This is a genomic window from Caulobacter sp. CCUG 60055 (assembly GCF_022750545.1).
Taxonomy (GTDB): Bacteria; Pseudomonadota; Alphaproteobacteria; order Caulobacterales; family Caulobacteraceae; genus PUIC01.
Genome location: NZ_PUIC01000016.1, coordinates 169,172 through 223,234 on the forward strand (window position 1 = coordinate 169,172; position 54,063 = coordinate 223,234).

At 69.2% G+C, this 54,063-nt stretch carries 58 protein-coding genes (1 of these 58 running past the window's edge); 23 read left to right on the plus strand and 35 right to left on the minus strand.

Annotation, left to right across the window (positions count from 1 at the left end):
* Positions 1-55 precede the first annotated feature (55 nt).
* The 9 genes from C5708_RS18210 to C5708_RS18250 form a co-directional block, all read right to left on the minus strand.
* Positions 56-403, minus strand: coding sequence for a hypothetical protein (locus tag C5708_RS18210; RefSeq protein ID WP_242923303.1), 348 nt, complete (start codon positions 401-403; stop codon positions 56-58).
* A gap of 4 nt (positions 404-407) precedes the next feature.
* Positions 408-1,154: a hypothetical protein gene (locus tag C5708_RS18215; protein ID WP_242923305.1), complete on the minus strand. Its 747-nt coding sequence runs from the start codon at positions 1,152-1,154 to the stop codon at positions 408-410.
* 2 nt (positions 1,155-1,156) lie between these two features.
* Positions 1,157-1,381, minus strand: a complete 225-nt coding sequence (locus tag C5708_RS18220; RefSeq protein ID WP_242923307.1) for a hypothetical protein — start codon at positions 1,379-1,381, stop codon at positions 1,157-1,159.
* A gap of 44 nt (positions 1,382-1,425) precedes the next feature.
* Entirely contained in the window at positions 1,426-1,872 is a 447-nt protein-coding gene (locus C5708_RS18225; RefSeq protein WP_242923309.1) for a hypothetical protein, read from the minus strand.
* Positions 1,869-2,363, minus strand: a complete 495-nt coding sequence (locus tag C5708_RS18230; protein WP_242923311.1) for a hypothetical protein — start codon at positions 2,361-2,363, stop codon at positions 1,869-1,871. Before C5708_RS18230 ends, C5708_RS18225 begins: the two co-directional genes overlap by 4 nt.
* 12 nt (positions 2,364-2,375) lie before the next feature.
* Positions 2,376-2,945, minus strand: a complete 570-nt coding sequence (locus C5708_RS18235; RefSeq protein WP_242923313.1) for a hypothetical protein — start codon at positions 2,943-2,945, stop codon at positions 2,376-2,378.
* Positions 2,946-3,019: 74 nt separating this feature from the next.
* Entirely contained in the window at positions 3,020-4,558 is a 1,539-nt protein-coding gene (locus C5708_RS18240; protein ID WP_242923315.1) for a hypothetical protein, read from the minus strand.
* 98 nt (positions 4,559-4,656) lie between these two features.
* Positions 4,657-5,817 (minus strand): HK97 family phage prohead protease, encoded by a 1,161-nt coding sequence (locus C5708_RS18245; protein ID WP_242923317.1) that lies wholly within the window; start codon positions 5,815-5,817, stop codon positions 4,657-4,659.
* On the minus strand, positions 5,814-7,187 hold the full coding sequence (locus tag C5708_RS18250) for a phage portal protein (RefSeq protein WP_242923319.1): 1,374 nt from the start codon (positions 7,185-7,187) through the stop codon (positions 5,814-5,816). The genes C5708_RS18245 and C5708_RS18250 overlap by 4 nt, the downstream gene beginning before the upstream one ends.
* A 124-nt stretch (positions 7,188-7,311) precedes the next feature.
* Between C5708_RS18250 and C5708_RS18255 the strand changes: the two genes are divergently transcribed.
* Complete coding sequence (locus C5708_RS18255; protein ID WP_242923321.1) at positions 7,312-8,088, plus strand: SHOCT domain-containing protein; 777 nt, start codon at positions 7,312-7,314, stop codon at positions 8,086-8,088.
* Positions 8,089-8,104: 16 nt separating this feature from the next.
* A complete protein-coding gene (locus C5708_RS18260) occupies positions 8,105-8,536 on the plus strand; it encodes an NINE protein (RefSeq protein WP_242923323.1) in 432 nt (143 codons plus the stop codon).
* A gap of 6 nt (positions 8,537-8,542) precedes the next feature.
* Here C5708_RS18260 and terL read toward each other — a convergent pair whose 3' ends face one another.
* Both terL and C5708_RS18270 read right to left on the minus strand, forming a co-directional pair.
* Positions 8,543-9,952: a phage terminase large subunit gene (gene terL, locus C5708_RS18265; RefSeq protein ID WP_242923325.1), complete on the minus strand. Its 1,410-nt coding sequence runs from the start codon at positions 9,950-9,952 to the stop codon at positions 8,543-8,545.
* Positions 9,949-10,383, minus strand: a complete 435-nt coding sequence (locus C5708_RS18270; RefSeq protein WP_242923327.1) for a hypothetical protein — start codon at positions 10,381-10,383, stop codon at positions 9,949-9,951. The genes terL and C5708_RS18270 overlap by 4 nt, the downstream gene beginning before the upstream one ends.
* Positions 10,384-10,584: 201 nt before the next feature.
* Here C5708_RS18270 and C5708_RS18275 point away from each other — a divergent pair, with 201 nt between their 5' ends.
* Positions 10,585-11,031 carry an OsmC family protein gene (locus tag C5708_RS18275; protein ID WP_242923329.1) on the plus strand — a complete coding sequence of 149 codons (447 nt, stop codon included), beginning with the start codon at positions 10,585-10,587 and terminating at the stop codon, positions 11,029-11,031.
* Positions 11,032-11,034: 3 nt separating this feature from the next.
* Here C5708_RS18275 and C5708_RS18280 read toward each other — a convergent pair whose 3' ends face one another.
* The 4 genes from C5708_RS18280 to C5708_RS18295 form a co-directional block, all read right to left on the minus strand.
* Positions 11,035-11,412, minus strand: a complete 378-nt coding sequence (locus C5708_RS18280) for a response regulator (protein ID WP_347567031.1) — start codon at positions 11,410-11,412, stop codon at positions 11,035-11,037.
* Positions 11,413-11,415: 3 nt separating this feature from the next.
* Positions 11,416-13,908, minus strand: coding sequence for an HWE histidine kinase domain-containing protein (locus tag C5708_RS18285; RefSeq protein WP_242923331.1), 2,493 nt, complete (start codon positions 13,906-13,908; stop codon positions 11,416-11,418).
* A gap of 652 nt (positions 13,909-14,560) precedes the next feature.
* A complete protein-coding gene (locus tag C5708_RS18290) occupies positions 14,561-15,007 on the minus strand; it encodes a hypothetical protein (protein ID WP_242923333.1) in 447 nt (148 codons plus the stop codon).
* Between the two features lie 358 nt (positions 15,008-15,365).
* The gene (locus tag C5708_RS18295; RefSeq protein WP_242923335.1) at positions 15,366-15,641 is read right to left on the minus strand and encodes an aa3-type cytochrome c oxidase subunit IV; all 276 of its coding nucleotides are present in this window, start codon (positions 15,639-15,641) and stop codon (positions 15,366-15,368) included.
* A gap of 134 nt (positions 15,642-15,775) precedes the next feature.
* Between C5708_RS18295 and C5708_RS18300 the strand changes: the two genes are divergently transcribed.
* Positions 15,776-16,813 (plus strand): L,D-transpeptidase, encoded by a 1,038-nt coding sequence (locus C5708_RS18300; protein ID WP_242923337.1) that lies wholly within the window; start codon positions 15,776-15,778, stop codon positions 16,811-16,813.
* Between the two features lie 163 nt (positions 16,814-16,976).
* Here C5708_RS18300 and C5708_RS18305 read toward each other — a convergent pair whose 3' ends face one another.
* Positions 16,977-17,372 (minus strand): response regulator, encoded by a 396-nt coding sequence (locus C5708_RS18305; RefSeq protein ID WP_242923340.1) that lies wholly within the window; start codon positions 17,370-17,372, stop codon positions 16,977-16,979.
* A gap of 486 nt (positions 17,373-17,858) precedes the next feature.
* Positions 17,859-18,431, minus strand: a complete 573-nt coding sequence (locus C5708_RS18310; RefSeq protein ID WP_242923342.1) for a sigma-70 family RNA polymerase sigma factor — start codon at positions 18,429-18,431, stop codon at positions 17,859-17,861.
* Between the two features lie 222 nt (positions 18,432-18,653).
* Between C5708_RS18310 and C5708_RS18315 the strand changes: the two genes are divergently transcribed.
* Positions 18,654-19,190, plus strand: a complete 537-nt coding sequence (locus tag C5708_RS18315; RefSeq protein WP_242923343.1) for a GNAT family N-acetyltransferase — start codon at positions 18,654-18,656, stop codon at positions 19,188-19,190.
* A 6-nt stretch (positions 19,191-19,196) separates the two neighbouring features.
* Here the strand turns inward: C5708_RS18315 and C5708_RS18320 are convergent, their stop codons facing one another.
* Positions 19,197-20,852 carry a M28 family metallopeptidase gene (locus tag C5708_RS18320; RefSeq protein WP_242923344.1) on the minus strand — a complete coding sequence of 552 codons (1,656 nt, stop codon included), beginning with the start codon at positions 20,850-20,852 and terminating at the stop codon, positions 19,197-19,199.
* Between the two features lie 130 nt (positions 20,853-20,982).
* Between C5708_RS18320 and C5708_RS18325 the strand changes: the two genes are divergently transcribed.
* Positions 20,983-21,510: a hypothetical protein gene (locus C5708_RS18325; RefSeq protein WP_242923345.1), complete on the plus strand. Its 528-nt coding sequence runs from the start codon at positions 20,983-20,985 to the stop codon at positions 21,508-21,510.
* A gap of 6 nt (positions 21,511-21,516) precedes the next feature.
* On the opposite strand, the gene C5708_RS18330 is transcribed toward C5708_RS18325, so the two are convergent.
* Entirely contained in the window at positions 21,517-22,761 is a 1,245-nt protein-coding gene (locus C5708_RS18330; protein WP_242923346.1) for a cytochrome P450, read from the minus strand.
* A gap of 125 nt (positions 22,762-22,886) precedes the next feature.
* On the minus strand, positions 22,887-23,672 hold the full coding sequence (locus C5708_RS18335) for a DUF3313 family protein (RefSeq protein ID WP_242923347.1): 786 nt from the start codon (positions 23,670-23,672) through the stop codon (positions 22,887-22,889).
* A 189-nt stretch (positions 23,673-23,861) separates the two neighbouring features.
* On the opposite strand from C5708_RS18335, the gene C5708_RS18340 reads away from it, so the two are divergent.
* Complete coding sequence (locus tag C5708_RS18340; RefSeq protein ID WP_242923348.1) at positions 23,862-24,281, plus strand: secondary thiamine-phosphate synthase enzyme YjbQ; 420 nt, start codon at positions 23,862-23,864, stop codon at positions 24,279-24,281.
* Positions 24,282-24,288: 7 nt separating this feature from the next.
* Here C5708_RS18340 and C5708_RS18345 read toward each other — a convergent pair whose 3' ends face one another.
* From C5708_RS18345 to C5708_RS18365, 5 genes are all read right to left on the minus strand, one after another.
* Positions 24,289-25,302: an LLM class flavin-dependent oxidoreductase gene (locus tag C5708_RS18345; RefSeq protein ID WP_242923349.1), complete on the minus strand. Its 1,014-nt coding sequence runs from the start codon at positions 25,300-25,302 to the stop codon at positions 24,289-24,291.
* Positions 25,303-25,369: 67 nt separating this feature from the next.
* The gene (locus C5708_RS18350) at positions 25,370-26,320 is read right to left on the minus strand and encodes a fatty acid desaturase (RefSeq protein WP_242923350.1); all 951 of its coding nucleotides are present in this window, start codon (positions 26,318-26,320) and stop codon (positions 25,370-25,372) included.
* Between the two features lie 14 nt (positions 26,321-26,334).
* Entirely contained in the window at positions 26,335-26,754 is a 420-nt protein-coding gene (locus tag C5708_RS18355) for a hypothetical protein (protein WP_242923352.1), read from the minus strand.
* Between the two features lie 2 nt (positions 26,755-26,756).
* Positions 26,757-27,128, minus strand: coding sequence for an EamA family transporter (locus C5708_RS18360; protein ID WP_242923354.1), 372 nt, complete (start codon positions 27,126-27,128; stop codon positions 26,757-26,759).
* 141 nt (positions 27,129-27,269) lie between these two features.
* Positions 27,270-28,643 carry a PLP-dependent aminotransferase family protein gene (locus C5708_RS18365; protein ID WP_242923356.1) on the minus strand — a complete coding sequence of 458 codons (1,374 nt, stop codon included), beginning with the start codon at positions 28,641-28,643 and terminating at the stop codon, positions 27,270-27,272.
* Between the two features lie 80 nt (positions 28,644-28,723).
* Between C5708_RS18365 and C5708_RS18370 the strand changes: the two genes are divergently transcribed.
* The 3 genes from C5708_RS18370 to C5708_RS18380 all read left to right on the plus strand — a co-directional run bounded on the left by C5708_RS18370 (position 28,724) and on the right by C5708_RS18380 (position 31,668).
* Positions 28,724-29,119 carry a DUF983 domain-containing protein gene (locus C5708_RS18370; protein ID WP_242923358.1) on the plus strand — a complete coding sequence of 132 codons (396 nt, stop codon included), beginning with the start codon at positions 28,724-28,726 and terminating at the stop codon, positions 29,117-29,119.
* Between the two features lie 108 nt (positions 29,120-29,227).
* Positions 29,228-31,318 (plus strand): S9 family peptidase, encoded by a 2,091-nt coding sequence (locus C5708_RS18375; RefSeq protein WP_242923360.1) that lies wholly within the window; start codon positions 29,228-29,230, stop codon positions 31,316-31,318.
* A gap of 200 nt (positions 31,319-31,518) precedes the next feature.
* Positions 31,519-31,668, plus strand: a complete 150-nt coding sequence (locus tag C5708_RS18380; protein ID WP_242923362.1) for a hypothetical protein — start codon at positions 31,519-31,521, stop codon at positions 31,666-31,668.
* A gap of 21 nt (positions 31,669-31,689) precedes the next feature.
* Here C5708_RS18380 and C5708_RS18385 read toward each other — a convergent pair whose 3' ends face one another.
* Together C5708_RS18385 and C5708_RS18390 are read right to left on the minus strand one after the other, a co-directional pair.
* The gene (locus tag C5708_RS18385) at positions 31,690-32,781 is read right to left on the minus strand and encodes a hypothetical protein (protein ID WP_242923363.1); all 1,092 of its coding nucleotides are present in this window, start codon (positions 32,779-32,781) and stop codon (positions 31,690-31,692) included.
* 34 nt (positions 32,782-32,815) lie between these two features.
* Complete coding sequence (locus C5708_RS18390; RefSeq protein WP_242923365.1) at positions 32,816-33,007, minus strand: hypothetical protein; 192 nt, start codon at positions 33,005-33,007, stop codon at positions 32,816-32,818.
* Between the two features lie 149 nt (positions 33,008-33,156).
* Here C5708_RS18390 and C5708_RS18395 point away from each other — a divergent pair, with 149 nt between their 5' ends.
* On the plus strand, positions 33,157-33,807 hold the full coding sequence (locus C5708_RS18395) for a S24 family peptidase (RefSeq protein ID WP_242923367.1): 651 nt from the start codon (positions 33,157-33,159) through the stop codon (positions 33,805-33,807).
* Between the two features lie 5 nt (positions 33,808-33,812).
* On the opposite strand, the gene C5708_RS18400 is transcribed toward C5708_RS18395, so the two are convergent.
* From C5708_RS18400 to C5708_RS18410, 3 genes are all read right to left on the minus strand, one after another.
* Entirely contained in the window at positions 33,813-34,031 is a 219-nt protein-coding gene (locus tag C5708_RS18400) for a hypothetical protein (RefSeq protein ID WP_242923369.1), read from the minus strand.
* 327 nt (positions 34,032-34,358) lie between these two features.
* Positions 34,359-35,057 (minus strand): cellulose biosynthesis protein BcsS, encoded by a 699-nt coding sequence (gene bcsS, locus C5708_RS18405; RefSeq protein ID WP_347567032.1) that lies wholly within the window; start codon positions 35,055-35,057, stop codon positions 34,359-34,361.
* Positions 35,054-37,285, minus strand: coding sequence for a glycosyltransferase (locus C5708_RS18410; RefSeq protein WP_242923373.1), 2,232 nt, complete (start codon positions 37,283-37,285; stop codon positions 35,054-35,056). The genes bcsS and C5708_RS18410 overlap by 4 nt, the downstream gene beginning before the upstream one ends.
* A gap of 395 nt (positions 37,286-37,680) precedes the next feature.
* Here C5708_RS18410 and msrA point away from each other — a divergent pair, with 395 nt between their 5' ends.
* Positions 37,681-38,292, plus strand: coding sequence for a peptide-methionine (S)-S-oxide reductase MsrA (gene msrA / locus C5708_RS18415; RefSeq protein ID WP_242923374.1), 612 nt, complete (start codon positions 37,681-37,683; stop codon positions 38,290-38,292).
* Positions 38,293-38,299: 7 nt separating this feature from the next.
* Here the strand turns inward: msrA and C5708_RS18420 are convergent, their stop codons facing one another.
* Positions 38,300-38,737 carry an EamA family transporter gene (locus C5708_RS18420; protein ID WP_242923375.1) on the minus strand — a complete coding sequence of 146 codons (438 nt, stop codon included), beginning with the start codon at positions 38,735-38,737 and terminating at the stop codon, positions 38,300-38,302.
* A gap of 158 nt (positions 38,738-38,895) precedes the next feature.
* On the opposite strand from C5708_RS18420, the gene C5708_RS18425 reads away from it, so the two are divergent.
* From C5708_RS18425 to C5708_RS18455, 7 genes are all read left to right on the plus strand, one after another.
* A complete protein-coding gene (locus C5708_RS18425) occupies positions 38,896-40,383 on the plus strand; it encodes a sensor histidine kinase (RefSeq protein WP_242923376.1) in 1,488 nt (495 codons plus the stop codon).
* Between the two features lie 26 nt (positions 40,384-40,409).
* Positions 40,410-40,826, plus strand: a complete 417-nt coding sequence (locus tag C5708_RS18430) for a response regulator (protein ID WP_278254057.1) — start codon at positions 40,410-40,412, stop codon at positions 40,824-40,826.
* A complete protein-coding gene (locus tag C5708_RS18435; RefSeq protein ID WP_242923378.1) occupies positions 40,823-41,857 on the plus strand; it encodes a response regulator in 1,035 nt (344 codons plus the stop codon). Before C5708_RS18430 ends, C5708_RS18435 begins: the two co-directional genes overlap by 4 nt.
* A 38-nt stretch (positions 41,858-41,895) precedes the next feature.
* Positions 41,896-42,453, plus strand: coding sequence for a hypothetical protein (locus C5708_RS18440; RefSeq protein ID WP_242923379.1), 558 nt, complete (start codon positions 41,896-41,898; stop codon positions 42,451-42,453).
* A gap of 5 nt (positions 42,454-42,458) precedes the next feature.
* On the plus strand, positions 42,459-42,710 hold the full coding sequence (locus C5708_RS18445) for a hypothetical protein (protein ID WP_242923381.1): 252 nt from the start codon (positions 42,459-42,461) through the stop codon (positions 42,708-42,710).
* Positions 42,707-43,108, plus strand: a complete 402-nt coding sequence (locus C5708_RS18450) for a hypothetical protein (RefSeq protein WP_242923383.1) — start codon at positions 42,707-42,709, stop codon at positions 43,106-43,108. Before C5708_RS18445 ends, C5708_RS18450 begins: the two co-directional genes overlap by 4 nt.
* Before the next feature lie 432 nt (positions 43,109-43,540).
* On the plus strand, positions 43,541-44,434 hold the full coding sequence (locus tag C5708_RS18455; RefSeq protein WP_242923385.1) for a DMT family transporter: 894 nt from the start codon (positions 43,541-43,543) through the stop codon (positions 44,432-44,434).
* Between the two features lie 42 nt (positions 44,435-44,476).
* On the opposite strand, the gene C5708_RS18460 is transcribed toward C5708_RS18455, so the two are convergent.
* The 3 genes from C5708_RS18460 to C5708_RS18470 all read right to left on the minus strand — a co-directional run bounded on the left by C5708_RS18460 (position 44,477) and on the right by C5708_RS18470 (position 47,096).
* Positions 44,477-45,889 (minus strand): M20/M25/M40 family metallo-hydrolase, encoded by a 1,413-nt coding sequence (locus C5708_RS18460; RefSeq protein WP_242923387.1) that lies wholly within the window; start codon positions 45,887-45,889, stop codon positions 44,477-44,479.
* Between the two features lie 87 nt (positions 45,890-45,976).
* The gene (locus C5708_RS18465) at positions 45,977-46,675 is read right to left on the minus strand and encodes an RES family NAD+ phosphorylase (protein ID WP_242923388.1); all 699 of its coding nucleotides are present in this window, start codon (positions 46,673-46,675) and stop codon (positions 45,977-45,979) included.
* A gap of 10 nt (positions 46,676-46,685) precedes the next feature.
* Positions 46,686-47,096 (minus strand): MbcA/ParS/Xre antitoxin family protein, encoded by a 411-nt coding sequence (locus C5708_RS18470; protein WP_242923389.1) that lies wholly within the window; start codon positions 47,094-47,096, stop codon positions 46,686-46,688.
* Positions 47,097-47,600: 504 nt separating this feature from the next.
* On the opposite strand from C5708_RS18470, the gene C5708_RS18475 reads away from it, so the two are divergent.
* A complete protein-coding gene (locus C5708_RS18475; protein WP_242923390.1) occupies positions 47,601-47,849 on the plus strand; it encodes a hypothetical protein in 249 nt (82 codons plus the stop codon).
* 4 nt (positions 47,850-47,853) lie between these two features.
* Here the strand turns inward: C5708_RS18475 and C5708_RS18480 are convergent, their stop codons facing one another.
* Positions 47,854-48,459: a TetR/AcrR family transcriptional regulator gene (locus C5708_RS18480; protein ID WP_242923391.1), complete on the minus strand. Its 606-nt coding sequence runs from the start codon at positions 48,457-48,459 to the stop codon at positions 47,854-47,856.
* 197 nt (positions 48,460-48,656) lie between these two features.
* On the opposite strand from C5708_RS18480, the gene C5708_RS18485 reads away from it, so the two are divergent.
* The 3 genes in view from C5708_RS18485 to C5708_RS18495 are tightly spaced (at most 10 nt apart) and all read left to right on the plus strand, a layout consistent with a single transcriptional unit that may run on beyond the window.
* Entirely contained in the window at positions 48,657-49,841 is a 1,185-nt protein-coding gene (locus C5708_RS18485) for an efflux RND transporter periplasmic adaptor subunit (protein ID WP_242923392.1), read from the plus strand.
* A 10-nt stretch (positions 49,842-49,851) separates the two neighbouring features.
* The gene (locus C5708_RS18490; RefSeq protein WP_242923393.1) at positions 49,852-53,013 is read left to right on the plus strand and encodes an efflux RND transporter permease subunit; all 3,162 of its coding nucleotides are present in this window, start codon (positions 49,852-49,854) and stop codon (positions 53,011-53,013) included.
* Between the two features lie 2 nt (positions 53,014-53,015).
* Positions 53,016-54,063, plus strand: the 5' portion of a protein-coding gene (locus tag C5708_RS18495; protein ID WP_242923394.1) for an efflux transporter outer membrane subunit. 377 nt of this gene lie beyond the right edge of the window; 1,048 of the gene's 1,425 nt are visible here — the first part of the coding sequence; it begins with the start codon at positions 53,016-53,018; the stop codon falls past the right edge of the window.

Below are 54,063 nucleotides of genomic sequence, written 5' to 3' on the forward strand. Positions count from 1 at the left end.
CGCAGGCCCCAGCCGGCGCGAATCCGGTCCCACGACCCGCCCTCGCAGCCCGCGGCTACGAGTTCGGCGACGATGCCGTCGAAGTTTCCGTCGAACGGTCGTCCGCCGGATCGGCCGCCGCCTCGTCCTCCCCCGGCTGATAAGCTCCGGACTGGACGAGCAGATCGTTGAAGAAAGGCCGCAATCCGTGGAACTCGGAGGTCTTGAGGGTGTGCTTCAGTTCGACCGGGTCGCGGTCGGTGGCCACGGCCACCACCTCGACCATGGCCGACATCGCCTGCATGAAGGCCTGGCCGTCGAAGGCGGTCTGCACCGCCTCGATATGGGGCCAGGCCCGTTCAAGCCGCTCGAAGGTGTCGAGGTTCCCTTCGACCGGCTGTCCGCCAATGATGACCTTGGCCATCGGATCAGGCCGTCGCCGTCTGCGACCAGGTGAAGACGCGCCCCGTGCCGTCGTCCTGGGCCTGGAAGTCGATCTGCGGCACCAGGTAGTCCTCCTGCTTGAACGGCAGGGTCAGCTTGGTCGAGGTGCAGCACAGCAGGGTGAGCACCGAGGAATTGCCCTTGGTGGTCGAGGACAGCACCAGCTGGAAGGTCGGCATCGAGCCCATGATCGGGTTGTTCACGGTCAGGGTCTGGCCGTTGACGGCGTCGCCGTAGAGGTAGTTGAACGCCACGGCCTTGCCGCTGTCGCCGGCGGCGAAGGTGTAGACCCCGCCGACGCCCAGCGAATACTGGCCGGTGCTCGGGTTGGAGGCCACCTGCTTCAGCGGCTGGCCGTTGGAGGCGTAGAACACCCCGAGGTCCTGCTTGAACGTGGCGCCGTTGGCGGCGGTCACGGTGTAGGGCGTCGACGCCGGCACCACGCTCGCCTCGTTGAACGCCTGGACGTTCTGGCCGGCCGCGACGGTCTGGCCGAAGAACAGGGCGTTGTAGATCGCCAGGTTGAGCTGGCCGAAGCTGGCCTTGCCCTCGATCTTGACCTTGCCCCGCGCCACGTCGAGCGGGAACGAGTTCTGGCCGTACAGGGCCTTGGTGTCGCCGGAGAAGTCGACCGACACGTCCTGCACGGCGCCGAACGCCACCGGGGCGCCGCCGCCGACCGGCGTGAAATAAAGATTGCCGACGCCGAACTGATATTGCTTGGCCGCCATGCCTAAAGCTCCTTCGCAAGCGCGCTCTTCAGCTCTTCGAGCTTGTCGAGCAGGTGGTTGTAGGCCTCGGTCGCGCGCGACACGGGGCTGTCGTGGATGTGCCGGCTGATCCAGTCGGCGACCGCCCGCTCCAGGCGCTCGACCGGCGCCGGAGCGCGGACCGATCGTCTGGAGGCAGGCGGATTGGCCGCGGCCGCCGGGGCGGCCTCGGGCGCTTCGTCGCTCATCGCGTTCTCTCCTTGTCGTGAAGCGTCGCCCGCAAGGGCGCGGATCAGGGCGCGAGCAGCCTGATCGGCACGATCATCAAGGCCTGGCCGTCGAGATCGCCGGGATCCTTGAAGACCTTGCCGTCGATGAAGCAGTGGTGGACCAGCCCGCCGAGGGTCTGGCGCTCGTCGGGCGCGTAGGGCGGCGGCGCCAGCGCCGCCTCGACCGCGTCGAGGATGGCGTTGTTCGCGCTGGCGGGCGTCGCCGCCGGATCCGCCCCCGCCCGGTGGTAGACCACCCACGACGCCGTCAGGACGCGACGGTAGGGCAGACCGGGCTTGGACTTGATCTCCTCGTCATGCTCGGCCTGGCACAGCGCCGGCTGGGCGGCCAGATCGTCCCAATGACGCAACCGCCGGGCGCGGTGCTCGAAGCCGGTCCCCGCCCCCCAGCGCACGTTTGCCGACAGGGCGAACAGGGCCGCGAACAGCGTTTCGCGATCCGACGTCATGCCGCGCCTCCGACCTGTCGGCGGACCGCGTCGACGGCCGCCTGCCCAAGGGTCTGCGTCATCTCCGCGGCGGCCTCGTCCAAGGCGAGCCGCAGATAGGGCCGGGGCGGAATCCGCGATCCGGGATGCTTCACCGAGGCGGCGAACACGGGCTTGCCGCCGATCATGAAGGCCAGGGCCTTAGCCTTCACAGGCAGGATTTCATGCGGCGGGGTCTGGCCGCCGTATTCCTGGATGGCCGCATACTTGACGCCCTGGGAGAACACCCGCGCATAGGTCTCCTCCCCCCCGCCCGCCACGTCGCTGGCGATGGAGCGCGCCAGGGCGCCGGACCTGATCTGCAACACCTCGCCGGACAGCTTGGCGCGGACGCGGCTCTCCAGCGCGGAGGCGACCAGGGCGATCTTGTCGCGCACCGCCGCCTGGACCACGGCCGGCATGGCGTCGAAACCGCGCCCCACCGCGTCGATATTGTCGGACACGTTGAACATCCAGCCCTCCGCCTAGCCGGCCACGCGGCGATACGGCGCCAGCATCGCCGCCGCCGCCGCGTTCATGTCTCGCTGGGAAAAGGCCACCACCTCGCCGACGCCGCCGGACAGCGACTTCGAGACCTGGCCGATGCGGTCGCGGCGGCGGAAGGCCTCGCCGACCAGCTCCACCACGGCTTGGGCCACCGCGACCGGCGGCGCGGCGTAGCCCGCCGTGTAGCGAACCGTGACCGGCGACCGGTTCGGAAACGCATCGCCGATCAGCGCCAGCGTCTGCCCCTCGAAGAGGAAACCGTCCCTGCCGCCGGCGGGATCGGCCGGCTGGTTCACCGTCCGCCCCTCGAACGTAACGTCCAGCACGGAGACGATGGGATAGTGGCGCAGCACCATGATCTGGCCGCCGGTCCCCAGGCGGGTCTCGACACGGTCGGCCAGCAGGAGGTCCCGCTCCAGATAGTCGGCCACAAAGCCGGACGCCGCCGTGATCAGGCCGGCCAGCAAGGCGTCGCTGGCCGTGCTCTGGGCCATGTCCGGCAGCCAGGTCTTGACGGCCGCCAGGGTGGTAAGGTCGCCCGTCGCCATCGCGCGCGCTCCTCTTCGGATCGACAGGAAAGGCCCGGCCGGCGCCCGTGCGGGAGCGCCGGCCGGCCGCCGGCTCAGCCCTTGGCGATGTTGGTGATCACGCCCACGGCGAAGGGCGCGTAGACCGCCAGGGTCTCCTCGGCGTAGACGCCCTTCTGGCGCTGACGCGTCGTGATCGGCCAGTCGATCTGGTAGTAATCCTGGCGGACCTTCACCTCGGCGACGTTGGGCGTCTCGCTGTTCTGGTATTGCAGCGGCAGGTCCTCGCACCAGCCGAGGATGGTGCCGGGCGGCAGGTTCGGGTGGATCTTGATCGGGATCTTCACCCCGCCGTCCAGCAGGAACGGGTTGTAGTAGAAGTCGATCATGCCGCTGGCGGTCATCTGATAGCCGCCGTCAGCCGGGGCCTGATAGTACTGCAGCAGCGAGCTGGTGCCGGTGCTCAGGCACTTGTCGGTGATGTTCCGCAGCTGCTGGCTGTTGACGTACAGCACGGTGGGCGACACTTGCGAGGCGTCCCACATCGCCTGCAGCATGTCGTCGATCTCGTTGACCGAGCCGCGGCCCGAGGCGGTCAGGGTCGTGCCGACGCCGGCGGCCCCGGCCGACAGGCTCTTCACATAGGCCCCCGAACCGGCCTTCAAGGCGGTGGTCAGCAGGCCGTCGAAGGCGGTGGCGTTGGTCGAGCAGTCGGCGCTGACAGCGCTGGCGGGCTGCCCCGTCCCGGCCAGGGGCGCAGCGAAGACGGCCGAGTTGATCGTGGTGATCGCCTCCAGCTTCTCCGCGCCGGCGAGGCCGACGAACCAGGCGTAGCCGACCGCGCCGACGACCGGCGCGACGGTCGCCGCCAGGGTCTGCCCCGACGTCACCGCCTGGGTGGCGTTGGCCGACCGGTTCGACGAGCCGCCGTTCAGGGTGAAGGTCTTGCCGTCGGCGCCGGTCACGGTCTTCGTCGTGGCCACGCCGCCGGCCAGGCTCGAATGCTTGAAGCCTTCGATGCTGAGGGCGACGACGATCACCGAATAGGTGGCCGCCGGCAGGCTCGCGCCGGTTCCGGCGGCGGCCAGGGTCGGGGCGGCCGGCGCGCCGAGGGCCAGGCTGTTGTTGCCGCCGAGCAGCGCCATCTCTTCCTTGAGCATGGTCTTCTGGAGCAGACGGATCGACATGGTCGCCTGCACGTCCTCGAACGACTTGCCGGCGTTGATCGCCTCGAAGGTCGCCGAATCCTCCTCGCCGATCGTGCGGTAGAGGGCGGCGCGGTCGGCGGCGACATAGTTCATCTGCCCGGCGCGTTGGCCTTCCGGCACCCATCCGATGGAGTCGAAGCCCGAGCCGGAAAGGCCGGTGATGGTCTTCCAGTTGGTCGCCGCGCCGACGCCGCCGCCGACCCGCGGCAGGCGGTTGCGGATCGGCGTAGCCGCGGGGAACAGGTTCTTGGCCGGCGCCTGCAGGTCGTAGGCGACCAGGCCTGTGGCGGTGGAGATCGATTTCTCGATGCTGTTCGGATCGACGCCGGCGGCGCTGAGCACCGAGCGGGCGATGTCCTCGGACGGGTTGGACAGGGAATCGACGACCGCCTTCTTCAGGTCGGCCGATTGCATCACGTGCTGCATGGATCGTGCTCCTTCCGGGGCATTAAAAAAGCCGCTCTCAGGCGGCTTGGATGCGAACGCCCCGCGAGGCGGTCGACAGGTCGAAACGGTTCGAAGGGTCAGCCCAGCGGGATCGGCTGCGACAGCGCCGCCTTGGTGAGCAGAAAGGCCCGCTCCTCGGGCGTCATGTCGTCCAGCGCCCTGCGCACCGCCTCGGCGCTCAATCTCGCCCCGACATGGCCGGCGGCGTCCTCGCCCTTGCCGACCGCCTTGGCGAAGGCCCCGCCGGCGGTGCGGGCCGGCAGCGGCGTCGCCTTCAGCCGGGCCAGTTCGCGGGCCTGCTCGTCCAGCCGCGCGGCCAGGGCTTCGATGCGCGGCGCCGTCTTGGCCAGGGCGTCGGCGAGGCGGCGATTGTCGGCCAGGACCTTGGCGTGCTCCTCGGCGAGGTCATCGTCGGCTTCCTCCGCCGGGTCGAGGGCCGGATCGGCCTGGGCGTCCTCGGGAGCATGATCGCAGTTGGCCGGGTCGCATCTGGCCCCCAGCAGGACCAGCTGATCGTGCGCCGCCTGGATGGCGTCGAGCTCGAGCCCCTCGGCGGCGCTCGACGCCGGCGCTTCCTCCGGCGTCGACGGCTTGGACTGGGCGGGCTTGGCGGCCTGCGCCTGCGGCTCGCCCTTCGGCGGACCGGCCTTGGGCGGCGCGGCCTCCGCCGCCTTGACCAACCGCTCGCGCGCCCGCACCACGAAATCCTGCCAGCGCGGCTTGCCCGCGGCCTTGGCCAGTCTTTGAGCCTCGGCGCGAACCGCCTCGTTGGTCGGAGCATAGGGCATGCGTTGGGTCCTCGTCTGATCGGCTTTCCACAGGTCGATGACCGCCTCGGGATTGCACGGGCGGTCGACCAGGCTGATTTCGTTGAGCTTGAGCGCGGTGATGCGGCTGCGGTCGTCGGGGTCGCGCGCCAGCACCTTGCCCCCGATCGAAAAACCCTTGTAGACGCCGGCCCTGACCTTGCGGATCGCTACGGGATCGACGATGTGGGTCTCGATGCGGGTGACGCCGTCCTCGTCGACCTCGGCGCCCAGGGTGGTGCCGGCCGCCGACAGCTGGTGCATCTCGCGCACCGCCCCGAAGGCCAGATAGTCTGGCAACGCCGCCTTGATCGCTTCCGGCGAGACCGTCTCGCCGGCCTCGTCGCGGGCGCCGGTCGAGGCGATCCCGAACACCCGGATGGTGCCGTCGTCCAGTTCCTCGACCTTGGTCAGTTCGCCATAGAGCTTCATGCGGGGGTTCCTTGCGCTTCGGGAGATGAAGGCTCGCTGGACGGGCCGGCGGGGACCTCGGCGGGCTCGGGCGCAACCAGCGGCAAGAGCACCGAACCGGCGTAGACGCGAGCCTCGTCGCCGCCCTCGACCGGCTTCAAGCCGCGCCGATGACGCACTTCGTTGATGGTCGCGGAGCCGTTGCGCAGATCGCGGTCGTCGATTTCGGATTGCACGCCCGGCTCGACCTCACGGCCGTCGTTCCAGCCCCATTCGAGGTCGGCGAAACCCAGGTCGTCCTGGATCACGCCGTCGGCCACCCGCTTCCACCACAGTTTCAGCGGCTCCAGCCCCTCGGCCTGGCCGCGCGCCTCGTCGGTCTCGGCGGTCGAGCGGTTCATCTGGCGCACGAACGGCGTCGGCGGCAGGTTGAAGCAATAGGCGACGATGCGGGCCAGCCACTCGTCGAATTGATCGGTGAGCGGGCTGTCCTTGAACGCCTGATACGAGGTCCCCGCCGGCACCCACACCGCCTTGGAACGCTCGGCGGCGTTTCCGGACAGGCGGGCGTCGAACCAGGTCTGGAAGGTGGCGATGTTGTCGGCCGTCCACCCGTCCGGGGCGTTGAGGATGCCCGAGGGGATGTTGCCCTCGGTGAAGTAGGACAGCTGCGCCGCCTGTCGCCGCAGGATCATGTTGATGGTGACGATGATCTGCTCGACCGGGCCCAGACCGTAGAGGTGGCCGGGGCGCGGGTTGCGCGGCGCGTAGATCAGTTCGTCCGCCGTCAGTTCCGTCCAGACCTGTCCCTTGATGACCTGCTGGAAGGCCGGCAGGGGCGGAAACGGCCGGCGGCCGGTGTCGTCGACCAGCACCTTGACCGTGTCGCCGGGCACGACGTCGAGGCCGATCAGGTCTCCCGCCCGGTTCCGCCGCCGCTCGAAGGCCGGGGCGTCGAGGGCCAGCAGGTCCTCCAGGGCCAAGCGCAGCCAGCTAGCGAAGGGCGTGACGCCGTCGGGACGCCGCCAGAAGGCCTCGACCGTTCGGATTTGGGCGTCGCGCTCGCCGGCCTGGTCCGGGGTGGCGTCCCTATGCTTGATGGTCCAGGACAGCGCCTCCATCTGGTCCTTGCGGGTCTCGATGGCCAGGCGCACGGCCTCGACGTTGGCGAAGGCGCGAAGCTGGGCGAACCCGAACGGCTCGGACGATCGCGGCGTGTAGACGGTGTTCTCGCCGACCGCGAAGTCGACCAAGCGCACCGGCTGCGGATCGGGCGCCGGAACCGGCAGGCCCGGCGAGAACAGCCCCGCCGAACCGAAGCTGGATCGGCCCGTCACGGCGCTGTTCAGGCGAAAGCTGAGCGAGGTGCGGACACCGCCGGATGGGGGCATGGCTCTTTTCCTTGTCCTTGTCGCGTCGCCGGCGCTTTGCGCCTTGTGAATTCAATGCAGAGACGAGTAAGTTCCATCACTCGCCCAAAAGGCGGGTTCCGGGGGCGGAATGGACGACAGGTTTTTGACCCTGACATTGGGCGTCGCGATGGTCGGCGTCATTCTGGCGCCGCTCGCCGGGGTCGCCCTGCTCATCCGTCTCCATTCCCGTGGAGCGCCCGAGCGGGCTCTCCGGAAGACTCTTCGCGAACAGGCGAACGCCGCCCAGCGAGTTCAGGATCAGGAACGGGCCGCCAAGGAGGCGGCGTTCCCGAACGAATACGACGGCTGGACGACCTTCGTGTCACCCTACGACCGGAGTTTTCTCGGCCTCGACTTCACCAACGAACTTGTCGCCCTGGGCGTCTATGGCGAGGCGCAGCGCTATCCGTTTTCGGCCCTGCGCAGCGTCGATCTGGTGCGCGACGGCGCGGCCGTCACCATCCACCAGCAACAGCCCTGGACCGACCTGCTCGCCACCAGCGAATGGCAGCAGTATCGACAGATCGTCGGCGCCCTGCGCTCGCCCACCTCGACGGTGCAGACGGTGCGCGAACTGTCGCTCAAGGTTGTCGTCCACGACCCGCGACGCCCCGTCCGGCACGTCTGCTTCTTCGACGCCCAGAACGCGTTCGGCGTCGAGGACAAGACCATCGCGCCCATCATCGAACAGATCGACACCTTTCACGCCTACCTGCTCAAGGCCCTGCATCAGGGGCGGCCGCCGGCCGAGGCCGCGCCGCCGTCAACCGCCGGCGGCCAGGCCGACGCCCTGAAGACGCTGTGGGACCTGAAACGGGCCGGCGCCTTGTCCGAAGAAGAATTCACTTCAGCCAAAGCCCGGCTGCTCGCCGCCGGCTGACCAACAGGTTCGCCCCATGACCATGTCGCCCCAAGACTACGCCATCGAACAGAAGATCCAGACCGCCGGCCCCAAGACCGGCCTGGCCTACCTGCTGTGGCTGCTCCTCGGCCTTGCGGGCGGCCACAGGTTCTATCTGCAACGCCGCTGGTCCGCCGCCGCCATGCTGGCGCTCTTCGTCGTCTCTATGGTTTTTGCCCGAACCGACCGGCTGACGGCCGCCCATTACGTCCTCATGCCCGTCATAGTGTGGTGGTTCGTCGATCTCGCGCTCATCCCCTGGCTGGCCCGCGACAGCCGCGACAAGATCCGCCGCGAAATGACCGCTCATCTCAGCATGATCGCCTCGACGGCCCAGGCCGGCGCACGCCCGCCCGGCTCCGTCGCTCCGCAAACGCCCATCGTCTCCAACAGATCGCCGCCGCCGTCCTCGTCCATCGTCGACTGATCCTGTTCAGCCCTCCGCCTCGGCCCGCCGGCGGGCCAGCTCGAACACGCCGCCGCCCCTCATGGGCGCCAGGTGGGCGTTGAAGGCGCGGCTGGTGCTGTCGGCGTCGTCGTCGTGACGGCCGTCGGGAAAGGCCTCCAGCGCCTCGAACCAGGCCTCGTTCCAGCCGCCGCGCAGCACGAAGACGTTGCCGGCCTCGGCCTGGGCCGAGAACGGCCCGAACCGGGTCTGTTTGTCGCCGCTCTCCACCGTGGCCCGCGCCGTGAACCCCTCCAGCAACCGGATCAGCGCCTGCCCCTGGGCCTTGCCGGCCTGGCCAGGGTCCTGGGGCAGGCTGATCTCGACGCCGGCCCCGTCCTGGACAGCCGTGTTGCGGATCAGGCTTTCGACCTTGGCGGGCGTCTCGCGGGCCCGGACATGGTCCAGCACGAAATAGCGCCCCTCGCTCGACCGCCCGATCTTGGTCCCCGCGGTCCAGTCCGGATCGTTGGTCTCCATCTTCGGCGTGCCGGCGAGGTCCCAGCCGCGGACCACGTGCAGCCCGGCCGGCGCGGCCTCGACCATCGGACACCACCCCCGCCGAAACAACAGGCCGGCGGCCGGCTTGATCTTCCAGTTGCCGCCCAGCAACCGCTCGCGCTCCACCAGCGGCAAGGCCAGAAGGTTGGCCAGATAGCCCGGATCGGCCGTGGTCAGCGCCGTGTTGTCCTCCAGGCGGGCCGGCACGAAGGTCGCGGACTTGGGCGAGCATTTCGGATGCTCGCGCCGCAACGCCTCGGCGCTCCCGGCCCAGACCAGCCGCTCGCCGACGCGCGCGAACCAGCGCAGCACCCCCGCGCGCTCCGGAATGGGCAGGCCGCTGTCCGGGTCGATCCACCAGCGCACGAAATCGGCGACCCAGCTCTCGGCGTCGGGATTGCAGGTCGCCCGGATGTAGGGGCGCACGCCGCAGGTCGAGCGGTTTCGCGAGACCATGTACCAGAACTGTCGGGCGCTGAAATGCGTCAGCTCGTCGAAGCAGATCAGCGGAATCTGCGCGCCCTGCCAGTCGAGCACGGTCTTGTCGTGCTCGAGATGTGAAAAGCGGACGCTGGCCCCGCTGGGGAAGCGCCAGCTGAGCTGGGTCTCCAGCGACCGCCCGCCAAGGAACGGGTAGAGCCGCCCGCTTTCCTCCCAGAGGCCGCCCTCGTTGCGGACCTGCACCGTGGTCCGGCGGAAGACCACCGCCGAAAAGCCGTTTCGGCCCAGGTGGCGCAAGGGCTCCATCAGCAACGCCCAGGTCTTGCCCCCGCCCGCCGCGCCGCCATAGACGGCGATGTCGGCAGGGCTGGCCAGGAACAGCGACTGCGGGCCCGGCTGCGGGCGGATGACGTCGGTGTGGCGATCTGCACGTCCGATGATGCCGACCTCCCTCAACTCTTGTCGTCGTCGCGTCCGTTCTCGGGCAGGGCGAAGACCACCACGGCGCCTGGCGCGCCCTTGGCGCCGGCCTCGACCTTGACCGCATCGCCATACTTGCGCGGCGCCAGGCGCGCCGACGCCCACTTGCGGGCGTCGATCCGCAGGCGGTCGCGGGCGGCGTCGCCGCTCGAATCCGCGCCGTCGGCGATGTCTACGATCTCGTCGGCGAGGGCGTCGGCCTGAGCTTCCCGGGCGCGAGCGTACTGCTCGGCGAAGGCGGCGTCGGCCGCCAGCCAGGCGAACACGGTGCTGGCCGCCGGCATCTGCGGATCACGGCAGACGCTTCTCAGGCTTTCGCCCTCGACCAGCCGTTCGCAGATGCGCTCGGCGATGCGGCGGGCCAGGCGTTTCGGACGCCCGTCGGCGCGGGGCGAACCAGAGTTCATCCGCGTCTCCGTCGATGAATGGAGACGGCCACGCCATGTCGATGGAAGGCCGAAAAACAAAACGCCCCGGCGAAGGCTCGGGGCGGCGTCGGACGCACTTGGCGACCGTGTTTATTTATACCCATTTCCGGCCCTCAGGTCAAGATATGGTATGTCGTCGCGATCGGTTTCGAAGATCGTCGCCCAGCCAGGAGAACCATGATGTCCGATGAAGCCCGGACCGCCCGCCCGCCCGTTTCGGTCGAGGATCGCGGGCTCGGCGGCCTGCAGATGCTGGTGACGGCCGGGGCGGCGCGCTTCGTCGCGGACGAGGACGTCGCCCTCGGCGGGCTGGACCTCGGGCCCAATCCGCACGAACTGGTGGCCGCGGGGCTGGGCGCCTGCACCACCATGACCCTGAGGCTCTACGCCCAGCGCAAGGGCTGGCCGCTCGGCCGGGTCGACGTCTCCGTGACCTGGGAGCGCCAGGCGGCCGCGACGCCGCCCGACCGGTTCCACCGCCGGATCGTCATCGGCGGCGCCCTGGACGCGGAGCAGGTGACGCGCCTGCTGGAGATCGCCGAGAAGTGCCCCGTGCACCGGCTGCTCACGGCGGGCGCCGCCATCGACACAGCGATGACGCACGACCCGGCGGCTTCGGGCGGCTAGCGGCTAGGCCGCTGCGCCGATCAGGCTGATGGCGCCGACCAGTTCACGCGAATCGAACGGCTTGTTGATGAACACGGCGTCGCGATAGTCGCCGTCGAGGCCCGCGGCGCCGTAGCCGGTGGCGAACAGCACCGGCACCCCGCGCCTGCGCAGGACGTCCGCGACCGGAAACGACGGGCGGCCATCGAGGTTGACGTCCAGGATGGCGAGGTCGGCCTCGACCGTCTCGGCCATCTCCAAGGCGGCCTCTACGCCGCAGGCCACGCCCACGACGACGTGCCCCATGTCGGCCAGCACGTCCTCCATCAGCATGGCGATCATGATCTCGTCCTCGACGAGAAGCACGTTCAGCGCCCCCGACGGCGTCGCCCCAAGATCCACCGCTCAGCCCTCTTCCGCGATCGGCGCCTCGAGGACGCACTCGACGCCCTGAGGATGGTAGGTAACACGCGCCGAGCCTCCGAGTTCCGTGGCGAGGCCCTTTTCGATCAACCGGGAGCCGAAACCCTTGCGCGTCGGAGGCGTCACTGGCGGACCGCCGCTCTCGCGCCAGGTCAGGTGAAGACGCCGGCCCTGTTTGAACCAGCTGACAGAAACCTCGCCCGTCTCGCCCGACAAGGCGCCGTACTTCACCGCGTTGGTGGCCAGTTCATGCAGAGCCATCGACAGGGACACCGCCGTCTTGGGCGACAGGCGCACCTCCGGCCCCTCCAACTCGAACCGATTGCTCTGCTGGTTCGAGTGCGAGGCCACCACCACGGCCAGCACCTGCTGCAGATCGGCGCCTTCCCAGTTCTCGGCGGTCAGCACGTCGTGCGCCTTGGCCAGCGCGACCAGCCGGGCGTCGAACGCGGCGCGAGCCTCGTCGAGGTTCCGCGCGTTGCGGAAGGTCTGCATGGCCACCGCCTGCACCATGGCCAGCGAGTTCTTCACCCGATGGTTCAGCTCGTTGACCAGCAGCCGCAGATGCTCCTCGCTGCGCTTGCGCGCGGTGATGTCCAGGGTGGTGCCGGTGACGCGGACCGCGACGCCTTCCTCGTCGAACACCACTATGCCCCGCGCGGCGACCCAACGCTCGACGCCGTCGCAATAGCCGAAGATCCGATACTCGATATCGTATTCGTCCCGCCGCGCCGGGTCGGTCGCCCGGCGGAACCGGTCGCGCACGGCCTCGCGATCCTCGGGGTGGATCATCTCGACCATGTCGGCCAGGGTCATCTCGACGCCCAGGGGCACGTCGAACATCTGATGGCAGCGGTCGGACGCCGACAGCCGCCGGGTGGTCAGGTCGAGGTCCCAGGCGCCCAGATCGGTGGCGGCTATCGCCAGGGCCAGTTGATGTTCGGCCTCCGACCGCACCAGGATCTCGCGTTGGGCGGCGTGGTGCCGGCTGGCGTTGTCCATGGCCACGGCGGTCTGGCGGGTGAGCACGACCAGGGCCTGCTCGTCGACGTCGGCGAAGGCTTCTCCCGCCGGGCGCGCGAGAATCAGCGCCCCGATCAGCCGCCCGGCCTGAGACAGCACCGGCGCGGCCACCCCGCTACGGACGGGGAGCTCCTTCTGCAGGGCGGCCAGGAACGACCGCCTGTCGCGTCGCCGCGCCTCGGCCGGACTCGCCGTGTCGATGCGGATCACCTCGCCGCGGAACAGGGGTTCGAAAGCCGTCCAGCCGGCGGCCTCGATCAGCTCCGCCGCCAGGACGGCGTCCACCCCGCTGGCGGCCGACACGCGCAAGGGACCGCCTTCTCGGCCGCCCCCGGCGACAAGGAATATCCCGACCTCGGCGCCGGTCAGCTCGCGGCCCGCATCGGCCGCCGTCTGCGCCAAACCGCCGACGTCCAGCTGCCCCGCGAACCGTGCGGCGGCGTGGTTCAGCAGCTCCAGCCGCCGCTGATGCTCGATCAGGGCCAGGTCGGCGCGGCGGCGCTCGGTGTTGTCGACGCCCTCGATGAAGACGCCCACCACGGCGTCGTCCCGCTTGATCGGCTGAAGGACGAAATCGAGCCAGCGCTCCTCGATCCGCCCGTCCGCCGGACGGCGCAGCCCCAGCGCCATGCCCTGCCCGACGAACGGCTTGCCGCTGGCGAACACTTCGTCGAGCAGCTTCAGGTAGCCCTGGCTCTCCAGTTCGGGGAGAACCTCGCGGATCTCGCGGCCGACCACGTCGCGGCCGCCCAGCAATCGCAACGCCGGCGGGTTGACCAACTGGAAGGCGTGGTTGGGGCCGCGCAGCACCGCCATGTAGCTGGGCGCCTGATCGAACAGCTCCTGCAGGAACGCCGCGTCGAGGGCCTGGCGGCGTTCGGCCTGACGCGCGGCGTCGCGCTCGCGGGCCAGCTCGGCGTTCAACTCCAGCAGCCGCTCCTCGCTGTCGCGCAGCCGCTCGGCGTCCGTCCGTTGGCGGGTGACGTCGTCGAAGATCGCCAGAACGCCGCCGGGCCGACCATCCTCGCCTTCGACGGGGGAGATCGAGCAGCGCAGCCAGGTGACGCGGTCGAGGACGTCGCGCACGGCGATCAGCATGCGCTCGCCGCCTTCGACGGCGGAACCGGTCTGCGCCCGTCGCACGGCCGACCCGACCTGCTCCCAGACATCCTCCAGGCCGTCCCCGGCCCGCCGCCCCATCGCCGAGCCCGCGCGGGCCCCGCCGACCATGCGGGCGAAGGCGTCGTTGTGCAGCCGGGTCAACTCGCCGCCCCACCACAACGCCATCGGCTGGCCGGCGTTGAAGATCAGGCGGACGCCGAACCGCAGCTCCTGCGGCCAGATTTCGGGCGGCCCCAAGGCGGTGGCGGCCCAGTCATGCGCGCGCGCGAGCTTGCCCGTCTCGCCGCCGCCGGCGAGGAACCGCGGGTGATCGTAGATCGCGCCATCCATCGCCCGGACACCCTAGTGCGAAGTCGATCCGGGGGGAAACCATCTTGACGGGAATCCGCCCATGCCGAAGCGAGCGCCAAGCGTTACAGGGGTTGTTCAGCCGAACAGGTAAAGCCCCTCCCCGTCCCCCTGCGGCGGATGGGCGGCGTAGCTGGCGTGCGCTTCCCTCGCGCCGCAGCGGCAACGGAAACGACGCCCCGCCGCGGCTTCGCTCGGCCACTGGGTCCGCCTTGGTCCGAACAGGGTCTGCGGATCGAAACTGGCGCTCGCGCCGCAGCGCGCGTTGAAACAACGGACGACGAGATAGGCGGCCGGGGCCGGCGCGACGGATGAGGCTGCGGACATGCGCCGATAGTGGCCGGATTCGGCGCGGCCTCGCCAACCCCTCGACCATCGCCCGACGCGATTCTCCACAGCGTTCGGGCCGGCCGGCGTCGGCAGCGCCCCGGGGGAACTTCAGTCATCCTTGGAGAAATGCGCGCGCCAACGCCCAGGCGACGGGCGGCCGCGCTCTTGGTCGCTACGTGCGAACGTCCATTCGGGCGCGCTTAGGCGCGATCGCGCGCCAGCCGATAGACGCCCAGAGGCGTCGCCCTCTCAGGCGAACGCCTCCTCGCGACCATTGAGATCAATACCTCAAGGGCTGTCGTCGTCAGCCCTTCAAGCAACTCGACGAGAAGGCTTTATAGGTGGTCTTGGACTTGTCGGCCGCCGACATGGCGTTCCACTTGGAGGCGCAAGCCTTCATCTTGTTGTTCTGCGAGTTTCCGCCAGCCGCCGGAGCGGTCGCGGTGGGCGCCGGGGCGGTGGCGGCCATGGCCGTCTTGCCCGACATGCAGTCGCTCGAATAGGCCTTGTAGGTGGTCTTCTTCTTGTCGGCCGCCGACATCGCCTTCCAGCTGGCGGCGCAGGTCTTCATCTTATTGGAGCCGCTGTTCGCGCTCTTGGTCGCGGCGGCGGGCGCGGCCGTCGTCGCAGGCGCGGCGGTGCTTGTCTTGGCCGGCTTGGCTGCGGGCGCAGCCGTGGTCGCGGATTGCGCGGCCAGGACCGGAGTGCTGACGATCGCAGCCGCGGCTGCAGCCAGTAAAAGCAGGCGCATTAGTCTCTCCTCTTGAGTTACCCCCCGGAAACACGAGCCTACTCGGACTGGAACCAACCGCCAAGAGCGCGTCATGGGACCGCGCCGCGACCCGACATTTGTCATGGATCGCTTTGCGGAACCTGGCGTTGATATCCTCGCTGACGAACAGACGAGGGGCGGCCATGCGGACTGTTTCCATAAGACCCTGGGGCGCGCCCTTGCTGGACGCGGCGCGACGGCATCAGGCGGACTGCGACTGCTGGATGTGCGCGTCGCGGCCGCGCGCCTGGTCGAGCGCGCGCCGGCCCAGGGACGGTCAGGACGATCGCGACGCGTCCGCCCGGGCGTGAGGTCGCCGCCACGGCGCTTGGGCCGCCTATTGCGCGTGGGGCGCGGTCGGAAACTCCGACTTGGGCAGATGCCCGACGCCCTCGCTGCGCGGCCGCAACAGGTAATAGCCGACCACGCCCACGACCACGGCTGTCGCCAGACCGCCGAGGAACCCGCCGCTGGTGCAGAACCAGACCGTCAGGAACGGCAGGATCACCGCCAAGGACCACATCGTCCATCGGATCAGTTGATTGAAATGATGGTAGGTTTCCGCGTGGGCCGGCAGATCGACTTCGCTCGCCGTATGCACGTCTTCAGCCATGACCGGGCTCCCCTTGCATGGGCTTGACTGGAAAACGGGCGCCCCGCGCCAAGGTTCCCGCGCCGGCGGCCGCTCGACCTGAAACCGTCGTGTGCAATAGGGTCGAACGCGCCCCGTGTTCCTGGAGCCCCTGGATGAAGCCTTCCCCGGCCCTGCTCGCCCTGAGCGTCGCCCTCGCCGCCAACCTCGCTCTCGGCGGGGCCGCCTTGTCCCAGGGCTCGCGCACATCGGCGCCCGCCGACGCGGCGCTGAGCGCGCTCAAGCCCGGCCAGTTCATCTGGAGCCCGCAGGTGGCGCCGGACGGCCCGCTGGTCGTCCTGGTCGACCTGCATCTGCAACAGGCCTACGTCTACCGCAACGGCGTGCGGATCGGCACGACCACCATCTCGAGCGGCCGCAAGGGGCATGAGACCCCCACCGGCGTGTTCACCATCCTTCAGAAGGACGCCGACCACCGGTCGAACAAGTACAACAACGCCGCCATGCCGTTCATGGAGAGGCTGACCTGGGACGGCGTCGCGCTGCACGCCGGGGGCCTGCCGGGCTATCCGTCCAGCCACGGTTGCGTCCATCTGCCGATCGCCTTCGCCCGGGAGCTGTTCGCCGCCACCAAGACCGGCATGACGGTGGTCATCGTCGATGGCGCCGCCGCGCCGCGGCTGGAGGCCAGCGCGGTGATGACCGCCTATGACGCCAAGTCGGGCGAGCGCCTGCCGCAGGAGACCGGCCTGGCGGAAGGGCAGAGCTATCGCTGGCGGCCCGACATCGCTCCCAGCGGGCCGGTGACGGTGATCATCAGCGGCGCGGATAGGCGGGTGGTGGTCAGCCGCAACGGCAAGGAGATCGGCCGGGCCCGACTGAAGGTCGAGGGCGACGCGCCGCTGGGGACGCACGCCCTGGTGCTGATGGACGGCGCCCAGCCCGGCGAGAACCCGTTCCTGCCCGGCCGCCCCAACCCCAACTGGATGCATCTCGACCTGCCGGGCCCCGGCGACGCCGCCGGAACCCCGCCCGATCCGGCCATCGTCTCGCGACTCAGCGTCTCGCAGGATTTCGCCAGACTGGTGTTCGACATCCTGCGCCCAGGAGCCACCGTGCTGGTCACCGACGACGCGATTCTGCCGCAGACCAGCGGCCAGAGCCTCAAAATTCTGGACGTCGGCACGAAATGAACCCGCCCTGCCCGCAGTCGGGCACGAAAAATGCGGCCTCGATCAAGAAAATGGTCGCCCCGCCCTTGCATCCCTCGCGAATGGGCTTATTTCACGCCCTGCCCTTCTTGGGCGTTTCCTCCCTATGACTTCAGGCCGCGCCGGCGACGGCGCGGCCTTTTTTTCAGCTGGCGAGCCGGTCGATCAGTTGCACGACCCGCTCGGTCAGATAGGGCTTGGGCAGGAAGGCTTCGGGCATGTCGCCGGCCGGGGGACATGTCTGCCCCGAGGTCAGCACGACCCGCAGGTGCGGGCGACGGCGACGGGCGATGCGAGCCAGGGTCAGGCCGTCCAGCGCGCCCATGTTGATGTCGCTGAACAGCACGACCACGTCGTCATGGGATTCCAGCACCGCCAAGGCCTCCTCGCCGCTGTCGGCCTCCAGCACCTCGTAGCCGGCGTCGGCCAGCGCCGTGGCCGCCACCGCGCGCGTCAGCACCTCGTCGTCGACCACCAGCACCACCGCCCGGGCTGGCCTCGCGCCCGCGCTTTCCGAGGTCCGCTCGCCGCTTTCGATCATCGCCGATCGCCTTCGCCGTCACCGCCGCGCCGGACACGGCCGGATCGCGACGACGATCGGGCGCCCAAGGGCGTCCGAACACCATGCCGAGGTCGAAGGTCCGAAAGAGAGAACCTGTCGATCGGCACGACATAAATTCGGTTAAGCCCCTCGCAGTTCCGCGTCATATGACCGCAACTACTGCCGAGGGCCGACGATGTACCAAAAATGCGACAGGTCGCGAAGTAGAAGGCGCTTCCAATAGTTAATGGGCGCGTGGGGCGGCCGCCTGTCGACGTTCGCGCTCCGGCGCGCTCGGGGGGATGAGCGCGTCAGCCGCGAGGTCCGGACGGCCGCCCGGCTTGAAGGCCTCGCCAAGAGGGAAGGAACCTCGGGGCGGCGCCACGTCCGTTCAAGCCCGCTCAGAGTGCCGCGCCGACGGGCGGGCGGCCATGGCGCGACCGCCCGAAATGGGCGCCTGGCCGATCAGGCCTCGGGCTGCGCAGTTCAGGCCGCCAGAGCCAGCAGCGAGTCGATCACGCCGCCTTTGTCGGGCGCCCCGTCCGAGGGATTGAGCAGACCGGCGAGTTGAGCGCGAGCCCGGTTGACCCTGCTCTTGATGGTGCCCACCGCGCACCCGCAGATCTCGGCCGCCTCCTCGTAGGACAGCCCGGCGGCGGCGACCAGAATCAGCGATTCCCGATGATGGGCGGGCAGGCTGTCCAGGGCCCGGCGCAGGTCCTCCAGCTGGGCCCGCCATTCCTGCACGGGCTCGCTCCTCAAGGTCGCGGCGTAGGCGCCGCTCGGGTCGGCGACCTCGCGCTGGCGCTTGCGGGTCATGGTGTAGAACGTGTTGCGCAGGATGGTGAACAGCCAGGCCCGCAGGTTGGTGCCGGGCGTGAAGCTCTCCCTGTGGCTCCAGGCCTTGATCAGGCATTCCTGCACCAGATCGTCGGCGTCGGCCGCGTTGCGGCTGAGCGACTGGGCGAAGGCGCGCAGGTGGGGAATCATCGCGACGACGTCGTCGCGCCACGTATCGGTCTTGTCTTCGGCCCCGCGAACATCGTTGGTGTTCGACATGCTTCGGCTCCTCGGGATTTCCTTGGATCGGCCGGCGTCAACCAGCAGGCGAATTGCCTTAACTAATGCCGGAGCGCCCCCGACGTTCCGAGATTTCCGGGCTCGGCGGAGGAGCCGCAGCCTTCCGGCCCGCGCGCCGGCCGCCGATTTCCGCTTGCACGGCAACGACCTTCGTTGAACCTTGCCCTCTTCGAAAAAGTCCTGAAAAAGAGTCGCAAAAGCGTGATCGGCGATGTCGTCTCCACAGTCTCGGATCGGATCGAAACCGATCGCCTGACGCTCTCGCGGCACCGCCTGGACGATTTCACCGACAGCCTGTCCATGTGGTCGGACCCCGAGATCGCCCGCCATATCAGCGGAAGGCCCTCGACGGCCGAGGACGTGTGGTCTCGCCTGCTGCGCTATGTCGGCCATTGGCAGGCGCTGGGCTACGGCTACTGGCTCATCCGCGAGAAGGACACCGGCCGTTTCGTCGGCGAGATCGGCTTCGCCGATTTCAAGCGCGAGATCGACCCGCCCTTCGACGGCGCGCCCGAGATGGGCTGGGCCCTCTGCTCGTGGGCCCAGGGGCGCGGCTACGCCTTCGAGGCCCTCAACGCCGCGCTAGACTGGGGACGGGCGCGGTTCGACGGCGCGCATGTCGTCTGCATGATCTCGCCCCTGAACGCGCCCTCGATCCGCCTGGCGGAGCGGGCCGGTTTCCGCCGCTACGCCGAGACCGACTACAAGGGCTCGCCCACCCTGCTGTTCCGGCTCTAGGGTCCGTCAGCGCCGCTCGCCGGCGGTGGCGTCGCGGGCGGCCTTGAACTCGGCCCCCGCCTTCCATTCCGGCCAGTCGCGCGATTGCGCCAGGCCGCGGCCAAGATCGTACAGCACCGACACGGCCTGCACCTGGCCGCCCATGTCCCAGTCCGGGCTCCATTCGTCGCCGGGCTGGTGATACTTCTGCGCGTTGTAGGCGTTGCGCTTGGCCGCGCCGACCGCCCGGCCGCCGACGACCAGATCGTCGCCCATCGAGAAGGACAGGGCCGGCACGCCGCGCTTCGACAGCGAGAAATGGTCCGACCGATAGAAGTGCCCGGCCTCGGGCGAAGGGTCCGGCGTATAGGCCAGGCCGTGCGCCACGCCGACGGCGATCAGGCGGTCGAGCAGGTCGTTCTCGGCGCCGCCGAACGTACTGATGTCGCGCGTGCGCCCCCAGACGCCCAGCATGTCCATATTGACGTCGCCGACCGTCTTGCTCAGCGGATAGATCGGATTCGCGGCGTAATACTCAGATCCCAGAAGATATTTTTCCTCCGCGGTCACGGACATGAAAACCACCGTCCGCTCGGTGCGCGGCGCGGCGGCGAACATCCGGCCCAACTCCAACAGGGCGGCCACGCCCGTCGCATTGTCGACGGCGCCGTTGTAGATGCGGTCGCCCCTGGCGTCCGGCGCGCCGACGCCCAGATGGTCCCAGTGGGCCGAATAGATCACCGTCTCGTCCGGCCGCTTGGCGCCGGTCAGCCGTCCCAGGACGTTGTGACTGACGATCACCTTGTGATCGACCGCATAGTCGGCCGACAGGCTGGCCCCCGCCAGGACCACCGGCTTGAAGCCGCGGGTCTGGGCCTGCTTCTTCAGGGCTTCGAAATCGAGGCCGGAACGCTTGAACAGGTCGACGGCGACGTCGCGCTGGACCCAGCCCTCCAGGGTCGGGTGCGTCCTGGCCGGGTCGGGCCGCACGATGTCGAACTGGGCGTTGGTGTTGGAGTTCTTCACCGTCTCCCAGCCATAGGAGGCCGGCGCGGTCTCGTGGACGATCAACACGCCCAGGGCGCCCTGACGCGCGCCCTCCTCGAACTTGTAGGTCCAGCGGCCATAATAGGTCATGGCCTTGCCGCCGAAGTCGCCCTGGCCGGTCTCGAAGTCCGGGTCGTTGATCAGCACGACGGCGATCTTGCCCTTCAGGTCGACGCCCTTGAAGTCGTCCCAGCCCCGCTCGGGCGCCTTGACGCCATAGCCGACGAAGACCAGCGGCGCGTCCTTGATCGCCACGCGATCGACATTGGTCTGGGTGGCCCGGATGGCGATCTGCTGACCCTGGGCCAGGGGATCGGCGCGGCCGCCGGCGGTCAGGTCGAGCCGCAGCGGCCCACGGATCTCGAACCGGGCCAGGGGCACGTCCTGCGTCCAGGCGCGCTTTCCGTCCTTGATCTCGCCGCCCGGCTCCAGGCCCGCGGCCTCCATCTGCTGGATCAGGTAGGCGATGGTCTTGTCCTCGCCCGTCGTCGCCGGTCCCCGTCCCTCGAAGGCGTCCGAGGCCAGCACCTTGACGTCGGCGGTCAGCCGCGCCGGATCGGGGATCGGCTGGGGCGCCGGCGCAGCGGCGGCGAGCAACGGCGCGGCGGCCAGGGCGGCGAGGAGGAGCTGTTTCATCGGGAAGGCCTTACGCGAAACTGGAACCGACCCTACCGCCCCGCGCCCGGCAGCGCCAAGCGCTAGGCGGCGTAACTTCGCCGGGGGCGGATCGCCGCGCGGACGGGAATCGGCGCAGGATGCAGTCGTCATGGCCGTTTCCTTCGAAGGCTTCCCGCGCGTCCTGGAGCGATCCGCCCTGCGGCCCGGCCGCTGGTTCATCGCCGCCGAAGGCCTGCGCCCGATCCTTTGCTTCGCCACCGACGTGATGGAAGGCGAGCATCAGCTGGCGCTGACGCTGGGCGCCTCGCGCCCTGAGCTGCTCGACGTCGAGGCCGCGCCGATGGCGGCCCTGGCCGGCCCCTTCGCGACGGTCGAGGACGAGCTGGTGTTCGCTCCCGGGCTCGACGCGCAAAAGCCGGTGCTGGCCGCCCCCGCCCGGCGGACCTTCCGGACCGGGGCCCTGCTGCGGCTTCGCAACGGCGACCTGGGCATGGCGTTCGCGGCCCCGGTCAGCGGCGAACGGGCCATCGTCTCCCTGGTTTCGGGCCTGAGGATCGAGAGCTACGACCTGGTGTTCGAGCGCTGGTCGCTTTCGCTGCGCCGGGGCGGCGCCCAGACCCTGATCGGCGTTTTCCGGCCGACCCACGCCGCCCTCGCCGAGGAGCGGCGCGCCTAGCCGGCGTCAGGCGTGGATGCGGACCGGCAGAGTTTCGTATCCCTTGACGAAGCTGGAATAGACCCGGCGCGGCTCGCCCAGCACCTCGATCGACTTGAACCGCTTGAGGATCTCTTCCCAGATGATCTTGAGCTGCAGCTCGGCCAGTCGGTTGCCGACGCAGCGGTGGATGCCGAAGCCGAACGACAGGTGCTGGCGCACGCGCGGACGCTCGATCCAGTAACGGTTCGGGTCCTCGATCACCTCCTCGTCGCGGTTGCCCGAGACGTACCACATGATGACCTTGTCGCCCTTGCGGATGGTCTTGCCGCCCAGCTCCGTATCCTGGGTCGCCGTGCGGCGCATATGCGCCAGCGGGGTCTGCCAGCGGATGGTCTCGGAGACCATGTTGGGGATCAGGTCGTGGTTCGCCGTCAGCAAGGCGTACTGGTCGGGGTTCTGGTTCAGGGCCAGGACGCTGCCGGTGATGGTGTTGCGCGTGGTGTCGTTGCCGCCGACGATCAGCAGGACGAGATTACCCAGATACTCCATGCGGTCCATGTTCCGCGTGGACTCGCCATGGGCCAGCATCGAGATCAGGTCGCCGCGCGGCGGCGCGTTGACGCGCTCGTTCCAAAGCCGGGTGAAATAGTCGACGCACTCATAGAGCTCGGCCCGGCGCTGGTCGTCGGACTCGACGATGCCGCTCTCGGGACTGGCGGTCGCCACGTCGGACCACCGTGTCAGCTTGCGTCTGTCTTCCCACGGAAAGTCGAACAGGGTCGCCAGGGTCATGGTCGTCAGTTCGATCGAGACCTTGTCCACCCAGTCGATCTCCTCGCCGACGGGCAGGCTGTCGAGAATGGCCCCAGCCCGCTCCCGGATGATCGGCTCCAGCGCGGCGAGGTTTGGCCCCGCGACGACCGGGCTGACCACCTTGCGCTGGGCGTCGTGCTTGGGCGGGTCCATGGCGATGAACATAGGCAGCTGGAAGTCGTCCTCCGGGTCGGCGATGGTGATCGCCCGCTCCGAGGAGAACACCGCCGGATTGGTGTCGACGGCCATGATGTCGTTGTACCGGGTCACCGACCAGTAGGGCCCGAACTCGTGCTCGGTCTGCAGGTGGACCGGCGCCTCTTTGCGCAGCCGCTCGAAATAGGGCCACATGGAGTCGGTCCGGAAAAGTTCCGGGTCCGCGACGTTGATCTGGTCTAGAGGCAACGAATAGGCCCTGGCCCTCGCCGCCGCCTGCACATCAAAGGCGTCGTCCATCGCGTCATCCTCCAGCTCGGCTTCAAACGGCCGTTCGAAGGATTAGGGCGCCACGCGGCCGAAGATGGCAAGAGGCCCCGCGCGCCGTTGTCGGGATCAGGCGGAAGGCGACCCGCCGGCGCGCCTCAGGGATTGGCCTTCCGGTCGGCCCACTCCGGCGGAAGCCCCAGCCGATCGACCAGGGCGCCCCGCACGCCGGGAGCATGGCCGTAGGCGTCGCATTCGCCCTCGACCGGCTTGCGATCCGGCCGGCCGTCGTGTTCGCGAAGACGGCGGCGTCGAAACGGGTCCTCGCCCCGCGACAACAGCCTGGCGAAGTCGTCGCTGAAGGCGCCCGCCATCTGATAGGCGTCGCCCACCGACGAGACCCTCGCCCCGGTGGTGAAGACGTCGGCGCCGCGCGCCCAGACCAGCACCGCCTTCTGCTTGCCGTCCATGTCGCGCGCCTCGCCCTCGACCGTCAGGCTGCCCAGGCCCACGGGCACGCGGATCGGCGAGACCACGCCGACGACCATCGAGGTCGCCGACGCGCGTGGATCGGTGAGGCCGAGCTTGGAGACCACCACGTGCACCGCCAGGTCGGCCGGCGCGTCGGCGGGAGCGATCTCGAACCGCTTGCCCAACTGCTTGCACAGAGACCGCCCGACGGCGCTCCGCACGATCTCACGTTGTTCCGGAGTGATCGCCGCCGCCGCCTCGGCGGACAGCTCGATCGGCTGTATCCGCAAGGTCCGCGCGGCCATCAGCGCGTCATGGTCGACCCACAGCTTGCCCTTGGCGCGCAGGCCCTTGCCGTCGGCGAGCCCGCCCGAGGGGCCATAGGCGCCGAGGCCGCCGCTGGGCTCGGTGCTGACGCTCGCGCAAGCCGACAACAGCAGGAAACAAGACCAAGCCGCCCATGAACGCCGCATCCGCCTGATCCTGTACTGTTTACGCGGCGGGAACTCTGCATGCGCGGCGCTGCGGCGCAACATTCATCTTTAGATTGCAGATTAATATGCTGTAATCATCGAGCCTCGCCCGCCCCTTGCCTCGGCGAGGCCGGCGGGCGCCTAATGGGCCGAGGCCGTCGCCCGGCCGGCCCCTCAGGACAGCCAGCCATGCGCCAAGCCAGCCACAGCCTCAGCATCGCGACGCCGGGCCGCGGACTGGTCGAGATCACCGACGACATCGCCGGCTGGGCCGCCGACCAGGGCATGGGCCAGGGCCTGCTCACCGCCTTCTGCCGCCACACCTCGGCGTCGCTGCTGATCCAGGAAAACGCCGACCCCGACGTCCGCTCCGACCTCGAGGCCTTCTTCGAGCGCCTGGCCCCGGAAGGCCCGCACCTCTACGTCCATGAGGACGAGGGCCCCGACGACATGCCGGCCCACATCCGCGCCGCCCTCACCCAGACGCATCTGTCGATACCGCTGGCGGCGGGACGGCTGGCCTTGGGGACCTGGCAGGGCGTCTATCTGTTCGAGCACCGCCGGCGGCCGCAGCGCCGGGAGATCGCGCTGCACCTCCTGGGCGAATAGGCGGACCTCAGGCCGGCGCGGCGATCTGGGCCAGCTCGGCGTGGACCTCCGCCGCGATCTCGAACGACCGCAACCGGGCGGCGTGATCGAAGATCTGCGAGGTGACCATGATCTCGTCGGCGCCGGTGCGGGCGACGAAGGACGCCAGGGCGTCGCGCACCGTGTGCGGCGACCCGATGGCCGAGCATGACAGCACCTGCTCCAGCGTCGCCCGCTGCTCGGCCGTCAGGCGGCTCTCGTAGCCTTCCTGCGGCGGCGGCAACGGCGTGGGATCGCCGCTGCGCAGGTTGACGAACGCCTGCATCAGCGAGGTCGACAGGAAACGGGCCTCCTCATCGGTCTCGGCCGCGAACACGTTGAAGCCCAGCATGACATGCGGCCGGTCCAGCTGCTCGGAGGGCCGGAAACGGCTGCGATAGACCTCGATGGCCTGGGTCATCATCGCCGGGGCGAAATGCGAGGCGAAGGCGTAGGGCAAGCCGAGGGCGCCGGCGAGCTGGGCCCCATAGAGGCTGGAGCCCAGGATCCAGATCGGCACGTCCAGGCCCGCCCCGGGCACGGCCCGCAGCCTCTGTCCCGGCTGGGCCTCGCGGAAATAGGCCATCACCTCCATGACGTCCTGGGGGAAGGCGTCGGCGTCGCCGCCGGCGAGATTCCGCCGCAGGGCGCGGGCCGTCATCTGGTCCGTGCCCGGAGCCCGGCCGAGGCCGAGGTCGATGCGGCCGGGGAACAGCGAGGCCAGGGTGCCGAACTGCTCGGCGATCACCAGCGGCGCGTGATTGGGCAGCATGATCCCGCCCGCCCCGACCCGGATGGTCGAAGTGCCGGCGGCGACATGGCCGATGACCACCGCCGTGGCGGCGCTGGCCACGCCGGGCATGTTGTGGTGCTCGGCCAGCCAATAGCGGCGATAGCCCAGGCGCTCGGCGCTGCGGGCGAGATCGAGCGTGTTGCGGAAGGCGAGCGCGGCGTCGCCGCCCTGGACGATCGGCGAAAGGTCGAGAACGGAAAGCGCGGTCATGCCGCTCATATGGGAGGCCGCGCCCGATCGCCAATCGGGGCCGCGTCCCGATTTTCTAGCAGCCGGCTCAGGCCTTCTCGGCCGTCCTGGCCGCCCGCGCCGTCGGCACCTTCCAGGTCGACGGGTCCAGGAAGCCCAGGAAGTGCGCGGGGCCGATGGTCCGCACGCCCGCCGCCTTCTGCTCTTCGCGGGTCTCCTCGCGCAGGGCCTTCATCTGCGACCAGTGCCACTTGGGCCGGTGGTGGTGCTCGGCGTGATAGCCGTTGTTGAGGAAGACCCAGTTGTAGACCGGCTCATAGGTCGAAACGCCGGTGGCCACCGGCACGTCCGGCTCGGCGCCCAGGTGTTCGTAATAGGCGATCAGGAACGAGATGCACTGGCCCAGGTAGTAGAACGGCGCCAGCAGCAGCACGAACTTCCAGTTGATCAGCGCCAGCACCGCATAGACCGCCACCATCACCCAGAACTCGGTCATCGCCCGCCGGGCCTCGTCCGGCCGCTTGGCGCGGATCAGCCGCGCCACGGTGAACGGGTCGTCGTCGCGCCAGAACTGCATGAACACATAGGACAGCATCGGCTCGGCCTTGCCGTCGGCGCCGTAGCGGTAGAGCGAGATCGGGTCGATGGTCGTGCCGTCCGCCGCCTTGCGGTCGGAATTGCCGGCGTGGTGCCGCATGTGCACGTACTTGTACATGGTCTGCGGCACGCCGAGCTCCAGCGTCAGGGCGAACTCGGTGATCCGGTTCAAGAGCCGCGACTTGAAGAACGGGTTGTGGATGAAGTTGTGCGAGACCGAATCCAGGTTCCAGCCGATGGAGGCGGCGTAGAGGCAGGCGCAGCCGATGCGGGCCGGCCAGGACAGCTGCGGCCAAGCGATGAAAAAGGCCAGCATCAGGCCGAGCTGGATGAACACCAGCGCAGCCGGAATGGCGTCCCAGTAGCTGTAGCGGAACAGGAACCGGTCCTTGGTCCGGCGGGGGCGGGTGACTTCCGCCGCCAGGGTTTCAGGATCGGCCATACGCGACTCCGACATCATTTCGACGGGGTTTCGGACTTCGACTCGCCGCCGATCAGCAGCACGCCCCCGACAATGGCTGCGCTGCCGAAGATCTCCAGCATGCCGACGGGCTCATGGAACACCGTCCAGCTCGCCAGGATCACCATAACATAGCTGAGCGCCGAAATCGAAAAGGCCGAGCTGAGCTTGATCTCGGCCAGCACCACCATCCAGACGGCGAAGTTCATCAGCTCGAGCCCCACCATCGCCTGGCCCCAGGGCAGGCGCAGGGCCTTCAGCACCCAGTCGACGCCCACGGGCACGCCGGTCAGGGCCAAGGCCACATGCTTGGCGGCCACCTGATAGCCCACGCTCAGCGCCGGCAGGGCGATCCACAGCAACGGCGCCGCCCATTTCTGGCGGAACGTGCGGGGGGGATTGGTCTTTCCGTCCATGGTCAAATCCCCGCCAGGCCGATGCAGAACACGCCGACCGCCACCAGGGCGGCGCCCAGCATCTGCTTGGGCCGCAGCCGCTCCTTGAGGAACAGGGCGCTGGCGATCGGCACGCCGGCGTAGTTCAGGTTGACCAGCGGGAAGGCGATGCTCAGCGGCACCTTCTGCAACAGCACCACCCAGGCCACCACCTCGACGGCCCAGAGGACGATGCCGAGCCAGACCGCCGGCTTCAGCGCCACGGCCAGCGCGTAGTTGTCGCTGTCCTGGGCGGAGTCGGCGGCGACCTTGAACAACAGCTCGCGCGACACCTCGGCGAAGATGCAGAAGGCGATGAGGCGCAAGGCCTCGGCGGTCAGAACATGCGAACTCATCGACCCGGCCCCGCGTCGTTCACCCCAGGCGTCATCATCGGCCGCTCCCTATCGCCACGGCGACTCCGCCGAGGGGCGGCATGTTGGCCACCGCGCCAGGCGAGCGCCAGCCCTTTCCATCGCCTTCATTTGAGGCGTTGTTCAGACCACGACATCGGCCGCGCCAGGGCCTTCGGCCAGGATGGCGGCGACGGCGGTCAGGGCCTGGGCCAGCACCTGCCGCTTGGCCGGCGCGCCCAGGGCGATGCGCACGCCGTTGGGCGAGACCCCGGCCGCGAAGGCCTCGGCGCCGACCAGGGCGAGGCCGCGCCGACGGGCGAGGTCGCGAAGCCGGGCCGGGTCCCAGCGCTCGGGCAGCGGCAGCCACACATGGATGGCCTCGTCGTCGCCCCGCGCCTGCGGCAGGATTTCCCGCGCCAGGGCCCGACGCGCCCGCGCCTCCGCGCGCAGCCCGCTCAGCACCTCGTCGGCGACGCCTTCCCTGATCCAGGCGGTGGCGACGGCGGCGGTCAGCGGCGAGGCCATCATCGACACCGCCCGCAGGGCGCCGGCCAACCGGTCGGCCCAGGCCGCGTCGGGCGCCGCGACGAAGGCGACGCGCAGGCCCGGCGTCAGGCACTTCGACAAGGTGCTGAGATGGAACACCGTCCCCACGCCGAGACTGGCCAGGGCCGGCGAAGGCGTCGACGGCAGGCGGCCATAGGCGTCGTCCTCGATGATCGGCGCGCCGGCGGCGGCGGCGATCTCGACGATGCGCCGTCGGCGCTCGATCCCCATGGTCACGGCGGCGGGGTTCTGCATGGTCGGCACGCAATAGATCGCCGCCGGCGCCGCCTCGGCGCACAGTCGCGCCAGGGCGTCCGGCGCCAGGCCCTCCCCGTCGACTTCGCAACCGACCACCCGCACCCCCAGATGTCGGGCCACGCTCAGCAACCCGGGATAGGTCAGGGCCTCGCAAACGATGGTCCCGCCGGGCGGCGCCAACAGGGTCAGCAGGGCGGCCAGGGCCGTCTGCGCGCCGCTGCACGCCAGCACGCGGTCGACCGAAACCTCGCCCAGGCACGGCGCCATCCACGCCGCGCCCGCCCGCCTCTGCGCCATCGAGCCCGGGCCGGGATGGTAGGCCATCAAGGTCGCCACGTCCGTTCGCGACAGGATCGCGCGGGTGGTCTCCTCCAGGCGCCGGGCCAACGGCACGCCGAGCGGCTGCGGCGGCAGGTTCATGCTGAGGTCGATCAGGCCGGCCTCGTCCTCGCTCCGGCCCTTGACGAAGGTGCCGCGCCCGACGGCGCCCTCGATCAGGCCGCGGGCCCGGGCCAGGGCGTAGGCGCGCGTGACCGTGGTGAAGTCGACCCCCAGCCGCTGGGCCGCCGCGCGCTGGGACGGCAGCTGGTCGCCCGGCTGCAACTCCCCCTCGCCGATGGCGCGCTCCAGGGCGGCCAGCAGCCGCATGTACAGCGGCCCGGGCTCGCCCTCGAACCGCCGCAGCCACGCGTCGCCGCCCCCGTCGCCCATGCTTGCCATCTCCATGTCAAATACATACAATACAAAATATTGTATGCAATAGCATGCAGATTGTATGTAGGCATCCTCATATGGACCACGACCTCTACAACCCGCCGCCGCCGATCGTCTCCGGCCTGCGTTGCAAGTGCCCGCGCTGTGGCGAGGGGCGCCTGTTCGACGGCTTCCTGACGCTGGCCAAGCAATGCGATCGATGCGGCCTGGACCTGAGCTTCGCCGACCCCGCCGACGGCCCGGCCTTCTTCGTGATGAGCGGCGTGGCCGTGCTGGTCACGGCGGTGTTCCTGTGGATGGAGCTGGTGCTGCACCCGCCGATCTGGGTCCACCTGGTGACGACATTCCCGCTGTTGCTGTTCGGCTGCCTGGGCGCCCTGCGGCCGGTGAAGGCCTGGCTCGTCGCCTCGCAGTATTTCCACAAGGCCGAAGAAGGCCAATGGGAAAGCATCGGCAAGCACGGCCCGTTCTGAACGCCGCCCCGGCGGCCGACTGGACATCCCACGCCGGCCGCCTAATCTGATCCTTTGTCGCCAAAACCGGGACCGATCCTGGAATGGCGTTGCGGGGGATCGCTCAGTATGCGTCAGTTCTTGCTTTTCTCGGTCGCCGCCGTGGCGTTGACCTGCGCGGCGCCGGGCCAAGCCGCCTCCAGCCAGGCGACGGACGCGCCGCCCCGGCTGTTCGAGGGCCGCGACCTGTTCGGCCTGCGCTACGCCAGCCAGCCCGAGATCCGTCCCGACGGCGCCGTGGTCGCCTATGTGCGGGTGACCAACGACATCATGACCGACCGCGCCCGACGCGCCATCTGGACGATCGACCTCAAGACCGGCGCCCAGACGCCGGTGACCGGCGACGAAGGCTCCAGCTTCGCGCCGCGCTGGTCCCCGGACGGCGCGCGCCTGGCCTATGTCGCAGCCGCGCCGGGCGCCTCGCCCCAGATCTTCGTCCGCTGGATGGCCAGCGGCCAGACCGCCCGCGTCGCGACGCTGGAATCCGCCCCGGCCTCCATCGCCTGGTCGCCGGACGGCCGCAGCATCGCCTTCACCATGCAGACCCCGGCCGAGGGCGAAAAGCTCGGCTCGGCGCCGGCCAAGCCGGAGGGCGCGAAGTGGGCCGACCCCCTGAAGGTCATCAGCAAGGTGATCTACCGCGCCGACGGCGAGGGCTATCTCAAGCCGGGCCGCAACCACGTCTTCGTCGTCTCCGCCGACGGCGGCGCCCCCCGCCAGCTCACCTTCGGCGCCTATGACGACGAGGGCCCGCTGTCCTGGAGCGCCGACGGCCGCGCCATCCTGTTCTCCGGCAATCGCGTGGCCGACGCCGAGCGCGACCCGCAGGAAAGCGAAATCTACAGCGTGTCGGTCGCCGACGGCGCGGTGACCGCGCTGACCCATCGAAAGGGCCCGGACGGCTCCCCGGCGGTGTCGCCCGACGGCGGCAAGATCGCCTATGTCGGCTTCGACGACCACTATCGCGGTTACGAGAACCGGCGGCTCTACGTCATGGACCGCGACGGCGGCGGCGCCCGCGTGCTCACCGCCGCCCTCGACCGCAGCGTCGAGGATCCGCGCTGGTCCGCCGACGGCCGCAGCATCTACATCTCCTACGCCGACAAGGGCGCGACCAAGGTCGCCCGCGTCAGCCTGGACGGCAAGATCGAGACGGTCGCCGAGGGCCTGGCCGGCGGCGGACTCGACCGCCCCTACAGCGGCGGCGAGTTCTCGGTGTCGAAATCGGGGGCCGTCGCCTTCACCCAGGGCGCGCCGGACCAGCCGCCGGACCTGGCCGTAGCGCGCGGCCGCGAGGTCACCCGCCTCACCCGCCTCAACGACGACCTGTTCGCCGGCAAGACCCTGGCCAAGGTTCAGCCGCTGCCGACGGTCTCGTCGTTCGACAAGAAGCCGATCGACGCCTGGATCGTCACGCCGCCCGGCTTCGATCCGTCGCGCAAATACCCGCTGATCCTCGAAATCCACGGCGGCCCCTTCGCCAGCTACGGGCCGATGTTCGCGAGCGACAACCAGCTCTATGCGGCGGCGGGCTATGTGGTGGTCTACGCCAATCCTCGCGGCTCGACCTCCTATGGCGAAGCCTTCGCCAACGAGATCGACCGCAACTATCCCAGCCATGACTACGACGATCTGATGAGCGTGGTCGACGCGGCCATCGCCAAGGGCTTCGTCGATCCCGACCGCCTCTATGTCACCGGAGGATCGGGCGGCGGCGCCCTGACCGCATGGATCGTCGGCAAGACCAACCGCTTCCGCGCCGCGGCCGCCCAGAAGCCGGTGATCGACTGGGCCAGCCAGGTGCTGACCACCGACGGCTACACCTTCATGGCCAAGTATTGGTTCGGCAAGATGCCCTGGGAGGACCCGCAGGCCTATTGGGCGCGCTCGCCCCTGTCGCTGGTCGGGGCGGTGACGACGCCCACCCTGGTGGTGGTCGGCGAGGAGGACTACCGCACGCCGGTCAGCGAGTCCGAACAATATTATCAGGCCTTGCAGCTGCGCGGCGTGCCGACCGCCCTGGTCAAGGTGCCGGGAGCCTCGCACGGCGGCCTCGCCAACCGGCCCTCGCAATCGGCCGCCAAGGCCAGCGCGATCCTGGCCTGGTTCGAGCGCTACAAGACCGCCGCCCCGCCCGCCGCCGCCGCTCCGGGGCGTTGACGCGCCCCGGAGTTTCCCCCTGGGCGCGCATCGCGCCGCCATACAATCGACACTTGGCGAATTCAGGAAATTGATGGAATGCTATGGTTAAGCAGCTCCGGATTTCCGATCCGCCGGCGTCTGTAGGTGTCGAGTAGCGTGCGTTGCGAGCACTAGGGGGCCTCGCCTTGGATTTCTTTGACGAGTTGGTTGAAGAGTTGATGGATTATCGGATCGCCCTCGACAAGATAGGCGGCCCGCCCGAGGTCTCCAACGTCGAGCGGCTCAAGGCCACTCTGGAGCGAGCCATCATCGAAGCGAACGTCTGCGCGCGGGCGGCCCGCAAGGCCTCGCCCCCGGCGGCGGCCTGACCGGCGAGCCCTCGACGGGACTCAAAGGCCGTAGCGGCTGGCGACGACCTCGAGCGCCGCGACGAGGGCGTCGGTCCATCGCGCCCGGCTGGTCCCGCCGCTGACGAAATGGCGAACACAACGCCCCTTGCCCGCCACCTCGCGCAGCGCCAGCACCCCGCGCCCGATCTTGTCGACCGGCCCGACCCCCGCCCCGCCGACATAGCTCGGATCGACATGCTGCACGGCGCGCTCGGTCCCAGCCACGCGCTCGGCGGCCTGGGCGCGACGCCTCGCCCAGCCGTCGCCGCCGCCTCGTCCCGCCCGGTCGGCGGCGCTCGTCCGGCCGGCGCCGGCCAGCCGCGCCATGTCCCACGACGGCGGCGTCAAGCCCCGCTCCGGGTCCAAGGCCTCGAAATCCTCGCGGTAGCGCAGGCCCGCCAGATATAGTCGACGGCCGATCCCGCCGCTCCGGGACAACATCTCAAGCCCGTCGCGGGTCGATATCCGCAGGCGGCGCGTACCTTGCCCCGCCGGCTCGCCCCCGGCGGCCCCTGCCCTGGCGACCGTCTCGACCTCGACCCGCTCGCCGCGCAAAGCCTCCAGCGCCAGGGTCTCCGTCTGGTCGCGCTCGCGGCGAGACGCCTCGGCGCGCCGATCCCGCTCGGCCTCGATCCGCTGCATCTCCGCCGCCGCCAGCTTGCGGCCGTCCAGGTCGCCGCGGCGCGTGGCGCGCTCCGCTCGCTTGAGCTCCTCCCTCGTCAGGGCGGCGGGGTCCGCCGACCGCGTCCGGACGGGCGCGCCCTTGGCCAGCATGGCGCGCCGCCGCTCCAGCCGGGCGCGCGCCTCCGCGGCGCCGCTCAGCGGAACAAAGGCGCCGACGACCGCTCCCGCCGGAGCGCGGGCCGCGACGCGATGGCGCTCGACCACGCCATGCCTCTCCTCGATCCGCCGCAACAGGGCGCGACCGGCGGCGGCGCAGGTCGGAGCTTCATCGTTGGCGGCGAGCAGCGCGAACTCCAGCTCTGACAACGCGCTGCGCGACAGGCGTCGCAGGGCTTGTCGAGGCAGGGTCAGCGGCCCGACGGCGACCGCCGAGAAATCCGGGTCTTCGATCGAACGGCAAGCCGTCATGCCTGTCTCCGCGCCATGGTGATCGACTTCCGCCTCAACGCCTCGCGCCGGCGCCGGGCCCCGCATAGGCCCGCGCCGCCGACGCCAGTTCGGCCGTCGCCGCCCGCCAGGCGTCGAGGACCGCCTCCGCGCCGGCATCCGGCTCGCCGACGCCCTGCTCCGCCGCGCGGCGGGCCTCGGCATAGGCCCTGGCCGCCGCGTGCAGGCGCTCCGTGCTCTCGGTCATGGCTCAGACATCCTTTCCTTGCGCTGCGGCCGGGTCGCCTAACGACACGGTGAAACGTGTTCAGGCGACGGCTTATCGTATAAATTATACGAAAACTCGACAAGCGAAATCGTATGACATATACGACGCCTGTTCGTAGGCTGGATACGATGGAACGACACCAACGCCTGCAGAGAGCGCGCGAGGATCGCGGCTTCTCCAGCGCCACCGACGCCGCCCAGGCGTTCGGCTGGAACCGCAACACCTATATCTCGAACGAGAACGGCAATGCGCCCTTCTCCTTCAAGAAGGCCAAGGAATACGCCCAGGCCTACGGCGTGCGCACCGAATGGCTGTACGAAGGCTCAGGCGCCATGAAGACCCCGGCGACGCCGCTGGCGCGGGTTATCGGCAAGGTGGGCGCCAATCCGGACGGCACGATCCTGTTCACCACCGGCCAGGAGACCGGGGACCAGGCCCCCATTCCGCCCGGCGGCACGCCCGACGCCGTGGCCCTGGAGGTCGCCGGCCACTCGATGCGAGGCTGGGCCGACGACGGCGCGCTGATCTACTTCGAGGACCAGCGCACGCCACCCAGCCCCGACATGCTGGGCCACGTCGTCGTGGTCGAGACCGAGGACGGCCTGGTGCTGTTGAAGCGCCTGCTGCGCGGCGGCAAGCCGGGGCGCTACGATCTGGAATCGCTCAACGGGCCGACGCTGACCGACCAGAGGCTGGTGTGGGCCGCCCACATCACCGCCATCATTCCGCCGTTCCAGGCCCGCCGCGTGATCATCCGCTCGGGCACCGAGGCGGCCTGAGCGCCTCAACCTTCGGGAGCGTAGACCTTGCGAGCCTGGGGCTGGCCCGCCTCGTCGCGCAGGACCACCTCGGCCTTGTCGCCCATGCGAAGTTGGGTGCGCCCCAGGACAAGGGCGACACGGATCGCCTCGCCCTTGCGGCCGCACGCCCGGAACAGATGGTCGTTATGGTACACCGACCAGCAGCCGGTGTGCCGCGCGATCTCGAAAACCTTGGTTCTCATCCCAGCCTCCAACGTCCGGCCGCCTCGGAAATAGACGCTCGAACAGGGACCGGTGTTCCAGTCCCAGGGCCATGATGGCGCGTCCGGGCCCGCCTCGCCATGACGACTGTCAAGAGGGAAGACGCCCACCGCCCACAACTTTGCTCCGGCGCTGTCGCATAATCGCCACATTGCGCCGCCCTGCGGATTCGAGGAAGAAATTCGCATCGAGCTTCCGGCGACTCTCTGCAGCGCCTCACCGGCGCGCTTGATCGCCTCCTGTTGGGGGACAGGAAAGCGCCCTCGGCGATCAGCCGAGGGCGCGCTCGTTAAGCCTCCTGGCCAGGATCAGAACGTGCGGCTGAAGCCGATCTGTCCGTACCCTTGGGTTCCGCGGTCGCTCTGATCGGTCACGCCCGCTCCGAACTGGATCTCGAAGCCCGGCTCGACCTGGACGCCCGCAAGGGCGCCGTACATCTGCCGGTCATAGGTCTGGTCGCCTTGCGCGCCGATCAGGCCGCCGATCCGCCAGCGGTCGCCGACCGCGTGGGTGAGGTCGAGCGAGACCTGATAATCCTGGGCGTCGAAACCATAGGCCCCGTACCAGTCGACGCGCCAGGGTCCCGCCAGGTGCGCGCCGTCGATCCCGGCGACGCCGTCCCAACGGCCGCCTCGACGCTTGTTGCCGAAATCCTTGGGACTGAGATCGGTGTTCATATAGCGCGGGCCGATCGACAGGTTGTTCCAGCCCCAGTCGCCCGAGGTCTGGTAGACCAGGGCGATGCTGCCCCCGACATATTCGCCGCGCACCCGCTGGCCGCCGGTCACGTATTTGTACTCGCCGCCGGCGACGGTGGGGCGGACCGCCCATCCGTGCCCCAGGGAAGACCCCGGCAAGGAATAAAGAACGCCGCCATAGGCGGACCAGTCGCTGGCGATGGTTCCGCCGCCGAACAGAACACCCTGCTCAGCGGCCGAAGCGGAGGATTGCGCCGCGGCGCCCCCTCCAAGAATGATGAAGAGGGCGAGACCGCAGCGCCGGATCATGCAGCGGCTCCCGCGTTCGCAGGCACGCCGTCCCGGGATTGCCGGGTCGATGGAACCAGGCCGCGGGCCCAGGCCGGACGACTGTGCATCGCCGGCTGAAAGAACGTCCGTCCGTGATTAAGCCTCATGATGAACACCTCCCCTGAACCTGCATCCATCCGTTCGAGGTCGCCGATGACGAGATCGGAATCACCGCCGTTCGACGAGACCAGCCTCAGGCCGGCTCCGGCCTGGGGTCGATCATACGACACGATCCGCCAGTCGTCGCCCTTGGGCCCCATGGGGCGCGCCAGGCAATCGACGGCCTGGCCGTCTGCGCTGGACAGCACGGCGGGGCGCCAATCCGCGCGCTCTTCCTCCGGCCGCCGCGACCGCAGCATCAGCCGCGCCAGCATGGACCGGCCGCCGTCGGCCCAGTCGTTGACATCCCATTGCAGCGGGTTGCCGTAGAGGAACTCGCTGAGGCGGTCGCGGGCCTTGACATCGCTCCACACGAAGCGAAGCCCGATGACGGCGCGGCCGTCGCTTTCGACATGGCGCACGACGTGACCCCAGAACGGCGCGGCGCCCTGCGGCAGCAGCATCTCGCCCTCGATCACGTCGCCCGGCAGAAGGCCGGCGGGGGCCGTCAGCCCCAGGCCGCAGGTCGAGAGGTTGTCGGCGACCAGGAACAGGCGGTTGCCGTCCGCGGCCTTGACCGCGACCGGCACCGGCACCGGGAACCGATAGATGTCGCGGCGTTGCTGTTCGCGGCTGATGGCGAAGCCGAGGGCGCGCACCGCCAGGCTCAGATTGAAGACCGCCCAGGCGAGGCTGATCCAGAACGCGCTCACCGGCAGGCGGGGCGCATAGAGGTAGAAGTAGATCCCCGCGATGATCGAGCCAGCGGTCAGGACGATGATCGCCAGTTGCGGCGCCAGCCGCGCCAGCATGGCCCGCCCTGTCCCGCGCTGCTTGGACGTAACCTGGAATTGCAGCTTGCCGGGGATCAGCAGAGCCACGGTCGCCCGTATGAAGGTGAAGTAGCGCAGGAAGTTGTACTCCTCCATCCACAGGGTTTTGGCATACCCGCGCCCGAACACTTCGGAGACCATGATGCCGCTAAAAATCCAGGGAATAAAGTACAGAAGAAACGTCCAGCCTGCGACCTTGAGCGGCAGTGACCCGGTCAGAAGAATCAGGGGCGGCAGCAGATACACGCTCAATTTCTGCCAGCCTTCGAAGTAGGTCATGGTCGAGGCCAGATAACAGGCCCATTGGGCCAGGTTCATCTTGCCGCCCAGCATGAAGCGCTCCTTGCGCCACACCTGCATGGCGCCGCGACCCCAGCGCAAACGCTGGGTTGCATACTGGCTCATGCTGAAGGGCGACAGGCCGAAGGCCAGAGGCTCGCTGTGGAAGACCGAACGCCAGCCGTGCTTGTGCATGCGCACGGAGGTGTGCAGGTCCTCGGTGATGGTGCCGGTGGCGAAGCCGCCGACGTCGTCCAGCGCCTCGCGGCGCATCACCGCGCAGCTCCCGCAGAAGAAGGCGGCGTTCCAGCGGTCCTTGCCCGGCTGGATCACACGATAGAACAGCGACTGCTCGTGCCAGACCTCGTGCGCGCGCTTGCGCAGGCGGTGCTGGATGGAATCCAGGTTGTAGAAGTCCTGCGGCGTCTGGACGAAGGCCACCTTGTCGTCGGTGAAATAGCCCAGGGTCTTCTCGAGGAAATCCGTCGAGGGCACGTGGTCGCAGTCGAAGATGGCGATGAAGCGGGCGTCGCAGACGCGCAGGGCGTTGTTGAGGTTGCCGGCCTTGGCGTCGTCGCGCTCCACCCGCGCGACGTAGCGGACGCCCAGCTCCTCGGCCAGGGCCCGCATCTCGGGCCGGGCGCCGTCGTCCAGCAGCCAGACCTGCCGGGCCAGGCGGACCCGTCGCGCCGCGATCAAGGTCTGCCTCAGCAGTTCGACCGGCTCGTTCCAGGTGGTCACCAGGATGTCGGCCTCCATGTCCGGCGGCGGCGCGGCGGCCCTGCGCTCGACCACGGTCCAGGTCATCAGCATGTGCAGGCCCAGGCCCACCATGCCGAACGCCTCGGCCGCCAGCAGCATGCTGGACAGGATCGGCGCCGCCGGGTTCCACAAGGGAATGCGATAACTGAAATAGAGGATGCTGGTGACGATCAGCGCGATCGTCCAGAACAGTCCCCAAAGGCCGATGGGTCGCCGCACGACCGATGCAGCCATCGTCGCCGCCGGAGCAGACTCCAGGTTTTCTTGGACGGATTTGCGCACGCGAACCCCCTTGGGCGACGAGCGTCGCCGCGAGCTGGCGATGGACATCAGAGGTTCCAGGCGAGAGTCGCCGCAGTCATGCGCATGCCGATCTGGCATGAAATCAGTATTCGAACCCCATACGCACGACTACGACTGGCCCAGCACCCAAAGCCGAGCTCATCATGCGCGGGCAAGACAGAATAAATTTGAGAAATCTCAAATTCGCCAGAAAATTGCCAAGTTTTCGCGTCGCACGCGAAGGCGTTCCCGAACGATCCCCCGTCGCGCTAGCGGCGGCTTGCCGAGCGATCGCGAACCGCTACATATGCAAGGGATCAAGGGACGAAATTCCGCTGGAGATCTCCATGCGTCGCTGGTTGCTGACGGCCCTGACCGCCCTCCTCGCCCTGCCCTTCCTGGCGACGCCGCTGCTGGCCGCCTCGCCGGCCAAACCGAAGACCGAGCAGGCCGTGTTCGCCGGCGGCTGCTTCTGGTGCATGGAAAGCGACATGAAGGCCATTCCCGGCGTGATCTCGGTCGAGAGCGGCTATACCGGCGGCGCCATGGCCCGCCCCGGCTATCGCGACGTGCTGACCGAGAAGACCGGCCACTACGAGGCGGTGCGGGTCACCTTCGACGCCGGCAAGATAGATTACGGCTACCTGCTCTCGCGCTACTGGCGCCTCGTCGACCCGACGGACGACGGCGGACAGTTCTGCGACCGCGGCCCCTCCTATCGCACCGCGGTGTTCGTCGACGGAGCCGAGCAGAAGCGCCTCGCCGAGGCCTCCCGCGCCGAGGCGGCCAAGCGCCTGAAGACGGGACGCATGCTGACGCCGGTCCTGGCCCTCGGCCCGTTCTGGCCGGCCGAGGCCTATCATCGCGACTACGCCAAGCGCCACCCGGAGGATTATCACGCCTACCGCCTCGGCTGCGGACGCGACGCCCGGCTGGCGGCGGTCTGGGGCAAGAACTGAAACGCGGTCAGATCCGCACGGCGACCAGGATCGCGCCGCCGGCGATCAGGCCCACCCCCAGCCAGTTGGCCCAACTCAGGCGCTCGCCCAGGAACGCCGCGCCGAACACCGCGACCAGCACCACGCTCAGCTTGTCGATCGGCGCGACCTTGGCCGCCTCGCCCAGTTTCAGGGCGCGGTAGTAGCACAGCCAAGACGCGCCGGTGGCCAGGCCGGACAGCACCAGGAACAGGTAGCTCTTGCCGCTGATCGTGTTCAACGGCTGGCCGCCGCCGGTGGCCGCCAGGAGCGCGCCCAGCACCACCAGGATGACCACCGTGCGCAGGAAAGTCGCGAAATCGGCGCCGACGCCGGCGACGCCGACCTTGCCGAAGATCGCCGTCAAGGCGGCGAAGGCCGCCGAGGCCAGCGCCCAGACCTGCCACGAACCCGTTTCGAACCGCATGGCTTCACCGTCCGCGTCCTATGCGCCCGGCCCAGGCTAACGCGAGCCGCCGGCGCGAAACAATCGCCGCCCCGCCGCAACCCTTTCATCGCTGGCGCGTTTTCGCCGGCCGGGCGTAGAGTGCGTACGGCGCAGGCCGTCCGCCCAGAGGAGCGTCGTTGAATACCCGTTCGTTGCTCAACCGGCTGGCTGTCGCCGCCGTGGCGGTCGGCTTCGTCGCGCTTCTGGCCGCCGCGATCGCCGCGATCTACGTCGCCAAGCGAAACGCCGAATACACCTACTGGGTAAGGCACACCTACGAGGTCGAGCTGCGCATTTCGGAACTGCGCATCCTGGCCGAACAGGTCGAGACCGCCCGCCGCGGCTATATGCTCAAGCACGACCACGCCTTCTACGAGCGGGCGGTGTCGACCAACGCCGCGCTCTTTCCCAAGCTAGAACAGATCGCCGCCCTCACCGACGACAACCCGGCCGAACAGGCCCGCGTCGAGCAGTTGCGGACCCTGATCAGCCGCCAGACCGAATTGACCAACCGTTCCCTGGAGACGACCCGGGCCGGCGGCGTGGTGGTCAGCATCAGAATGTTCCGGACGGACGGCTCGATCGAGACCCTGACCGAGATCCGCCGCATCGCCCGCGACATGGCCGAGGCCGAGCGGCGGCTGCTGGAGGAGCGCAATACCCTGCAGTCGCGCACCGTGCAGGCCCTGGTCGGCGTGCTCGTCGCCGCCGGCGTCATCCTGATCGTCACCGCCGCCTTCTCGGTGGTGGTCATCGTCCGCTACACGCGCGACCTGTCGCGCTCGCGCGATCAGCTTCGCCGCCTCAACGAGAACCTGGAGGACATCGTCCGCGAGCGCACCGCCGACCTGGCCCGCGCCAACGACGAGATCCAGCGCTTCGCCTACATCGTCAGCCACGACCTGCGCTCGCCCCTGGTCAACATCATGGGCTTCACCAGCGAGCTCGAGGCGGCCCTGCCGCCGCTGCGGGACATGATCGCCGCCGGGGAAGCTGCCTCCCCGCCGGTGGCCACGCCCGCCGCCCACGCCGCGGTCGAAGTCGACCTGCCCGAGGCCATCGCCTTCATCCGCAAGTCGACCCAGAAGATGGACCGCCTGATCAACGCCATCCTGCGCCTGTCGCGGGAAGGCCGGCGCATCCTGACGCCGGAGCGGCTGGCCATGGGCGCCATCGTCGCGGGCGTGGCCGACACGCTCAAGCATCGGGCCGACGAGATCGGCGCGGAGATCACGGTCGAGGGCGAACTGCCGTCCATCGTCAGCGACCGGCTGGCCATGGAGCAGGTGTTCTCGAACCTGATCGAGAACGCGCTCAAATACCTGAAGCCGGGCCGCCCCGGCCGCATCGTCGTGCGCGGCCACGCCGAACCCGGACGCCTGGTGTACGAGATCGAGGACAACGGCCGCGGCGTCGACCCGAAAGACCACCAGCGGATATTCGAGCTTTTCCGCCGCAGCGGCCCCCAGGACCAACCGGGCGAAGGCATCGGCCTGGCCCACGTCCGTGCACTGATCTACCGCCTGGGCGGGGTCATCGCCTGCGACTCGGCGCTTGACCGGGGCGCCATATTCCGCCTCTTTCTGCCGCCGACGTTGGCTGGCGATCAAGGGTCATCGCTTTGACGAACCACGAACCTGTCACCATCGTCATGATCGAGGATGACGAAGGCCACGCGCGCCTGATCGAGAAGAACATCCGCCGCGCCGGCATCATGAACGACCTGAGGCACTTCCTCGACGGCTCCTCGGCGCTCGAATACCTGTTCGAGGGCGACGAGAACGGCCGCCTGCGCGGACCGGCCCTGGTCCTGCTCGACCTCAACCTGCCGGACATGAGCGGCACGGAAATCCTGGCCAAGATCAAGGCCGAGCCGGACCTGAAGCGGACGCCGGTTGTGGTCCTGACCACCACCGACGACAAGACCGAGATCCAGCGCTGCTACGACCTGGGCTGCAACGTCTACATCACCAAGCCGGTGGACTACGAGGCGTTCTCGCGCGCCATCCTCCAGCTCGGCCTGTTCCTGTCGGTCATCCAGGTGCCCGACAACGGAAGCCACGTGTGACGCAACCGTTTCCGCGTATCCTTTATATCGACGACGACGAGGGGCTGCGGCGGCTGGTCAAGCGCGCGCTGGACCGGCGCGGCTATCTGGTCGAACTGGCGGCGGGCGGCGACGAAGGGGTGGAGCGGGCCTCGCGGGAGAGCTTCGACCTCATCGCGGTCGACCACTACATGCCCGGCCTCGACGGCCTGACCACGCTGGCGCGCCTCAACGCCCTGCCGACGCCGCCGCCGGTGGTCTATGTCAGCGGCTCCGAAGAGACCCCTGTGGCCGTGGCCGCCCTCAAGGCGGGCGCCGCCGACTATGTCGTCAAGACCGTCGGCGACGAGTTCTTCGACCTGCTCGACAGCACCTTCCAACAGGCCCTGGAGCAGATGCGCCTGCGCCGCGAGAAGGAAGCCGTCGAGCAGACCCTGCGCGACACCATCGAGCGCCAGGCCATGCTGCTGCGCGAGGTCAACCACCGCGTCGCCAACAGCCTGCAGCTGGTGTCCTCGTTCGTGTCGCTGCAAGCCTCCCAGGGCGGCGACGAGACCCGGCACGCGCTCAAAAGCATCCAGAACCGCGTTTCGGCGATCATGCAGGTGCACCGGCGGCTCTATACGTCCGACGACGTGCTCAGCGTCGACGTCCATGAGTATCTCGAGGCGCTCATCGACGAGCTCGGCGCCACCTGCGCCACCGGCAAGGGCCAGCGTCCGCTACGCCTGACCGCCGCGCCGGTGCGCCTGCCGACCGACAAGGTGGTGTCGCTGGGCATGATCGTGGCCGAGCTGGTCACCAACGCCTGCAAGTACGCCTACCCCCCCGACGACGACGGCGAGGTCCGTGTCGCGCTGCGGGTGCTGTCCGGCGGCCGGGCCGCGCTGGAAGTCGAGGACGACGGTCCCGGCATGGATTTCTTCGCCGAGGCCCAGGGCACCGGCCTCGGGCGGCGGGTCATCGCGGCCATGGCCAAGAGCCTACGCGGCGAACTGATCGCGGACCCGGCCCATTCCGGGGCCCGCATCCGTCTGGAATTCCCCATCTGAACTGAGCGCGGCGCGAAGCCGATCTCGGCGGGCGCCTCATGGGCCCACCGAGATGTCGTATTTTAAATACGATTTCGATTGACCGGAAATCGTATCTTTTTTACGATTTTGAGGTGCCCAAGGAGTCCCCCTTGCCCTCCCCTCATGATTTCACCGAAGCCGCCGTGGCGAACGCCTTCGCCGCGGCGGGACGCCCGCCGCCGCCCGATCGGCGCCTTCGACGCCTCGCGGCGGCCCTGTCCTACAGCTCGGACGCCGATACGGCGCTTGGGCTGGCGCGGCACGACGGGGCGCACGACCTCGTCAACGACCTAATCCTCTGGCAGGCGGCCCAGGCCGAGCGCGCCGATCCGCTGCGGCAGGCCGCGCGGCAATTGATAGAGGCCGAGGAGCGTGACCGGTGGGCGCGGTCGGCCGATCAGGAAGCCGACGCGCTCGAACGGGCGGCGGCCCGGACCGCGACGGTCTGGGACACGGGCCGCGCGCGGACGATCCGGCTGCAAGCCCAGCTTCAGCGGGCCTGCGCCGGCTCCCGCCGCGATGAGGCCGCGGCCCTGCGTCGGTCGGCCGCCGAACTGGCCGCGACGGCGGGCTGAGCCTCATGCGCCACGCCCAATACGCCCCGGTCGAATATCGCTGCGACGGCGGCGACATCGTCGAGCACGCCTATGGACGCGCCCGCCGCCTGACGGCGATCGAGGCGCGCCGACTTTGCGTCCGTCATCGGGCGCAGGCCCTGGCCTTCGAGCGGGTCGAGCCCGCCTTCGCCGCGCATTGCCGACGCCGGTTCATCGCACTTCACACCGCCCTGTCCGACCTGAGGGCCGAGGCAGCCGCCCAGGAGGCCGCATGAAGATCTCCCCCGAAGATCGCCGCGCCATCGACGAGGCCCTGGCCGCCGGCCGCGTGACCTATGCGCCGCCCGGCTATGCGGCGGGCCTGACCGTGATCGAGGCCATCACCGGCGTCATCGCCCCGCCCGACCACGACCCCGCCTTCACAGGCGCGGCGGCGCGGCAGGCGACAGGCAAGGCCGACGCGCCGCGTCGACGATCGACGGCGAGCAGCCGCGCGGGCCGCCCCCCCGGCGAGATCACCGTGGCGCTGCTGGCCATGGAGGTCGGGCAGAGCCTGGTGTTCGCCAGCGAAAGGGCGCCCGAGCACATCAAGACCGCGACCCGGCGGCGGCCTGAGCGGCGCTGGACCCGGACCCGGACGCCGGCGGGCTACCGCATCCAGCGAACCGCCTAGGCCGGAAACGCAAAACGCCCGATCCGGAGGATCGGGCGTCCACGTTTTCGGGCGCTGAGGCGCCGGTCGATCAGATCGACGGGGAGACGAACCCGATGGCCGCCAGCGGCAGGCCCAGCAGAAGCAGCGCCGTCACAGCGGCGCCAAGACGTTCGGTCCACACAGTGTAGTTCGACATTGGTCGTTCCTTTGCTCTTGGCCGAGACCCGGAGGACCTTGCTCAGGATTCCGCAAAACGCGACCGCGTCTTGCCCCGTTCTCGACAGGTTGGTGAAATAGTCATTCACCCATTCCAGTTCAAATGAATTTGCTGCAATGCAGCAAAGCAAGGCCTCGCTATGGCTTTCGCGCCACAGCCGCGCCGACCACCTCGCCGCTGTTTCCGGCTGGACCTGACCGCGCTATGCGGAGAACTCGCCCGATCGGAATCCCATGTCGCATACCCCCGCCAAGTCCTCGCTCAACCTGCTTCCCACGGCGTCGCTGCTGACGGCCATCGTGTCGGTCCAGGTTGGCGCGTCGCTGGCCAAGGGCCTCTTTCCCGCCGTCGGCGCCCAGGGCGTCACGGCGTTGCGGGTGACCCTGGCCGCCCTGGTCCTGGCCCTGGTCTGGCGGCCCTGGCGGGGCGGCCCCCTGTCGAAGCGCGACCTGCGCAACATCGCGCTCTACGGCGCGGCGCTCGGGCTGATGAACCTGTTGTTCTATGTCGCGCTGACCCGCATCCCCCTCGGCGTCGCCGTGGCCCTGGAGTTCACCGGCCCGCTCGCCCTGGCGGTCAGCGCGTCGCGGCGGCCGCTGGACTTCGTCTGGATTGTCCTGGCGATCGCGGGGCTGGCGCTGCTGTTGCCGTTCGGCGCCGCCAGCGACGGCATGGACATGGTCGGAGCCGCCTTCGCCGTCGGCGCGGGGGTCTGCTGGGCGCTCTACATCCTGTTCGGCCAGAAGGCCGGCGACGCCGTGCATGGCGGCCGGGCCGCCGCGCTCGGCATGGTGGTGGCCACCGCGATCGTCCTGCCGTTCGGCGTGGCCGAGGCGGGCGCGAAGCTGCTCGACCCAAGCCTGCTGCCCATGGCCCTGGGCGTGGCCGTACTGTCCAGCGCCCTGCCGTTCTCGTTGGAGATGGTCGCCCTGACCAGGATGCCCACCCGGGTCTTCGGCGTGATGCTCAGCCTCGACCCCGCCGTGGCGGCGCTGGTCGGCCTGGCGGTCCTGGGCGAGCGCCTGAGCCTGCTGCAGTGGGCGGCCGTCGGCCTGATCGTCGCGGCCTCTGCCGGCAGCGCCGCCACCGCGCAGAAGCGGGCGCCGGCGCCCGACACCCTGGCCTGAGCGGGCCCGGCGTCCATCCTGGGACGCCGGACCTCGCCGGGCCTACTTGGCGTTGGCGTAGATCTTGACCACCTCGTAGAGGAAGTCGCGCCCTTCATGGAGCGAGCGCACGCGGATACGCTCATTGAGCCCGTGGACGCCGTTGCCGTCCGGATCGCCGAACATGCCCGACAGGCCGTAAGTCGGAATGCCCGCGGCGTTCAGATAGCGCCCGTCGGTGGCCCCCGTGGACATCGTCGGGATCAGCGGCACGCCCGGCCACAGCTTGGCCGACACGGTCTCCACCGGCCCGAGGATCTGCTTGGTCAGGGCCGGCGCCGGCGGCGTCGGGCTCTGCGGCTCGACCACCGAGACGCTGATCTTGGGATCGTCGACCACCTTGGCCAGGGTCTGGCGCACGTCTTCGACCGGGACGCCGGGGAAGATGCGGCAGTTGACGTTCGCCCGCGCCCGTTGCGGCAGGGCGTTGGGGGCGTGACCGCCGTCGAGCATGGTCGCCACGCAGGTGGTCCGCAGCATCGAATGCCAGCTGGCGTCCTTGGACACGATGGCCTCGGCCTTGGCGTCCTGGGGGTTGGCGACCAGCGCCTTCATCGCAGCGCCGGTCTCGCCGCCTTCGAGATCGGCCATCCGCGTGAAGTAAAGCTTGGTGGCGTCGTTGAACTGAACCGGGAAGTCGAAGTCGCGCAGCCGCGCCAGGCCGTCGGCGAGGTGATAGATGGCGTTGTCCTTCACCGGCCGCGAACTGTGGCCGCCGGGGTTGGTCGTCTCCAGGGTGAAGTCCTGATAGACCTTCTCGCCGGCCTGGACGCCGAGCGCCACGCGGTTCCCGTTGGCGTCCAGACGGCCGCCGGCGCCCTCGTTCAGCGCGAACTCGGCGTCGATCAGGCCGCGTTCCTTCTGGACCAGATAGTCGGCGCCGTTGAAGGCCTTGGTGGTCTCCTCGCCGCAGGTCAGGGCCAGCTTGATCGAGCGCTTGGGCTTGAAGCCTTCCTTGCGGTAGCGGATCAGGCTGTCGGTGAACACCGAGGCCATAGCCTTGTCGTCGCTGGCCCCACGCCCGTAGAAATAGCCGTTCTCCTCGACCAGCTTGAACGGGTCGCGCCGCCAGTCCTCGCGCTTGGCCTCGACCACGTCGATGTGGGCGAGCAGCAGGATCGCCTTGGCCTTGGGATCGGTCCCATGCAGCACGGCGACGAGGCCGCCCTCCTTGGGGTGGCTCGGCTCGACGAACACCTTGACGTCGGCTTCGGGATAGCCGGCCGCCTTCAGGCGATCGGCCATCTTGGTCGCGGCGGCGGTGCAATCGCCTTGGGAATAGGTGGTGTTGGTCTCCACCAGCTCGCGATAGAGGTCGCGGAAGGCCGCCTGATCGGCGCGCACCGTCTGGGCCGGCTGGGCCGACGCGCTCGACGTCATCATCAAGGCCGCGCCCGCGGCCAACAACTTCTTCATGGGTTTCGTCCCCTCTCCAGACCGGCCATTAGGGGGACCAAGCCGACCGCGTGGCAAGCGGGCCGCCAGCCTTGGCCCGACCATTTTTCAGGCGGGCCAGCCGATCCAGCGGTCCTCGGCGTAGTCGAAATAGCGGTCCACCCGCTCGCCGTTCCAACGGTACTGCAGATGCCGCTCCTGCACCGGCGGCTGGACCGCCGTCGGCTTGAAGGCGCCGACGCACCATCCGCCGGCCAGGCGCACGCTGGGATAGACGACGCCCGCCGCGCCCTGCTGGCGCAGCCGCGCGCCGTAGGCCTGGGACGCGCCATAGGCGTCAGGGTCGAGCACCGCCGTCCGCTCGGCCTCGGGCAGGGCCGCGACATCCTCGAAGTCGTGGTCGATCGCCCCGACCAGGACGCGCATGTCCTCGGCGCGTGGCGGGTCGCCGGCGTCGCGGGCGAACGCCTCGAAATGATGGATGGTCTCGGCCAGGGCGGTCCTGAGGTCGGCCGCCGCGTAATAGACCCCGAAGCGGCCGTCGCCGAAGCGCGACCCCTTCGGATTGACGTGGGTGAAGCTCGACATCACGTAGCTGGCGCCGGGCCCGAAGATGCGGTCTTCCGGCGGCACCAGCGCGATCACCCCAGTCTCGTCGCGGACGCGCGGATTGGTCAGGGCCTCCAGGGCGATCAACGCCTCCCACACCGAAGGGTCGGCCGAGACGCGCTCGAACAGGTCGATCGGCGGATAGCGCGAAGCGATGATGCGGCGGGCGCCCCGCCAACGCACGCGACGCGTCGTCATGGCGCCGACCTCAGCTCCAGGGCGCGCGCGCGGCGTCGAGATAGGCCCGCACCGCGGCCAGATCGGTGACGTCGCCCGCCGTCATGCGGCCCAGCGGCGTCTGGCCGCCGAAGAAGCGGTTGGGCCGCCTGATCCAGCCGTCCGCCAGGCCAGCGTCGGCGTAGGCGATCTGAAGCGCCTTGAAGATGCCGGCCACATAGCCGATGCGGCGCAGGGTGTCCGCCGGGGCCCGAGCGTTGTCGCCCCGCCGCCAGGCGAAGAAGGTGCTCTGCGACGGCGCGCCGAGGATGACGCGGGCCTCGTCGTTGCCGACGCCCCAGAGGTCCATGATGCCGAAGAACCCCTGCAACGCCGCCCTCACGCCGTTCCCATCGAGGACGGCGGCCTGGATTTCATCGGATTTGCGGGCTGCGGCAGACATGCGAGATTCCGTTCTCGCACAATATAGCGCGCCGACTACAAATTCACAATGAGGTCGGCGAGAAGCCTCAGCCTGCGTACATCGCCGTGAACCAGGCCAGACCGGCCACGATCGCCGCGACCGCGATCAAGGACGCGATCAGGCAGCTGCTATCGACCACATGATCCGGCGCGGTTCTACGCCCGTCATGGAACCCTTGTACCGACATGCCGTCCTCCGGCTTCGATCGCCTGCGACAATAACACCGAAATAGTCCCGCCGGTTTCCAATTCTTTGGCCGGCGCGCAGGTAAATTCCCATGACGCGGCTAATACGGCGTTGACGCAGGGGTGCGGCGCGGCGCCGCACCTGACCGGCGCGAATTCTCCGACAGATTGCGCGAGGCGGATTTACACTCCTGGGCGGGCGCGAACATCCTCGCGCAACCTTGTCGGGAGGAGCGCGATGGCCTGCAGCGTCTGCGACGCGACCACCAACCAAATCCGCCTGAATTGCGGAAATGGGATGCATTATCTGTGCCTGGCCTGCAACACGACGATCTACAACACCCGCCAGCGGGACGGCGAAGGCCGCGACGTTCCGGGAACGCACACCACCCGGTGCCCTCTGTGCAGGGCCAATTCCGTAGGCCCGACCCCGCTCGTCCCCCGCCAGATCCTGTTGCAGCAAAGGGCGGTGGTCATCGACCAGTACGTTCCGCCGCCGCCGCCGCCGCGCGGCCTCTATGACGGCCTGCCGCCGCCCCGGAACTGACGGATCAGCCGCCTTCCAGCACGCAGCGGATGACCCTTTGCAGGATCTTCTCGAACCGCTCGCGGTCGAGGTCGGGGTTCTTGACCAGGCGCAGCGGCAGCCCCTCGAACAGCAGGCCGATCATCTCGGCCTTGGCGTCGAGCTCGGCCATGTCCTCGCCCGGGCGGCGCAGGTCGGCCATCATCAACCGGCATCGGGTGCGGACGGCGGCGTCGGCCTGCTGCACCGCCCGCGCCACCGCCGGATTGCGCGCCGCCTCGGCCGCGACCTCCAGCATCAGGGCGCTGCGGGCCGGATCGGCCGCCCGGGCCACCCCGTCGCCCGCCCGAGAGACCAGGAGATCGACCAATCCGCCGTCACCCGACGACACCTCCGACAGGAAGGCGATGCCCTCCTCCAGATCCTGCTCGACGATCGCCGCGATCAGGGCTTCCTTGTTCTCGAACTCACGATAGATCTGGCCGACGCTCATGCCGGCCGCACGGGCGATCTCGGCCATGCTGGCGCCGTGGAAGCCTTCGCGGCGAAACCGATCGGCCGCCGCAGCGACGATCCGTCGTCTGCGCGCTTCGGCCTTGCCTTCGCCGGTGTCTTCGGTCGCCTCGTTCATCGCAGGCGGTTTCTCCATTAATTTTCGCTGACAATCCAAGGGCTCACCTTGACCGCGAACAAGGCCGCCCCTACCTGCGGCCCTGAGAATGAACGTTCATTCTCAATTTGCAATATTGTCTTTTGCCACGTTTTCGAACGAAGTCGGCGTTGCGGGGGAAACCGGCGCCGTTGGCTCCAATGGGGTTCAGGATCTCAATGCTCGCAATCCGCCGCACCGCGCGCCCGCTTCTCGTCGCCGGCGCAGCCGCCGCAGCCCTGGCCCTGGCGGCCTGCGGAGGCAAGCCCGCCGGAGGGCCGCCGCACGGACCGGCCCAGGTCGGCTACGTGGTCCTGAAGGCCGAAGCGGTCCCGCTGACCGCCTCCCTGCCCGGCCGGACCAGCGCCTACCTGATCTCGGACGTCCGTCCTCAGGCCAACGGCATCATCAAATCGCGCCTGTTCCAGGAAGGCGGCGACGTCCGCGCCGGCCAGGTGCTGTACCAGATCGACGCCGCCCCCTATCAGGCCTCGCTGGCGAGCGCCCAGGCGGCCCTCGCCAAGTCGCAGGCCAACCTGGCCACGGTTCGGCTCAAGGCCCAGCGCTACAAGGAGCTGGTCGCCATCGACGCGGTCTCCAAGCAGGACTATGACGACGCCAACGCCGCCTTGCAGACCGCGGTCGCCGACGTCGCCGCGCAGAAGGCCGCCGTCCAGACCGCCCAGATCAACCTCGACTACGCCCGCATCTCCGCGCCGATCTCCGGCCGCATCGGCAAGTCGACGGTCACGCCCGGCGCCCTGGTGACCGCCGGCCAGACCAACGCCCTGACCACCATCACCCAGCTCGACCCGATCTATGTCGACGTGACCCAGTCGAGCGCCGACCTGCTCAAGCTCAAGAGCGAGATCGCCGCCGGCCGGCTCGACGGCTCGGGCAAGGCCCCGGTCAAGCTGGTGCTGGAGAACGGCCAGACCTACGCGCAGACCGGCGCCCTGGCCTTCTCGGACGTCACCGTCGACCAGAGCACCGGCTCTGTGACCCTGCGGGCGGTGTTCCCCAATCCGAACAAGGTCCTGCTGCCAGGCATGTACGTGCGGGCGGTGGTCGACGAAGGGGTCTCGCCCAACGCCATCCTGGCGCCGCAGACCGGCGTCAGCCGCGATCCCAAGGGCGACGCCACGGCCTTCGTGGTCGGCGCGGACGGCAAGGCCGAGCTGCGCCAGATCACCGTGTCGCGGACGGTGGGGCCCAACTGGCTGGTCACCTCGGGCCTCAAGCCCGGCGACAAGCTGATCGTGGAGGGGCTCCAGATGGTTCGCCCCGGCGCGCCGGTGAAGGCCGCGCCCGCCACCCAGGCCGGCGGCGCCACGCCGGCGACCGCGCCCGCCCAGCAGCACTGAAGGCCGCGCCATGTTGTCCCGCTTCTTCATCGATCGCCCGATCTTCGCCTGGGTGATCGCCATCGTGATCATGTTGGCCGGCGCCCTGGCCATCCGCACGCTGCCGGTCGCCCAATACCCCAACATCGCCGAGCCGCAGGTGTCGATCACCGCGGTCTATCCGGGCGCTTCGGCCAAGACGGTGGAAGACAGCGTCACCCAGGTCATCGAACAGAAGATGAAGGGCCTGGACGGCCTGCTCTACATGTCGTCGACCAGCGACGCGGCGGGCCTCGCCCAGATCACCCTGACCTTCGAGTCCAAGACCGACCCTGACATCGCCCAGGTGCAGGTGCAGAACAAGCTGCAGAGCGCCATCGCCCTGCTGCCCCAGGAAGTGCAGCAGCAAGGCCTGACCGTGGCCAAGGCGCAGCGCAACTTCATGATGGTCATCGGCCTGTACGGCGACAACGGCAAGTACACCGACATCGACCTCGCCGACTATCTGGCCTCGCACATCCAGGACCCGATCAGCCGCGTCGAGGGCGTCGGCGACGTGCAGCTGTTCGGCTCGCAGTACGCCATGCGTCTGTGGCTGGACCCCAACAAGCTCAACAGCTTCAACCTGACCCCGGCCGACATCGCCGCCGCCGTGCGAGCGCAGAACGCCCAGGTCTCCGCCGGTCAGCTCGGCGGGACGCCAGCGACCAAGGGAACGGCGCTGAACGCCACCATCAGCGCCCAGTCGCGGCTGCAGACGCCCGAACAGTTCCGGGCGGTCATCCTCAAGACCAACCCGGACGGCTCGCTCGTGCGCCTGGGCGACGTCGCCCGCGTGGAGCTCGGCGCCGAAAGCTACGATTCCGCCGCCAACTACAACGGCAAGCCGGCCTCCGGCATCGCCATCAAGCTGGCCACCGGCGCCAACGCCCTGAAGACCGCCGCCGCGGTGAAGGCGGAGATCGAAACGCTCTCCAAGCAGTTCCCCGAGGGCGTCAAGTACGTCATCCCCTATGACTCGACGCCGTTCGTGAAGCTGTCGATCGAGGAAGTGGTCAAGACGCTGATCGAGGCCATCGTCCTGGTCTTCGTGGTGATGTTCCTGTTCCTCCAGAACTGGCGCGCCACCCTGATCCCGACCATCGCCGTGCCGGTGGTGCTGCTCGGCACCTTCGCGGTGCTGGCGGCCTTCGGCTACTCGATCAACACCCTGACCATGTTCGGCCTGGTGCTGGCCATCGGCCTGCTCGTCGACGACGCCATCGTGGTGGTCGAGAACGTCGAGCGGGTGATGAGCGAGGAGGGATTGTCTCCCAAGGAAGCCACCCGCAAATCGATGGGCGAGATCACCGGAGCGCTGATCGGCATCGCCCTGGTGCTGGCCGCGGTGTTCGTGCCCATGGCCTTCTTCGGCGGGTCGACGGGGGTCATCTACCGACAGTTCTCGATCACCATCGTCTCGGCCATGGCCCTGTCGGTGCTGGTCGCCCTGGTGCTGACGCCCGCCCTGTGCGCCACCCTGCTCAAGCCGATCCAGAAGGGACACCACGTCTCGGAGACCGGCTTCTTCGGCTGGTTCAACCGCAATTTCGACCGCGGCAGCGCGCGCTACCAGTCCTCGGTGCGCAAGCTGCTGGGCCAGAGCGTGCGCTACATGGCCATCTACGGCGTGATCGTCCTGATCATGGGCGTGCTGTTCGTGCGCCTGCCCTCCTCGTTTCTTCCCGACGAGGACCAGGGCATCCTGATGAGCATCGTCCAGTTGCCGCCCGGCTCCACCCAGGAAGCGACCCTGGACGTGATGAAGAAGCTCGACCACCACTTCCTGGTCGAGGAGAAGGACACGGTGCAGGGCATCTTCACCGTCGCCGGCTTCAGCTTCAGCGGCGCCGGCCAGAGCGCGGGCATGGCCTTCGTCCGGCTGAAGGACTGGTCCGTCCGCAAGTCGCCCGACCTCAAGGCCCAGGCCATCGCCGGCCGAGCCATGGGCGCCTTCTCGCAGATCAAGGGGGCGATGGTCTTCGCCCTCGTGCCGCCGGCGGTGCCGGAGCTGGGCATCGCTTCCGGCTTCGACTTCCAGCTGCAGGACATCGGCGGCATCGGCCACGACAAGCTGATGGCCGCGCGCAACCAGCTCCTCGGCATGGCGGCCCAGGACAAGACCCTGGCTCAGGTCCGCCCCAACGGCCAGGACGACACGCCGCAGTTCCAGGTCGACATCGACCAGGCCAAGGCCGGGGCGATGGGCCTGACCACCGCCGACATCAACAGCGCCCTGAGCTCGGCCTGGGGCGGCTCGTACATCAACGACTTCGTCGACCGCGGCCGCGTCAAGCGGGTCTACATGCAGGCCGACGCGCCGTTCCGCATGAAGCCCGAGGATCTGAACAGCTGGTACGTCCGCAACAAGTCCGGCCAGATGGTGCCGTTCTCGGCCTTCGCCGACGCGCACTGGAGCTACGGCTCGCCGCGGCTGGAACGCTACAACGGCGTGCCCGCCTTCAACATCCAGGGCTCGGCCGCGCCCGGCAAGAGCACCGGCGACGCCATGAAGGCGATGGAGCAGCTCGTCGCCAAGCTCCCGCAGGGCGTCGGCTTCGAATGGACCGGCCTGTCGCGGCAGGAGCGGGCTTCCGGCGCGCAGGCCCCGGCCCTCTACGCCCTGTCGATCCTGGTGGTGTTCCTGTTGCTGGCCGCCCTCTATGAGAGCTGGTCGATCCCGCTGTCCGTGATCCTGGTGGTGCCGCTAGGCATTGTCGGGGCCCTGCTGGCCGCCACCTTCCGGGGGCTTTCCAACGACATCTACTTCCAGGTCGGCCTCCTGACGACCATGGGGCTGTCGGCCAAGAACGCCATCCTGATCGTCGAGTTCGCCAAGGACCTCCAGGCCCAGGGCCGCTCGCTGATCGAGGCCACCGTCGAGGCGGTGCGCATCCGTCTGCGGCCGATCCTGATGACCTCGTTCGCGTTCATCTTCGGGGTGCTGCCGCTGGCGATCTCCAACGGGGCGGGCTCGGGCAGCCAGCACGCCATCGGCACCGGCGTCATCGGCGGCATGGTGTCGGCGACCGTCCTGGCGATCTTCTTCGTGCCGCTGTTCTTCGTGCTGGTCCGGCGCCTGTTCAAGGAGCATGGCGACCATGCGTCCGAGCCGGCGCCCGCCGCCTCCAACCCGACCGGCGAGGGCCGCTGATCATGTCGCGTACACACATTGCCGCCGTCTCGCTGACGGCCCTCCTGGCGGCCGGCTGCACCCTGGCCCCGCGCTACGAGCGTCCCGTCGCCCCGATCGCCCAGGCCTGGCCCGGCGGCGCGGCGGGATCGCAGGCGGCGGCCCAGGCCGCCGCCGACATCGGCTGGCGCGAGTTCTTCACCGACGCCAAGCTGCGCGGCCTGATCGAGATCGCCCTGCGCGACAACCGCGACCTGCGGGTCGCCACGGCGAACATCGCCCAGGCGCGCGCCCAGTACCGCATCGTCCGCGCGCCGCTGCTGCCCGCCGTCAACGCCTCGGTCAGCCAGTCGCAGGGCCGCTCGCCCAGCCCCCTCACCGGCCAGGTCGACTACAGCCGCTCCTACCAGGGCCAGGTCGCGGCCAGCGCCTATGAGCTGGACCTGTTCGGCCGCGTGCGCAGCCTGTCGAACGAGGCTCTTGAGAAGTACCTGGCCACGGAGGAAGGCCGCCGCAACGTCCAGATCAGCCTGGTCTCCGAGGTCGCCAACGCCTACCTGAATCTCGGCGCCGACCAGGCTCGCCTTCAGCTGGCCCAGAACACCCTCGACGCCCAGCAGAAGTCGCTCGATCTCGTCACCCGCCGCTTCCAGTTGGGAACCGCCTCCAAGCTGGACGTGCGCCAAGCCGAGACCACCGTCGAGCAGGCCAGGTCCGACCTCGCCGGCTACACGGCCCAGGTCGCCGAAGACCAGAACGCCCTGACCCTGCTGCTCGGCGCGCCCCTGCCCGACGACCTGCGCCCCGCCGGCCTGCCCGACGCGGCGGCCGAACTGGTCGACGTGCCCGCCGGCCTGCCGTCCGAGGTGCTGACGCGCCGTCCCGACGTGCTGGCCGCCGAACATCAGCTCAAGGCCGCCAACGCCGACATCGGCGCGGCGCGGGCCGCCTTCCTGCCGCGCATAACCCTCACCGGCTCCGCCGGCTCGGTCAGCCCGAAGCTTTCGGACCTGTTCAGCGGCGGCACGGGGGTCTGGAGCTTCACGCCGCAGATCAGCCTGCCGATCTTCC

Bases quoted from the DNA above. Each gene is read 5' to 3' on its own strand.
- C5708_RS18380 (WP_242923362.1), top strand. From the start codon at position 31,519: ATGGATTATCGGATCGCCCTCGACAAGATAGGCGGCCCGCCCGAGGTC.
- C5708_RS18300 (WP_242923337.1), top strand. From the start codon at position 15,776: ATGAAGCCTTCCCCGGCCCTGCTCGCCCTGAGCGTCGCCCTCGCCGCC.
- C5708_RS18270 (WP_242923327.1), bottom strand. From the start codon at position 10,383: ATGAACTCTGGTTCGCCCCGCGCCGACGGGCGTCCGAAACGCCTGGCC.
- C5708_RS18460 (WP_242923387.1), bottom strand. From the start codon at position 45,889: ATGAAGAAGTTGTTGGCCGCGGGCGCGGCCTTGATGATGACGTCGAGC.
- C5708_RS18475 (WP_242923390.1), top strand. From the start codon at position 47,601: ATGCATTATCTGTGCCTGGCCTGCAACACGACGATCTACAACACCCGC.
- C5708_RS18320 (WP_242923344.1), bottom strand. From the start codon at position 20,852: ATGAAACAGCTCCTCCTCGCCGCCCTGGCCGCCGCGCCGTTGCTCGCC.
- C5708_RS18395 (WP_242923367.1), top strand. From the start codon at position 33,157: ATGGAACGACACCAACGCCTGCAGAGAGCGCGCGAGGATCGCGGCTTC.
- C5708_RS18230 (WP_242923311.1), bottom strand. From the start codon at position 2,363: ATGTTCAACGTGTCCGACAATATCGACGCGGTGGGGCGCGGTTTCGAC.
- C5708_RS18250 (WP_242923319.1), bottom strand. From the start codon at position 7,187: ATGCCCCCATCCGGCGGTGTCCGCACCTCGCTCAGCTTTCGCCTGAAC.
- C5708_RS18400 (WP_242923369.1), bottom strand. From the start codon at position 34,031: ATGAGAACCAAGGTTTTCGAGATCGCGCGGCACACCGGCTGCTGGTCG.
- C5708_RS18370 (WP_242923358.1), top strand. From the start codon at position 28,724: ATGGACCACGACCTCTACAACCCGCCGCCGCCGATCGTCTCCGGCCTG.
- C5708_RS18420 (WP_242923375.1), bottom strand. From the start codon at position 38,737: ATGCGGTTCGAAACGGGTTCGTGGCAGGTCTGGGCGCTGGCCTCGGCG.
- C5708_RS18290 (WP_242923333.1), bottom strand. From the start codon at position 15,007: ATGCGCCTGCTTTTACTGGCTGCAGCCGCGGCTGCGATCGTCAGCACT.
- C5708_RS18430 (WP_278254057.1), top strand. From the start codon at position 40,410: ATGATCGAGGATGACGAAGGCCACGCGCGCCTGATCGAGAAGAACATC.
- C5708_RS18455 (WP_242923385.1), top strand. From the start codon at position 43,541: ATGTCGCATACCCCCGCCAAGTCCTCGCTCAACCTGCTTCCCACGGCG.
- C5708_RS18450 (WP_242923383.1), top strand. From the start codon at position 42,707: ATGAAGATCTCCCCCGAAGATCGCCGCGCCATCGACGAGGCCCTGGCC.
- C5708_RS18260 (WP_242923323.1), top strand. From the start codon at position 8,105: ATGACCATGTCGCCCCAAGACTACGCCATCGAACAGAAGATCCAGACC.
- C5708_RS18390 (WP_242923365.1), bottom strand. From the start codon at position 33,007: ATGACCGAGAGCACGGAGCGCCTGCACGCGGCGGCCAGGGCCTATGCC.
- C5708_RS18245 (WP_242923317.1), bottom strand. From the start codon at position 5,817: ATGAAGCTCTATGGCGAACTGACCAAGGTCGAGGAACTGGACGACGGC.
- C5708_RS18330 (WP_242923346.1), bottom strand. From the start codon at position 22,761: ATGGACGACGCCTTTGATGTGCAGGCGGCGGCGAGGGCCAGGGCCTAT.
- C5708_RS18355 (WP_242923352.1), bottom strand. From the start codon at position 26,754: ATGGACGGAAAGACCAATCCCCCCCGCACGTTCCGCCAGAAATGGGCG.
- C5708_RS18490 (WP_242923393.1), top strand. From the start codon at position 49,852: ATGTTGTCCCGCTTCTTCATCGATCGCCCGATCTTCGCCTGGGTGATC.
- C5708_RS18220 (WP_242923307.1), bottom strand. From the start codon at position 1,381: ATGAGCGACGAAGCGCCCGAGGCCGCCCCGGCGGCCGCGGCCAATCCG.
- C5708_RS18440 (WP_242923379.1), top strand. From the start codon at position 41,896: ATGGGCCCACCGAGATGTCGTATTTTAAATACGATTTCGATTGACCGG.
- C5708_RS18235 (WP_242923313.1), bottom strand. From the start codon at position 2,945: ATGGCGACGGGCGACCTTACCACCCTGGCGGCCGTCAAGACCTGGCTG.
- C5708_RS18365 (WP_242923356.1), bottom strand. From the start codon at position 28,643: ATGGGCGACGGGGGCGGCGACGCGTGGCTGCGGCGGTTCGAGGGCGAG.
- C5708_RS18345 (WP_242923349.1), bottom strand. From the start codon at position 25,302: ATGACCGCGCTTTCCGTTCTCGACCTTTCGCCGATCGTCCAGGGCGGC.
- C5708_RS18275 (WP_242923329.1), top strand. From the start codon at position 10,585: ATGTCCGATGAAGCCCGGACCGCCCGCCCGCCCGTTTCGGTCGAGGAT.
- C5708_RS18485 (WP_242923392.1), top strand. From the start codon at position 48,657: ATGCTCGCAATCCGCCGCACCGCGCGCCCGCTTCTCGTCGCCGGCGCA.
- C5708_RS18470 (WP_242923389.1), bottom strand. From the start codon at position 47,096: ATGTCTGCCGCAGCCCGCAAATCCGATGAAATCCAGGCCGCCGTCCTC.
- C5708_RS18445 (WP_242923381.1), top strand. From the start codon at position 42,459: ATGCGCCACGCCCAATACGCCCCGGTCGAATATCGCTGCGACGGCGGC.
- C5708_RS18225 (WP_242923309.1), bottom strand. From the start codon at position 1,872: ATGACGTCGGATCGCGAAACGCTGTTCGCGGCCCTGTTCGCCCTGTCG.
- C5708_RS18210 (WP_242923303.1), bottom strand. From the start codon at position 403: ATGGCCAAGGTCATCATTGGCGGACAGCCGGTCGAAGGGAACCTCGAC.
- C5708_RS18295 (WP_242923335.1), bottom strand. From the start codon at position 15,641: ATGGCTGAAGACGTGCATACGGCGAGCGAAGTCGATCTGCCGGCCCAC.
- C5708_RS18340 (WP_242923348.1), top strand. From the start codon at position 23,862: ATGCGCCAAGCCAGCCACAGCCTCAGCATCGCGACGCCGGGCCGCGGA.
- C5708_RS18310 (WP_242923342.1), bottom strand. From the start codon at position 18,431: ATGTCGAACACCAACGATGTTCGCGGGGCCGAAGACAAGACCGATACG.
- C5708_RS18240 (WP_242923315.1), bottom strand. From the start codon at position 4,558: ATGCAGCACGTGATGCAATCGGCCGACCTGAAGAAGGCGGTCGTCGAT.
- C5708_RS18305 (WP_242923340.1), bottom strand. From the start codon at position 17,372: ATGATCGAAAGCGGCGAGCGGACCTCGGAAAGCGCGGGCGCGAGGCCA.
- C5708_RS18385 (WP_242923363.1), bottom strand. From the start codon at position 32,781: ATGACGGCTTGCCGTTCGATCGAAGACCCGGATTTCTCGGCGGTCGCC.
- C5708_RS18350 (WP_242923350.1), bottom strand. From the start codon at position 26,320: ATGGCCGATCCTGAAACCCTGGCGGCGGAAGTCACCCGCCCCCGCCGG.
- C5708_RS18360 (WP_242923354.1), bottom strand. From the start codon at position 27,128: ATGAGTTCGCATGTTCTGACCGCCGAGGCCTTGCGCCTCATCGCCTTC.
- C5708_RS18410 (WP_242923373.1), bottom strand. From the start codon at position 37,285: ATGGCTGCATCGGTCGTGCGGCGACCCATCGGCCTTTGGGGACTGTTC.
- msrA (WP_242923374.1), top strand. From the start codon at position 37,681: ATGCGTCGCTGGTTGCTGACGGCCCTGACCGCCCTCCTCGCCCTGCCC.
- C5708_RS18375 (WP_242923360.1), top strand. From the start codon at position 29,228: ATGCGTCAGTTCTTGCTTTTCTCGGTCGCCGCCGTGGCGTTGACCTGC.
- bcsS (WP_347567032.1), bottom strand. From the start codon at position 35,057: ATGATCCGGCGCTGCGGTCTCGCCCTCTTCATCATTCTTGGAGGGGGC.
- C5708_RS18215 (WP_242923305.1), bottom strand. From the start codon at position 1,154: ATGGCGGCCAAGCAATATCAGTTCGGCGTCGGCAATCTTTATTTCACG.
- C5708_RS18285 (WP_242923331.1), bottom strand. From the start codon at position 13,908: ATGGATGGCGCGATCTACGATCACCCGCGGTTCCTCGCCGGCGGCGGC.
- C5708_RS18480 (WP_242923391.1), bottom strand. From the start codon at position 48,459: ATGAACGAGGCGACCGAAGACACCGGCGAAGGCAAGGCCGAAGCGCGC.
- C5708_RS18335 (WP_242923347.1), bottom strand. From the start codon at position 23,672: ATGCGGCGTTCATGGGCGGCTTGGTCTTGTTTCCTGCTGTTGTCGGCT.
- C5708_RS18325 (WP_242923345.1), top strand. From the start codon at position 20,983: ATGGCCGTTTCCTTCGAAGGCTTCCCGCGCGTCCTGGAGCGATCCGCC.
- C5708_RS18465 (WP_242923388.1), bottom strand. From the start codon at position 46,675: ATGACGACGCGTCGCGTGCGTTGGCGGGGCGCCCGCCGCATCATCGCT.